The 56,752-nt window shown below is 69.7% G+C and carries 48 protein-coding genes and 1 riboswitch (2 of these 49 running past the window's edge); of the genes, 20 read left to right on the forward strand and 28 right to left on the reverse strand.

What is annotated here, in order from left to right; all coding sequences use genetic code 11:
• From ACO2Q0_RS08230 to ACO2Q0_RS08240, 3 genes are all read left to right on the forward strand, one after another.
• A protein-coding gene (locus tag ACO2Q0_RS08230) for a glutathione S-transferase N-terminal domain-containing protein (protein WP_423351010.1) crosses the window boundary here: on the forward strand, positions 1-625 show its 3' portion. 383 nt of this gene lie to the left of the window's left edge; 625 of the gene's 1,008 nt are visible here — the last part of the coding sequence; its start codon lies off the left edge, out of view; it ends in the stop codon at positions 623-625.
• 101 nt (positions 626-726) lie between these two features.
• Positions 727-2,295, forward strand: coding sequence for a sulfatase-like hydrolase/transferase (locus ACO2Q0_RS08235; RefSeq protein WP_423351011.1), 1,569 nt, complete (start codon positions 727-729; stop codon positions 2,293-2,295).
• A 5-nt stretch (positions 2,296-2,300) separates the two neighbouring features.
• Positions 2,301-3,446 carry a glutathione S-transferase family protein gene (locus ACO2Q0_RS08240; protein WP_423351012.1) on the forward strand — a complete coding sequence of 382 codons (1,146 nt, stop codon included), beginning with the start codon at positions 2,301-2,303 and terminating at the stop codon, positions 3,444-3,446.
• A 2-nt stretch (positions 3,447-3,448) separates the two neighbouring features.
• Here the strand turns inward: ACO2Q0_RS08240 and ACO2Q0_RS08245 are convergent, their stop codons facing one another.
• Positions 3,449-4,489: an MBL fold metallo-hydrolase gene (locus ACO2Q0_RS08245; RefSeq protein ID WP_423351013.1), complete on the reverse strand. Its 1,041-nt coding sequence runs from the start codon at positions 4,487-4,489 to the stop codon at positions 3,449-3,451.
• 238 nt (positions 4,490-4,727) lie between these two features.
• Between ACO2Q0_RS08245 and ACO2Q0_RS08250 the strand changes: the two genes are divergently transcribed.
• Positions 4,728-7,523: a M14 family metallopeptidase gene (locus ACO2Q0_RS08250; protein WP_423351014.1), complete on the forward strand. Its 2,796-nt coding sequence runs from the start codon at positions 4,728-4,730 to the stop codon at positions 7,521-7,523.
• Positions 7,524-7,656: 133 nt separating this feature from the next.
• Complete coding sequence (locus ACO2Q0_RS08255) at positions 7,657-8,889, forward strand: pyridoxal phosphate-dependent aminotransferase (protein ID WP_423351015.1); 1,233 nt, start codon at positions 7,657-7,659, stop codon at positions 8,887-8,889.
• A 1-nt stretch (position 8,890) separates the two neighbouring features.
• Here ACO2Q0_RS08255 and ACO2Q0_RS08260 read toward each other — a convergent pair whose 3' ends face one another.
• The 5 genes from ACO2Q0_RS08260 to ACO2Q0_RS08280 all read right to left on the reverse strand — a co-directional run bounded on the left by ACO2Q0_RS08260 (position 8,891) and on the right by ACO2Q0_RS08280 (position 15,678).
• Positions 8,891-10,237: an OprO/OprP family phosphate-selective porin gene (locus tag ACO2Q0_RS08260; RefSeq protein ID WP_423351016.1), complete on the reverse strand. Its 1,347-nt coding sequence runs from the start codon at positions 10,235-10,237 to the stop codon at positions 8,891-8,893.
• A gap of 107 nt (positions 10,238-10,344) precedes the next feature.
• Complete coding sequence (locus ACO2Q0_RS08265) at positions 10,345-13,149, reverse strand: M14 family metallopeptidase (RefSeq protein ID WP_423351017.1); 2,805 nt, start codon at positions 13,147-13,149, stop codon at positions 10,345-10,347.
• A 174-nt stretch (positions 13,150-13,323) separates the two neighbouring features.
• Positions 13,324-13,617: a FecR/PupR family sigma factor regulator gene (locus tag ACO2Q0_RS08270; protein WP_423351018.1), complete on the reverse strand. Its 294-nt coding sequence runs from the start codon at positions 13,615-13,617 to the stop codon at positions 13,324-13,326.
• Positions 13,499-14,170, reverse strand: coding sequence for an RNA polymerase sigma factor (locus ACO2Q0_RS08275; protein ID WP_423351019.1), 672 nt, complete (start codon positions 14,168-14,170; stop codon positions 13,499-13,501). Before ACO2Q0_RS08275 ends, ACO2Q0_RS08270 begins: the two co-directional genes overlap by 119 nt.
• A 191-nt stretch (positions 14,171-14,361) precedes the next feature.
• The gene (locus ACO2Q0_RS08280; protein WP_423351020.1) at positions 14,362-15,678 is read right to left on the reverse strand and encodes a dicarboxylate/amino acid:cation symporter; all 1,317 of its coding nucleotides are present in this window, start codon (positions 15,676-15,678) and stop codon (positions 14,362-14,364) included.
• 423 nt (positions 15,679-16,101) lie between these two features.
• On the opposite strand from ACO2Q0_RS08280, the gene ACO2Q0_RS08285 reads away from it, so the two are divergent.
• Positions 16,102-18,399 (forward strand): TonB-dependent receptor, encoded by a 2,298-nt coding sequence (locus tag ACO2Q0_RS08285; protein WP_423351021.1) that lies wholly within the window; start codon positions 16,102-16,104, stop codon positions 18,397-18,399.
• Positions 18,400-18,557: 158 nt separating this feature from the next.
• Here the strand turns inward: ACO2Q0_RS08285 and ACO2Q0_RS08290 are convergent, their stop codons facing one another.
• A complete protein-coding gene (locus ACO2Q0_RS08290) occupies positions 18,558-20,039 on the reverse strand; it encodes an amidohydrolase (RefSeq protein ID WP_423351022.1) in 1,482 nt (493 codons plus the stop codon).
• 261 nt (positions 20,040-20,300) lie between these two features.
• On the opposite strand from ACO2Q0_RS08290, the gene gcvA reads away from it, so the two are divergent.
• From gcvA to ACO2Q0_RS08310, 4 genes are all read left to right on the forward strand, one after another.
• Positions 20,301-21,194 (forward strand): transcriptional regulator GcvA, encoded by an 894-nt coding sequence (gene gcvA / locus ACO2Q0_RS08295; protein WP_423351023.1) that lies wholly within the window; start codon positions 20,301-20,303, stop codon positions 21,192-21,194.
• 105 nt (positions 21,195-21,299) lie between these two features.
• On the forward strand, positions 21,300-21,650 hold the full coding sequence (locus ACO2Q0_RS08300) for a DUF6152 family protein (protein ID WP_423351024.1): 351 nt from the start codon (positions 21,300-21,302) through the stop codon (positions 21,648-21,650).
• Between the two features lie 2 nt (positions 21,651-21,652).
• Positions 21,653-22,147, forward strand: a complete 495-nt coding sequence (locus tag ACO2Q0_RS08305; RefSeq protein ID WP_423351025.1) for a DUF6644 family protein — start codon at positions 21,653-21,655, stop codon at positions 22,145-22,147.
• Positions 22,148-22,161: 14 nt separating this feature from the next.
• On the forward strand, positions 22,162-22,779 hold the full coding sequence (locus tag ACO2Q0_RS08310) for a beta/gamma crystallin-related protein (RefSeq protein WP_423351026.1): 618 nt from the start codon (positions 22,162-22,164) through the stop codon (positions 22,777-22,779).
• On the opposite strand, the gene ACO2Q0_RS08315 is transcribed toward ACO2Q0_RS08310, so the two are convergent.
• The 14 genes from ACO2Q0_RS08315 to ACO2Q0_RS08380 form a co-directional block, all read right to left on the reverse strand.
• Positions 22,763-24,193, reverse strand: coding sequence for an FAD-binding oxidoreductase (locus ACO2Q0_RS08315; protein WP_423351027.1), 1,431 nt, complete (start codon positions 24,191-24,193; stop codon positions 22,763-22,765). The two genes, ACO2Q0_RS08310 and ACO2Q0_RS08315, sit on opposite strands and share 17 nt — an antisense overlap.
• 2 nt (positions 24,194-24,195) lie before the next feature.
• The gene (locus tag ACO2Q0_RS08320; protein ID WP_423351587.1) at positions 24,196-25,212 is read right to left on the reverse strand and encodes a 2-oxoadipate dioxygenase/decarboxylase family protein; all 1,017 of its coding nucleotides are present in this window, start codon (positions 25,210-25,212) and stop codon (positions 24,196-24,198) included.
• A 114-nt stretch (positions 25,213-25,326) separates the two neighbouring features.
• Entirely contained in the window at positions 25,327-26,013 is a 687-nt protein-coding gene (locus ACO2Q0_RS08325; RefSeq protein WP_423351028.1) for a TMEM175 family protein, read from the reverse strand.
• Positions 26,014-26,607: 594 nt separating this feature from the next.
• On the reverse strand, positions 26,608-28,941 hold the full coding sequence (locus tag ACO2Q0_RS08330; protein WP_423351029.1) for a TonB-dependent receptor: 2,334 nt from the start codon (positions 28,939-28,941) through the stop codon (positions 26,608-26,610).
• A gap of 94 nt (positions 28,942-29,035) precedes the next feature.
• Positions 29,036-30,013, reverse strand: coding sequence for a FecR family protein (locus ACO2Q0_RS08335; RefSeq protein ID WP_423351030.1), 978 nt, complete (start codon positions 30,011-30,013; stop codon positions 29,036-29,038).
• A gap of 85 nt (positions 30,014-30,098) precedes the next feature.
• Positions 30,099-30,644 (reverse strand): RNA polymerase sigma factor, encoded by a 546-nt coding sequence (locus ACO2Q0_RS08340; RefSeq protein ID WP_423351031.1) that lies wholly within the window; start codon positions 30,642-30,644, stop codon positions 30,099-30,101.
• Between the two features lie 102 nt (positions 30,645-30,746).
• Positions 30,747-31,472, reverse strand: coding sequence for a class I SAM-dependent methyltransferase (locus tag ACO2Q0_RS08345; protein WP_423351032.1), 726 nt, complete (start codon positions 31,470-31,472; stop codon positions 30,747-30,749).
• The gene (locus ACO2Q0_RS08350; RefSeq protein WP_423351033.1) at positions 31,469-31,876 is read right to left on the reverse strand and encodes a VOC family protein; all 408 of its coding nucleotides are present in this window, start codon (positions 31,874-31,876) and stop codon (positions 31,469-31,471) included. The genes ACO2Q0_RS08345 and ACO2Q0_RS08350 overlap by 4 nt, the downstream gene beginning before the upstream one ends.
• Before the next feature lie 9 nt (positions 31,877-31,885).
• A complete protein-coding gene (locus ACO2Q0_RS08355; protein ID WP_423351034.1) occupies positions 31,886-32,461 on the reverse strand; it encodes a GNAT family N-acetyltransferase in 576 nt (191 codons plus the stop codon).
• Positions 32,451-32,675, reverse strand: a complete 225-nt coding sequence (locus tag ACO2Q0_RS08360; protein WP_423351035.1) for an acyl carrier protein — start codon at positions 32,673-32,675, stop codon at positions 32,451-32,453. The genes ACO2Q0_RS08355 and ACO2Q0_RS08360 overlap by 11 nt, the downstream gene beginning before the upstream one ends.
• A gap of 4 nt (positions 32,676-32,679) precedes the next feature.
• The gene (locus tag ACO2Q0_RS08365) at positions 32,680-34,359 is read right to left on the reverse strand and encodes an HAD-IIIC family phosphatase (RefSeq protein ID WP_423351036.1); all 1,680 of its coding nucleotides are present in this window, start codon (positions 34,357-34,359) and stop codon (positions 32,680-32,682) included.
• Between the two features lie 94 nt (positions 34,360-34,453).
• Positions 34,454-35,056, reverse strand: coding sequence for a glutathione S-transferase family protein (locus ACO2Q0_RS08370; protein ID WP_423351037.1), 603 nt, complete (start codon positions 35,054-35,056; stop codon positions 34,454-34,456).
• Positions 35,057-35,138: 82 nt separating this feature from the next.
• A complete protein-coding gene (locus tag ACO2Q0_RS08375) occupies positions 35,139-35,723 on the reverse strand; it encodes a CC0125/CC1285 family lipoprotein (RefSeq protein ID WP_423351038.1) in 585 nt (194 codons plus the stop codon).
• A gap of 105 nt (positions 35,724-35,828) precedes the next feature.
• Positions 35,829-36,233, reverse strand: coding sequence for an MAPEG family protein (locus ACO2Q0_RS08380; RefSeq protein ID WP_423351039.1), 405 nt, complete (start codon positions 36,231-36,233; stop codon positions 35,829-35,831).
• A 113-nt stretch (positions 36,234-36,346) separates the two neighbouring features.
• On the opposite strand from ACO2Q0_RS08380, the gene ACO2Q0_RS08385 reads away from it, so the two are divergent.
• A complete protein-coding gene (locus ACO2Q0_RS08385) occupies positions 36,347-36,553 on the forward strand; it encodes a KTSC domain-containing protein (RefSeq protein ID WP_423351040.1) in 207 nt (68 codons plus the stop codon).
• On the opposite strand, the gene ACO2Q0_RS08390 is transcribed toward ACO2Q0_RS08385, so the two are convergent.
• The 3 genes from ACO2Q0_RS08390 to ACO2Q0_RS08400 all read right to left on the reverse strand — a co-directional run bounded on the left by ACO2Q0_RS08390 (position 36,550) and on the right by ACO2Q0_RS08400 (position 40,175).
• Positions 36,550-37,824 (reverse strand): argininosuccinate synthase, encoded by a 1,275-nt coding sequence (locus tag ACO2Q0_RS08390; RefSeq protein WP_423351041.1) that lies wholly within the window; start codon positions 37,822-37,824, stop codon positions 36,550-36,552. The genes ACO2Q0_RS08385 and ACO2Q0_RS08390 overlap by 4 nt on opposite strands.
• A gap of 68 nt (positions 37,825-37,892) precedes the next feature.
• The gene (locus ACO2Q0_RS08395) at positions 37,893-38,255 is read right to left on the reverse strand and encodes a hypothetical protein (protein WP_423351042.1); all 363 of its coding nucleotides are present in this window, start codon (positions 38,253-38,255) and stop codon (positions 37,893-37,895) included.
• The gene (locus tag ACO2Q0_RS08400) at positions 38,256-40,175 is read right to left on the reverse strand and encodes a potassium transporter Kup (RefSeq protein ID WP_423351043.1); all 1,920 of its coding nucleotides are present in this window, start codon (positions 40,173-40,175) and stop codon (positions 38,256-38,258) included. It abuts the gene before it with no gap.
• Positions 40,176-40,339: 164 nt separating this feature from the next.
• Here ACO2Q0_RS08400 and ACO2Q0_RS08405 point away from each other — a divergent pair, with 164 nt between their 5' ends.
• Positions 40,340-41,140: an SDR family NAD(P)-dependent oxidoreductase gene (locus ACO2Q0_RS08405; protein ID WP_423351044.1), complete on the forward strand. Its 801-nt coding sequence runs from the start codon at positions 40,340-40,342 to the stop codon at positions 41,138-41,140.
• Here the strand turns inward: ACO2Q0_RS08405 and ACO2Q0_RS08410 are convergent.
• Positions 41,137-41,823 (reverse strand): MarC family protein, encoded by a 687-nt coding sequence (locus ACO2Q0_RS08410; protein WP_423351045.1) that lies wholly within the window; start codon positions 41,821-41,823, stop codon positions 41,137-41,139. The genes ACO2Q0_RS08405 and ACO2Q0_RS08410 overlap by 4 nt on opposite strands.
• Before the next feature lie 62 nt (positions 41,824-41,885).
• Here ACO2Q0_RS08410 and pyrF point away from each other — a divergent pair, with 62 nt between their 5' ends.
• Complete coding sequence (pyrF, locus tag ACO2Q0_RS08415) at positions 41,886-42,578, forward strand: orotidine-5'-phosphate decarboxylase (RefSeq protein ID WP_423351046.1); 693 nt, start codon at positions 41,886-41,888, stop codon at positions 42,576-42,578.
• Here pyrF and ACO2Q0_RS08420 read toward each other — a convergent pair.
• On the reverse strand, positions 42,575-42,763 hold the full coding sequence (locus ACO2Q0_RS08420) for a DUF1674 domain-containing protein (RefSeq protein ID WP_423351047.1): 189 nt from the start codon (positions 42,761-42,763) through the stop codon (positions 42,575-42,577). The two genes, pyrF and ACO2Q0_RS08420, sit on opposite strands and share 4 nt — an antisense overlap.
• 98 nt (positions 42,764-42,861) lie before the next feature.
• On the opposite strand from ACO2Q0_RS08420, the gene ACO2Q0_RS08425 reads away from it, so the two are divergent.
• The 5 genes from ACO2Q0_RS08425 to purH all read left to right on the forward strand — a co-directional run bounded on the left by ACO2Q0_RS08425 (position 42,862) and on the right by purH (position 48,705).
• Entirely contained in the window at positions 42,862-43,248 is a 387-nt protein-coding gene (locus ACO2Q0_RS08425; RefSeq protein WP_423351048.1) for a hypothetical protein, read from the forward strand.
• A 40-nt stretch (positions 43,249-43,288) separates the two neighbouring features.
• On the forward strand, positions 43,289-44,575 hold the full coding sequence (locus tag ACO2Q0_RS08430; RefSeq protein ID WP_423351049.1) for an RsmB/NOP family class I SAM-dependent RNA methyltransferase: 1,287 nt from the start codon (positions 43,289-43,291) through the stop codon (positions 44,573-44,575).
• A gap of 40 nt (positions 44,576-44,615) precedes the next feature.
• Positions 44,616-45,275 (forward strand): ribulose-phosphate 3-epimerase, encoded by a 660-nt coding sequence (gene rpe / locus ACO2Q0_RS08435; protein WP_423351050.1) that lies wholly within the window; start codon positions 44,616-44,618, stop codon positions 45,273-45,275.
• Positions 45,276-45,282: 7 nt separating this feature from the next.
• Entirely contained in the window at positions 45,283-47,001 is a 1,719-nt protein-coding gene (locus ACO2Q0_RS08440; protein WP_423351051.1) for a heparinase II/III family protein, read from the forward strand.
• A 7-nt stretch (positions 47,002-47,008) separates the two neighbouring features.
• Positions 47,009-47,092, forward strand: a riboswitch (ZMP/ZTP riboswitch).
• A 23-nt stretch (positions 47,093-47,115) separates the two neighbouring features.
• Positions 47,116-48,705, forward strand: a complete 1,590-nt coding sequence (purH, locus tag ACO2Q0_RS08445) for a bifunctional phosphoribosylaminoimidazolecarboxamide formyltransferase/IMP cyclohydrolase (RefSeq protein WP_423351052.1) — start codon at positions 47,116-47,118, stop codon at positions 48,703-48,705.
• A gap of 7 nt (positions 48,706-48,712) precedes the next feature.
• Here the strand turns inward: purH and ACO2Q0_RS08450 are convergent, their stop codons facing one another.
• Together ACO2Q0_RS08450 and ACO2Q0_RS08455 are read right to left on the reverse strand one after the other, a co-directional pair.
• Positions 48,713-53,566 (reverse strand): NAD-glutamate dehydrogenase, encoded by a 4,854-nt coding sequence (locus tag ACO2Q0_RS08450; protein WP_423351053.1) that lies wholly within the window; start codon positions 53,564-53,566, stop codon positions 48,713-48,715.
• A gap of 190 nt (positions 53,567-53,756) precedes the next feature.
• Positions 53,757-54,878, reverse strand: coding sequence for an AI-2E family transporter (locus ACO2Q0_RS08455; RefSeq protein ID WP_423351054.1), 1,122 nt, complete (start codon positions 54,876-54,878; stop codon positions 53,757-53,759).
• A 196-nt stretch (positions 54,879-55,074) separates the two neighbouring features.
• On the opposite strand from ACO2Q0_RS08455, the gene ACO2Q0_RS08460 reads away from it, so the two are divergent.
• Positions 55,075-56,529: a helicase HerA-like domain-containing protein gene (locus ACO2Q0_RS08460; protein WP_423351055.1), complete on the forward strand. Its 1,455-nt coding sequence runs from the start codon at positions 55,075-55,077 to the stop codon at positions 56,527-56,529.
• 81 nt (positions 56,530-56,610) lie between these two features.
• Positions 56,611-56,752: the beginning of a sialate O-acetylesterase gene (locus ACO2Q0_RS08465; RefSeq protein WP_423351056.1), read on the forward strand. It continues 1,394 nt past the right edge of the window; the window shows 142 of its 1,536 coding nt (coding positions 1-142); its start codon is at positions 56,611-56,613; its stop codon lies off the right edge, out of view.

Here is a 56,752-nt window from a genome sequence, read left to right on the forward strand (position 1 = left end):
TGACCGCTTCCGCGGCGGCGAGGCCCGCATCCGCCAGTTCGCCGCCGCCTTCCGCGAGCGGCAGGTGGGACGGATGGCGATCGTCGGATGCACCCCCGAGAACGCACCGGTGATCGAGCACACCCTTCGGCGTCTGGCGGCCATCCTCGAGCGGCATGTGCTGACCGAGCCCTACTTCTTCGGGACGTGTCCCTCGCTCGCCGAGTTCGCCTGGTACGGACAGCTCTCGCAGCTGATCGTCGATCCGACGCCCAACGACCTAATGCGCGAGATCGCGCCGTTCACGGTGCGCTGGCTGATGCAGATGGACGACGCGTCCGGCGTCGAGGGCGAATGGCGGCCTGGGACGCCGGCGGCCGTCGTCGACGATCTGCTGGCCTTCGCGGGAGACATCTACCTGCCGTTCCTGGCCGCGAACGCCCGCGCGGTGGCGGCGGGCGAGCCTGACTTTGCCCTCGATCTGCCCGGCGGCCGCTGGTCGCAGGGCAGCTTCAAGTATCAGGCGAAGTGCCTGGAGGCGCTGCGCCAGGCGTGGGCGGCGCTGCCGTCCGAGACGCAGGGGAGCCTCGGTCCGCTGCTGGACCGGACCGGCTGCCTGCCGTTCCTTGCGGGGGACGAAGCGTGAGCGCACGGTCGACGCAGGGCGTACGAGCGCGGTTGACCTTCAGCGCCAGCCGCCGGGGTGAAACAGCCGACAAAGACACATTCGGGAGTGAGGAGCGGGGCATGAAAATTCGCAGGATTGCGACGGCTGCGGCGCTGGCCGTGACGGTGGGCCTGATGGGAGTCTCGACGGCCCCCATCGCTGGCCTCGGGCGCGCGGAGGCGGCGGCCTCGCCGCGTCCGAACGTGGTCATCATCCTGGCCGACGACCTCGGCTACAACGACATCTCGCTGCACGGCAATCCGCTGGTCAGGACGCCGAACATCGACTCCATCGCCCGGGACGGGGCTCGTTTCGAGACGGGCTACACCGGCGATGCGGTATGCTCGACATCGCGCGCGGCGCTGATGACCGGCCGCAACTTCTCGCGCTACGGCTTCGAATGGCTGCCCAACCTGCCGGGCTTTGTCACCGCCCGCGACGGCACCTACGCCCAGGAGCGCTACCCGGCCAAGATCGTCAACGCGGCGCCCAATCCGGTGCCGCCGGAGAAGAATGGTCTGCCGATGAGCGAGATCACCCTCGCCCAGGTCCTGAAGGCGCAGGGCTATCGGACCGGTATCGTCGGCAAGTGGCACCTGGGCATGGCGCCCAACCTGTTGCCGACCAACCGCGGCTTCGACGAGTTCGTGGGCTTCCCCGGCGGGGCGGCGCTGTACGGCAAGGTGGACGATCCGAACGTCGTCACGGCCAAGCTGCCGTGGAGCGGGATCGACGGCTATCTCTACGCCAACCTCACCACCGACGTGTGGCGGGACGGCAAGCGGGTCCCCGCCAAGAAGTACATGAGCTACGAACTGGCGGACGAGGCGGTGGGCTTCATCGAGCGGAACAAGGCGCAGCCCTTCTTCCTCTACCTGGCGTTCAACGCGCCCCACAATCCGATCCAGGCGCCTAAGGCGATCTATGACCGCATGGGCCACATCAAGGACGAGAAGACCCGCGTCTACTACGCCATGATCCAGGCGATGGACGAGGCCGTGGGCCAGGTTCTGGGCAAGCTGAAGGCCGAGGGCCTGGATCGCAACACCATCGTCGTCTTCCTCAGCGACAACGGCGGCGCGTCGTACCATCACATCCCCGAGGAGAACCTGCCCTACCGGGGTTGGAAGACGACCTATTTCGAGGGCGGCGTGCACGTGCCGTTCTTCGTCCGCTGGCCCGAAAAGGTGGCGGCCGGAAGCTTCGTGCCAGGTGTGGCGAGCAGCCTCGATCTGTTCCCGACTCTCGTTCGCGCGGCCGGCGGCCAGATGCCGAAGGACAGGGAATTCGACGGGATGGATCTGCTGCCCGCGCTGAGCGGCAAGGCCGATCCTTCGACCCTCAGGGAGCGGACGCTCTACTGGCGCAAGGGCGACTACAAGATGATCCGCCAGGGTCGCTGGAAGCTGCAGTGGCTCGACGACCCCAAGGCCGTGTGGCTGTTCGATCTCGACACCGATCCCACCGAGCGCTTCAACCTCGCCGCCCGCAAGCCCGAGAAGGTGCGCGAGCTGCAGGCCGTCTATGCGGTGCAGGAGAAGAAGTACCTGCCCCCCGCCTGGGCGGCGACAGCCCGGACCCGGATCAACGTGGACGGACACTCTCCAGACGCCTCGGACGACGTCGAATACGTCGAGTGGCTGAACTAGCCCCGATGCGGCCGTACATCCTCTACGGCGTGTGGTCGTCGTACTACACGGGTAAGGTCCGCTCGTACCTGCGCAAGAAAGGGCTGCCGTTCGTCGAACGGCTCCCCGCCGCGCCGGAGTACCGCAGCGACGTGCGCGGCAAGGCCGGGACGCATCATATCCCGGTGCTGGTCGCGCCCGACGGCACGGTCGTTCAGGATTCGACGCTGATCCTCGACTACCTCGAAGACCGTCATCCGGACCCCCCGATGACACCGCAGACGCCGGTCCTGCGGCTTGCCGCCATGATGCTGGAGGTGTTCGGCCAGGAGGGGCTGACGCGGCCTGCGATGCACTATCGCTGGAGCTTCCTCGAGGAGAACCGCGATTACATCCTGCACGACTTCGGCCGGGCGCTGAAACCGCGCGGAACCCAGGCCGAGATTGAGGCGGCCGGCGGAATGGTGGCCGAGCGCATGTCCGGCAAGCTGCCGGGCCTCGGGATCACCGAGCAGACCATCCCGGTGGTCGAGGCCGAGTTCGAGGCGCTGCTCGGGTTGCTCGACGCGCACTTCGGCGCCCATCCCTACCTGCTCGGCGGCCGGCCGAGCCGCGGGGACTTCGGCCTGATGGCGCCGATGTTCGCCCACCTTTCGCGCGATCCCTACCCGGCCATGGTGCTGCGCCGTCACGGCCCCGCCACGGCGCGCTGGATCGAGCAGATGAACGTCCCCGAGCTCGCCATGCCGGAGTTCGAAGGGCTCTCGCCAGACTATCCGCCGGACGACCGGCCGCCCGAGACCCTGCTGCCGGTGCTGAGGTTCTTCGTCGAGACCCATGGCGCGGAGGTCGCCGCGATCGCCGACTCATGGGCCGAGTGGCTGCAGGCCGATCCGATGCGTCGCCCCGGAACCCAGATCTCGGAGTCGGCCGCCGCCCAGCCGGTCCTGGACCCCCGGCCGGTGCGGATTCGCGACACCGTCTTCACGATATCGCCGCGGCTTCACACGCTGTGGATGTTCCAGCGTCCGCTCGACTTCTTCGCCGCCCAGACCGGGCCGGCGCGCGCCGCCTGTGAGGCGTTCGCCGCCGCGATCGGCGCCGGACAGCTGTTGAACCTGACGCTGGAGCGTCCGCTGCGTCGCGACGGCGGGCGCCTGCTCGTCGGCTGAGTTCAGTAGCTCGAGAAGCGCATCTCCGCGCTGTCGGCGGGCAGATCGACGACCATCCCGTCCTTGGCCAGTCGCCAGTCCAGCGGCCCGCCTTCAGCGACGCCTTTGGCGAACGCGTCCGGCGTGAAGAACGGCAGGCCGGCCTGGGTGATGTGGCTGATGATGAGGGCCTTCACGCCGGCGCTGCGGGCGATCTCGGCGGCCTCGGCGGGCGAGGTGTGATAGGTCAGGGTGTCGGTGATCAGCGACGCCATGCGCGGGTTGCCCATGACGCCCAGGCCGCCCGCCAGCTGACGCATCATGTCGGGGCTCTGGCCTTCATGGATAAGGAGGTCGGCGCCCTTCGCGGCCTCGGCCAGGGGCTGCCACTTGCGGGTGTCGCCGCTGATGACGACCGAACGGCCCTTGTAGTCGAAGCGGTAGGCGAAGGCCGGGGTGACGGGTTCGTGGGCCACCGGAATGGCGGTGACGGTGAGGTCGCCGTCGCGCCAAGCGACCGCGGGCTTGCCGTCGGCCGCGACGGCCTTGGCCTCGAGTTTCGCGGCGGACAGCGAGAACTTGTAGGGGCCGTGTTCGTGGTGGGCCTTGCGATAGGTGTGGTCGAGTTCGTAGGCCTCATTGAAGCCGCGGGCGACCTTCTCCACGCCGCGCGGGCCGACGAGCGGCAAGGGCGCGCTCCGGCCCGCGACCCAGCTCTGCAGGTTGAACTCCCCGACCTCGCCGATGTGGTCCGAATGCAGGTGGGTGAGGAACACCGCGCGCGTGGTGCCCAGCGGCAGGCGCCACAGCATCAGGTTCTCAGTCGCCTCCGCGCCGATGTCGACGATGTAGAGGGCGCCGCCAGCCTGGATCGCCGTGCAGGGCTTGGCGCGGCCGATCACGGGCAGCGGTCCCGACGTGCCGCAGAACACCACCCGCAGACCCTCCGGCGCCGAGGGCGGCTGGGTCGCCGGCTGGGGCGCCGGTTGGCCGAGGGCTGCGGGGGCGACGACGGTCAGGGCTAGGGCGGCGGCCAGCGGGAAGAGAGCTCGTAGCACGTTCATGCGACATCCTTCCAAACCGGAATCGGGAATCACATTCTTATGGCGCAGCTTGACCCAGCGCCAGCTGAAAGAAGCGTTCCGTTCCCCAGGCCCATGCGCACTCTGGGGACCTTCCGCTGCCTGCCGATTGCAAGCGTGGCCGAAAGATCGCGCCGCAGCGCGTGGCGATTCCCCGTCGGCTGCGTCTACCTCTTGGGGCGCCTGTGAGCCCCAGCGGTTGATCCCGGGGGTTCGTTTCATGCGTCACAAAATGCTCGCGGCCAGTGCGCTGGCCCTGGCTCTTGCCCTGCACGGCCCGGCGGGCTCGGCCGTCGCGGCTCCGGCGTCCGCGACGACGCCGGCCCGCCTGCCCATCACCACCCCGCGCCAGGCCTACGGCTTCGGCATCGGGGACGACTACCAACTCGCCAACTACAAGCAGATGGCCGCTTACTGGACGAGGCTGGCCGGCGAGTCCGACCGCATGAAGCTGACGACGATCGGCAAGACCAGCGAAGGCCGCGACCAGCTGATGGCTGTCGTCTCAAGCCCCGAGAACCTGAGGAACGTCGAGAAATACCGCCAGATCGCGAAGCGGCTCAGCCAGGCCGAGGGCCTGAGCGACGCCGAGGCCCGCCAGCTGGCCCGCGAGGGCAAGGCGGTGGTCTGGATCGACGGCGGCTTGCACTCGACCGAGACGGTAAGCACCCAGCAGCTCACCCAGACTCTCTACGAGATGCTGAGCGGGAAGGATCCCGAAACCCTGCGGATCCTCGACAACTGCATCATCCTGTTCGCCCACGCCAACCCGGACGGCAACGACCTCGTCTCGGACTGGTACATGCGCAACAAGGAGCCGGCCAAGCGGGAGTTCGACAGCCTGCCGCGCCTCTACAACTGGTACGTCGGCCACGACAACAACCGCGACTTCTTCATGTCGAACATGAAGGAGACGGTGAACATCAACCGGATCCTGTACCGGGAGTGGTTCCCGCAGATCGTCTACAATCACCACCAATCCGGTCCGCCCGGCACCGTGGTATTCATCCCGCCGCACCGGAATCCGTACAACTACGCCCTCAACCCGCTGGTGCTCACCGGCCTCGACCAGGTGGGCGCCCGCATGCTGGACCGGCTGATCGCCGAGGGCAAACCGGGCGGCGTGCGGCGTGAGTACGCCGCCTACACGAACTGGGCCGGTACGACCCTGCGCGCCAATGCCCTCTTCCACAATTCCATCGGCGTGATCACCGAGATCATCGGTTCACCGACGCCGGCCCAGCTGGAGCTGGTGCCCCGCCAGCAGCTGCCGACCAACGACAACCTGACCCCCATCGCGCCGCGGGTCTTCAAGTTCCAGGACGGCATCGACTATTCGGTCGCTCTGAACCGCGGGATGCTGGACTACGCCTCCAGCAACCGCGAGCACCTGCTCTATTCGATCTATCGGATGGGCAAGGACAACATCGATCGCGGCTCGTCAGACCACTGGACGGTCAATCCGCGCCGCATCGCGGCTCTGGAAGCCGCCGCCAAAGGCGGGACCTACAAGCAGGACGTCCCGCGCTGGGGCATGGGCTACGCGCCGGACGCCGTGGACCCGAGCCTCTACGACAAGGTCATCAAGGCGCCCGACCAGCGTGACCCGCGCGGCTACATCCTGAGCGCCGACCAGGCGGACTATCCTCGGGTCGTCGTGTTCATGAACTCGCTGATCAAGAGCGGGCTGAAGGTGGAGCGCGCGACGCAGCCGTTCAGTGTCGGCGGCAAGAGCTACCCGGCCGGCTCCTTCATCGTGAAGACCGCCCAGGCCTACCGCGCCCAGGTCATGGACATGTTCGAGGCGCAGTTCCATCCGGACAACATCCCCTATCCGGGCGCGCCGCCGATCCGGCCACACAACGTCACGGGCTACACGCTCGCCTATCAGATGGGCGTGCAGTTCGACCGAATCCTCGACGGCTTCGACGCACCCACCGAAGTGGTGGCCGACGTCATGGCGCCGCCCTCAGGCAGGATCGTGGGCTCGGGCAAGGCCGGCTATGTGATCAGCCATGAGATCAACAACGCCTTCATCGTTCAGAACCGGCTTCTGAAGGCCCACAAGACCGTCGAGTGGCTGACCGCGGGGGTCGATGTCGGCGGCAAGGCGTTCGCGCCGGGCGCCCTCTGGGTTCCCGAGGGCCCGGGCGTGCGGGCCATCCTGGAGACCGCCGCCCAACAGACGGGCGTCGACATCTACGCCGTGGACGCCAAGCCTGCGTCGGCGTCGCTGCCCATGAAGCCGATCCGTATCGGCCTGGTGGACCTCTACGGCGGCGTAATGGCCTCCGGGTGGAACCGCTGGCTGTTCGAAAGCTACGAGTTCCCGTTCGAAGTGGTGTTTCCGCAGCAGCTGGACGCGGGCAACCTCAAGGCCAAGTACGACGTCCTGGTCTTCGCCGATGAGACCGTCCTGGAGCCGCCCAGCCCGGAGCGTCCGCGGCGAGGCCAGCCGGCTCCTGGCGACATCCCGGCCGAATGGCGCGCCAAGCTGGGCCACGTCACGAAGGAGAAGACCGCGCCGCAGCTCGCCGCCTTCGCCAAGGCCGGCGGGACGATCGTCGCCATCGGAAGCGCGACGCAGCTCGCCGAGGATCTGGGACTGCCGGTGAAGGACGCGTTGGTCACGGTGGAGAACGGCCAGACCAAGCACCTGCCCGCCTCGAAATTCTACGTGCCGGGCTCGGTGCTGGTGAACAAGGTCGACAACACCCGGCCGTTGGCGTTCGGCCTGCCGCCGGAAGTGAACGTCTACTACTACAACAGCCCGGCCTTTAAGGCCGAGGCGGGCGCCACGCCCATCGCCTGGTTCGATCGCCCCGATCCGCTTCGCAGCGGCTGGGCCTGGGGCGCTCAGCACCTGAACGGCGCCGCATCGATCCTCGAAACCGATCTCGGCCGCGGGAAGGTGTTCCTCATGGGACCCGAGGTGACCCAGCTGGGCCAGTCCCAGGGCACCTACGCGTTCCTTTTCAACAGCCTCTACTACGGGCCGGCCGCGGCAGGGCGCTGAGCCCCGCAACGCGCCATCCCGCCGCCCCGCCGGTCCGGCCCAACCCCTCAAGGGCCGGCGGGGTCACGGCCCGCCCTTCTGCTTCGGCCGCGCCGGGCGCCGTCACCGATACAGCCGAACAGTGGAGTTCCGCGTGAGTCCCTCCAGCCTGAGAACCGCCGCCCGCCTGTCCCGCGTGAAGGTCTCGCCGATCCTGGCGCTGTCGCAGCGCGCCCGCGACCTCGTGGCCGAAGGCCGCGACATCATCGACCTGACCGTCGGCGAACCCGATTTCGACACGCCCGGCGACATCAAGGCCGCCGCCAAGTCGGCGATCGATCGCGGCGAGACCAAGTACACCGCCCTGAACGGCGACCCCCGGCTGCTGAGCGCCATCGCCAGACGCATGGCCGATCGGGGCGTATTCACGGCGGACAGCGCGACCATCGCCTGCTCCGGCGCCAAGCAGGTGATCAGCCACGCGCTCGAAGCGCTGCTGGAGCCGGAGGAGGAGGTGTTGCTCCCCGCGCCCTACTGGACCTCCTACGCCGACATGGTGCGGCTGAAGGGCGGCGTCCCCGTCACGGCGCCGGGCCGCTACGACCCCGCGTTCGGCTGGCGGCTCGACGCGGCGTCCATCGAGGCCGCGATTACGCCTCGCACACGGTGGCTGATCCTGAACACGCCCAACAACCCCACCGGCGCGGGCGCGACCGAGGCCGAGCTCGCCGCGGTGGCCGACGTCCTCCGCCGCAACCCGCATGTCTGGCTGCTGTGCGACGACATCTACGAGGACCTGGTCTACGAGGCGCCGCCTCGTCCGTTCCTGCGCCTGCATCCGGACCTCGCGGATCGCGCCCTGCTGGTGAACGGCGCATCCAAGGCCTACGCCATGACCGGCTGGCGGATCGGCTGGGGCGTAGGCCCCACGCCGCTGATCGCGGCGATGAGCTCGATCCAGAGCCAGACCACCTCGGCGCCCTGCTCGATCAGCCAGGCCGCGGCGCTGGCGGCCCTCACCGGTCCCCAGTCCGAAGTGGAACGCATGCGGGAGACCTTCCGCGCCCGCCGCGATCTGCTGGTCGCCCTGCTGGACAAGATCCCCGGCATGAGCTGCCCGCTCCCGGACGGCGCCTTCTACGCCTTCCCGCGCGTGGACGGCCTGATCGGCGCCCGGACCATGAAGGGCCAGGTGCTCCACTCCGACGTCGATGTCTCGACCTACCTGCTCGATAGCGCCGGGGTGGCCACCGTGCCCGGCTCGGTGTTCGGCGGGCCGGGGCATCTGCGCCTGTCCTTCGCGGCCAGGACCGAGCTGCTCACCGAGTCCTGCGCCCGGATCGCGGCGGCCTGCGCCGCCGTGCTGGACGCGCCCGCCCCCGTCTGACCTAGAAGCTGAGTTGCAGGCGGCCGTTGACCGCCTGCCCGCGGTCCTTGCCGGCATAGGCCCCGGCCTGCGCCTCGGTTCGCCAGAGGCTGGCGTCGAGCATGAGCCGCATCCATTCTTCCGGCTTCCAGTTCAGGCCCAGGGCGACCTCCTCCCCCAGGCCGCCGCCGGGGGCGTCGGTGTTGTCCAGGCGTTGCGCCCGCCCGACGATCTCGATGGCGCCGATCCCGCCTTCGGACAGAGGATGGTCCGGCCGGGTCCGCACCCAGCTCCCGCTCCGCGGCGAGTACCCCGGCGCGTCGCCCGTCAGGCTCCAGCCGGCCGAGATGGACCAGGCGCTGACGGTGGCGGAAACAGGCTCCCCTTCGATCCGCCTCTCGCCGTACTCGGCGAAGGCCCAGCCTGGGCCGCGCACGCCGCCTGCCTCCAGGCCCCAGGCGAGCGACTCCGACGGATCGTCGACGCCGCCCAGCGGAACCGTCAGGTTGTCGTTGAAGTGCCCGGCCCAGGGCGTCGTCCGCGTGAGCCGCGTGACGCTGCTGGAGAAGGATTCGTGGAACCCCCAGGCGCCCAGGTGGATGACGCCGCTTTCGCCGCGCACGGGGTTCCAGTGAGCCCGGACCGCCGTGCTGACGGTGTCGCGCGAGGTCCCGGGATTGTTGTTGATGTCGTCGCCGGCGACCTGCGCCGCCACGTGCCATCCTTCGCCGTAGACCTTCCCGGCCAGGCCAAATCCGTAGAGGCCTCTCGTCGGCGAGATGGCGAGCGCGACGGCGTTCCGCTCCATGAAGGGCGCCCCCTCCGACGAGCTCGAGCCCTCGAGGCTGCGCTCCGTCAGCCGGTTGCCGAGCGTGATCTCGACGTCGCCGACGGGCGTGCGATCCCGCCAGGCCACATAGGCGCTGCGGATGTTGGTCTCATTGTTCGCGAAATCGGCGGTGAGGGCGTAGTTGAACTTGCCGGCCTGGCCCTCGACTCCCATCCAGAGCGCGCGGACTTCCGACCCGGAGATGTTGCGGGCCGGCGCTTCGGAGCCGTCGGTCCAGGACCCGTCCATGTAGATTCGCGCGCGCGGCTTGAACCGGAAGGCGCCGTCCGCGCTGACGAACTCCGGCCCGGGCGACCAGCGCACCGCCACGGGCGTCGGTGTCTTCCCGGACCTTGCCGCCGTCGGCAGCTGGACGATGGGCGCCGCCGGCTGGACAGGCGCTGCTCTGTTCTCGAGGGCTTCGATGCGGGCCCTCAGCAGCCGGATCTCGGCGGACTGGGCCTCGACCAGGGCGGGCAGGTCGCCGGTCTCGTCGGCGTGCGCGGGACCGGATGTGGCGACGGCGAGCGCACTGATCACACAGGCGGCAGGAATGCGGGCGGTCGGAATGGCGCCAACTCACTCTGAAGAAGATCGTGAGGCGCCGGCCGGCCTCCCTTGCCGGTCCGGCGCCCCGAAGGGTCGGGCTAGCGGCCGGCGGACACGGGCCCCGCTGGCTTTGCCGCCACGCTCCGGCCCACGGTCGCGGGGCCATAGAACAGGCCGTTGAACAGGAACTTGTAGGTTCCGTGGGATTGGCCGCGCTGGGTGACCTCCGGCCCCATCAGGAAGACCTTGCCGCGGCCCAGCTCAGCTTCGACGATGGAACTCGTTCCGTCCAGCCGCTCCTGGCCCCAGGCCCAGCCGCTCAGCAAGGTGTCCTTGCCCGGGAAGGTGGCCACCGACCGCACGCCGGTCGCGCCCGGCTGAACCCGGAACGAGGGGCTGTTGTAGTAGTAGACCTTCACGTCGGCCGGCAGGCCGTAGGCGAGGGGGTCCGAACCGTCGACCTTGTTGGCCATGATCGCGCCCGGGACGAAGAACTTCGTGCGCGGCACATGGACCAGCTTGCCGTCGGGGCCGGGTTCCTCCAGCGCGTTCGTCACCGGAAGCTTCAGCGGCTCGGCGAGCGAGGTCGAGCTGCCGATGGCGATCAGCGTGCCGCCGGCGCGGACGAAACGATCCAGCTGCGGGGCGGTCTTCTCGGCGGTGATGTTCCCCAGCCACGGCCGGAACTCGGCTGGAATCTCCTCCGGCTTGGGCTGCGCCCGCATGCGGCCGCCGCTCTCCGGGACCACGTCGTCGGCGAACAGCAGCACGTCGAACTTCTGGTTCAGGCCGCCGGCGTCCAGCGTCTTGGGGTAGACGACGGTGTAAGGGAACTCGAACTGTTCGAAGATCCACCGGATCCAGCCCGACGGCATGACACCGCCGTAGGTGTCCACTAGGCCGATCTTCACAGGCTTGATCTTGAGCGTAGGCCCGGCCGGCGCAGCGCCTGTCGCATAGACGTCGACGCCGGAGTCCTTCGCGGCCGCCTCCAGGAGGGGGCGCACGCCCGGTCCGGCCGGAACCCAGAGGGCCCCCGGCGCGAAGCTCTTGCCTTCGACCGTGGCGGCGTCGGTCAGCCAGTAGACCGGCTTGCCCGCCTTCAGCAGGCGGTTCTGGATGATGAAGGCGTTGTTGATCTCGTGGCTGATCACGAAGCCCGCCGAACCGCCGCCGATCACCTTCCCGGCGGGCGCGGCGATCACGTCGGACAGCGGCTCCACGGGAGCATCGAAACCGTCCAGCACGCGGTCGAACTTCACGCCCATCTGATAGACGGGGGTGTAGCCCGCCACGTCGTAAGGCGGCACAGGCGGGCCGCCCGGATAGGCGAAGTCGTTCGGATGGTCCTGCGGCTCGAACATGTCGAGCACGGTCGCGCGATAGGCCTGTCCGGTCTTCACGACGAACGAGCCGGCCGGATAGCGCGTACCGCCCACCGTGAAGGGCTGGGTCGCCCGGCCCACGTCGACGCCGCCCTTGATCAGCATGTTCACGAACGCCACCGCCGTCGGCAGATCGGTCTGGTCAGCCGGGATCACATAGCCCCGCGGATCGCGTTGGGCCGGATCGCGCAGGTACTTGTCGAACAGCGCCGGGTTCACCGCGTCGGAACGGCGACCGTACTGCGGCTGGCCCTCGTACGCCGGGCCTGCCTTTGCGGCGGCCTCCAATGCGGCGATCTTCTTGGGTGTGACGGTCCAGCTGTCCTGCTCGCCCTTCTCGATCCCGTTCCTGCCCATGCGGTAGACGCCGTAGAGCAGGTTCTCGCGATTGCGCGTCGCGTAGTCGAGAACCGCGCGGTTCATCGAGACCGAGTAGTCGATCGACTGCTTGAACTTCCACGTCTTCTGCGGGGTCATCGGCAACGGCAAGTCGTTGCGGGCGATCTGGTTCTTCGGCACCAGCGGGATCGGCATCGGCGTCGGATGGCCGCTGATCTCCGTGAGGATGCCGATGGAATTGTGGAACAGCGCCGTCGAGCGGAGGGTCGCGTTGGTCCAGTTCGAGTAGGTGGCGACGCTGCGGCGTCCCGAACCCGGCTTGCCCTCGCGGATCAGGCGCTCGTTCATGAACGCCCCCACGCCATCGAGCCCGGTAATCACCAGGGGATCGAGGTTGTAGTTATAGGGATCGCGGAAGGGCGGGATGAAAACGATCATCCCCTCCGGGCCCGTCTGGTGGTGGTTATAGACGATCTGCGGAAACCACTCCCGGTACAACACCTTGTTGATATTGGTGTTTTCCGGCTGGTTCGACATGAAGAAGTCGCGGTTGTTATCGTGGCCGACATACTTCTGGTACAGCCGCGGGATGTGATTGAACTCCCGCTTCGTCACGTCCTTGTTCCGCATGTACCAGTCGGACACCAGCTGCATGCCGTCCGGATTCGCGGGCGTGAACAGGATGATGGCGTCGTTCAGGAACCGCAGCGTCTCCGGATCCTGGCCGCTCACCATCTCGTAGAGGGTCTGGGTCACCTGCTGGGCGCCCACGGTCTCGGTGGCATGCAGGCCGCCGTCGATCCAGACCACCGCCTTGCCCTCGGCGGCCAGCGCCTTGGCCTCGGCGTCGGTGAGCCCCTCCGCCTTCGCGAGGCGGCGCGAGATGTCCTTGTAGCGGGCGAGGTTCTTCAGGTTCTCCGGCGAGGAGACGATGGCCATCATCTGGTCGCGGCCCTCGGCGGTCTTGCCGATGGAGGTGAGCACCATCCGGTCGGACTGCGAGGCCAGCAGCTTCCAGTAGGTCTGGATCTGGGTGTAGTTCGCCAGGCTGTAGTCGTCGCCGATGTCGAAGCCGAACACCGCCTTCGGCGGCGAGACCTGCGCCGACGCCGGCGCGGCCTGCGGGCCCGCGAGCGCCAGCACGAAGCCGCAAGCGGCGCCCATAAGTCTCTTGCGCATATCCGTTCCCCGAGGCCGCGGCGCCCACATGGCGCTCGTCGCTCATCGGGGTAGACGCAGTCGAGACGCAGTCCGCCACCCGCACCGGCCCTTTCCGCCGGGCCGGCCGCAACAGTCATCGGGAGGAGGCAAGATCCTCAGGTCGGGGCCCTCGGGCTGCGAGGTGCGCCGCGCCTAACGCCGCGCTGCTCGCGGCGGATCGTCGGGCCTTACGGGACGCGGTTTCGTATCCGGGTCCGCTCGCATGGCCTGGACGCTTGGGTCACAGCCTGCGGTCCCCAGGTTGTCCCAGAGCGCCTGGACCATCGCCCACGCGCGGCGGTTCTCGGGGCTCTCGTCGGCCCAGCGTTCAGCAGCAAGCGCGTCGTCGAGCGTCGCTTGGGGCGACTGCAGCCGGGCGAACCACTCGGACGCGGCGGCGGCGGCCGCCTCGCTCGTCCTCCGGGTGGGTCGCGACGTGCGGATCATGGGACTCCAGGAGCCGGGTCATCAGGTGACGCATGGAACGGGTGACGTGCTTCTGGACGGCGCTGACGGAGATGTCGAGAAGCTCGGCGACCTCGCTATAGGACATTCCTTCCCAGCGCAGAAGCACCAGGATGCGCCGGCTGCGCTCCGGCAGTTCGCTCATCGCCTCGAGCGCGCTCTGCAGCTGTTCGCGGCCGAACAGGATGCGCTCTGGCGACATGTCGTCGGGCGGATGGTCCTGTTCCTGGAGTTCGCAGTGGTCCGAACGGCGCCGGACATGGTCGCGGCGGTAGCGGTCGCGCAACACGTTCCGGGCCACCCGGAAGACGTAGCATTCATAGTTCTCGATCTCGGCGACGCGGCGTCCGTGCATCCGGATCAGGACCTCCTGTATCAGGTCCTCCACGTCGTCGCCGTGGGCCTTGTGCCGGAAGAAGGCCTTGAGCGCGGGCATGAACGCGATCGCGTCCGTCCGCTCGGCCCCTGTCCGCATCATGTAGTCTGCACCCGAAATGGCCATCCCACCCCCACTTTTCAAATAAGCGGCCGACATAACGCTGACAGACGTCCGTTTATCTCCCGACTCGATTCTTTCTTATTCGGATAATTTTCGTGAAAATGCCCGGATATGAGCAGCGGCGCCTTGCTTTGTAACTTGCCAGACCGCCCATTATTACTTGAGCAAACCTAATCATCGCGCCGCCAGACCGGCGGCGCGGCGAACCTGACCTTCGCGTGAACCCGTCAGCTCGTCGGCTTGGCCCGATAGACCTCCTCGTCGAGTTCCTTCTCCCAGCGGGCCACCGTGACGGCGACGGCCAGGTCCGAGGTGCAGTTCGGCACGGTGCGCATCATGTCGAGGACGCGGTCGAAGGGCAGGATGAAGCCGACGACCAGGGCGGTCTGTTCGGCCGACAGCCCCAGGACCTGCAGCACGCCGGCCAGAAGGAACAGCGAAGCCGATGGGACGGGACCCGAACCCAGCGCGATGATCACCGTCGTCACCGCGATCAGGGCGTACTGCAGCGGCGTCACCTCGAGGCCGAAAGCCTGGGCCGCGAACATGCTGAGCAGGCCGACGTACATGGCGGTCCCGTCCATGCTGACGGAGACCCCGATCGGCAGGCTGGTCGAAGCCACCACCCGGCTCACGCCGAGGTTCTCCTCGGCGACGCGCATCACAACGGGAAGGCTGGCCGCGCTCGACGACGTCGAGAAGGCGACCACCACCGCATCGGCGATGTCCCGCAGGAAGGGGATCGACGGCAGCCGTCCCAGGAGACCGACGAGCAGTCCGCCGTGGATGAACAGCACCTGGATCGTGCAGCCCACGAGAACGCAAATCGCCAGAAGGAAGATGTGCACGAAGGCGCCGGGGCCGGTGACGCCGACCACCCAGGCGATCAGCGCGAAGACGCCGAAGGGCGCCACCTCCATCACCCCGCGGGTGAGGTTCTGCATGACCTCGGCCACGGCGCTGAACGCGTTGGCGATCGGTTTCCCCCGCTCGCCGGCCAGCAGCACCGAGATGCCGAACAGCATGGAGAAGAAGATGATCGACAGGATTTCGCCGTTCGCGAGCGCCGCCACCGGGTTCGTCGGGATGATCGCGAGGAACTGCTCGCCCAGGGAGACGGCGGGGCGCGCGATTGCGGGGTCGGCGTGCTGCCCGAGCTTGGCGCCCACGCCCGGCCGGATCAGGCTTCCCAGGGCAAGGCCGAGACAGGCGCCCGTCAGGGTGGTCACCAGGTAGAGGAAAATGGTCTTGGCGCCGATCCCGCCCAGTCGCCGCACGTCGGCGATCGACACGACGCCGGCGACGATGGTCGCGAACACCAGCGGCACGATCAGCATCCGGATCAGACGGATGAAGATGTCGCCGATCCACTTCAGCTGTTCGGCGTGTTCACCGAGCGCGAGCCCGGCCACGGCGCCCAGGGCCATGCCCAGGAAGACGCGCTTCCAGAGCACGATGCCGAACCAGCGGCGGAGAAGCGTGGGCCGCGTGGGGCGGGGCGGTTCCCTGGGCGTGGGGGCGTCGGGCGGGGCGTCGAGCGGCATCGGCTAAACGACCGTCGGAAAATAATGCACGGCCCACATCGCCGACGCCGCTTCACTATCGCTCAGGTTGTCAAGCTTAGATCTGCACGGATAGCAATCCGGCGCCAGGTGAAACTGTAGAGCCGCCACGACCGCCCCCGCGATACTTGCTGACCTGTGTTGGTAGACGCCAGCTTCCCCCCTGATCTTGTCAGGCGAAAAGCGATTTATTTCGACCGACTCATAACTGTTACGCATGAGACGTCCGGCCAAGGCCATGCGAAGCGCGCATGATCCATGGCTGTCTGCCCCTGAGACGCCTTCTGCCCGGGGCGTCTCGTCCGCCTCCCACGCCGTCGATGATGTGCGCATTTCGCGACCGCCCGCGTCTGCCCTGACGAGACCGCCCGTGAACGCCGGGCGGTACGAGCAGGGGATAACTAGATGCGTGCATCATCGGCCAATCGAGCACTGAAGCTCGCTCTTGTCGTGGGAGCCGCCGCGACGGCTCTGGCGACGGGCGCCCAGGCGCAGGAGAGCGCCGCCGACATCGAGGAACTGGTCGTCACCGCCACGCGGCGGGAGACGACGGTCCAGACCACGCCGATCGCCATCACGGCGCTTGGGGAGAACACGATCGAGAACCTGGGCGCCACGGGGCTCCAGGACGTCACGACGCTCGTACCCAGCCTCAAGATCGGCGGGGGCTCGGACGGCGGCGGCCGCATTACGCTGCGGGGCATCCAGGCCTCGGGCGAGGCCACGGTCGGCCTCTACTACGACGAGACGCCGCTCACCGGCCCCTCGGACACCAGCCAGAACTCCGGCGGCTCCTCCCAGGACGGCAACCTCTTCGACGTCGAGCGCATCGAGGTGCTGCGCGGTCCGCAGGGCACGCTCTACGGCTCGGGCTCGATGGGCGGCACGGTGCGGGTGATCTTCAACAAGGCCGACGTCCGGGACTATGAGGGTTCCGTCGACGTGATGGCGTCCACGATGCGGGAGGGCGACGCCGCCTACTACGCCAAGGGCGTCGTCAACGTGCCGATCATCGAGGACAAGCTGGGCGCGCGCGTCGTGGCCTACCAGGAGGTCCGCGGCGGCTTCATCGACAACGTCCGCTATGGCCATGAGAACATCAACGACCGCAAGATCCGCGGCGCCCGCCTGATGCTCTCCGCCTTCCCGACGGAAAACATCAGCTGGCATGGCATGTTCATGGCCCAGAAGACCACCGCCGACGGCGGCGGCTCGACCTGGTATCCGCTGCTTGGCGACGAGGAGTATTCGACCGACCGGTACGTGGTGCCGATCAACCGGGACGAGCTGACGCTCTATTCGAGCGACCTCGACTACGATCTCGGCTTCGCCACCGTGACCTGGGCGGCGGCCTACTATGAGTGGGATCAGCTGAACGCCAGCGACTACACCAACACCATGCGGTCGAACCGGAGCAGCAACACGAACTGCCGCAACTGGTTCACGATGTCTCTGGGCATTCCCACGACGACGTGCAACGCCGCCCAGCTCGCCCAGTTCGGCGCCTTCGCCGACAGCCTGATGCCCACCACGCTCTACAAGCCGGCCTGGGTGCACACGACGAACAGCGAACTGCGCATCAGCTCGAACGGCGACAACCGCCTAAACTGGACCTTCGGCGGCTTCATCGAGATGCGGAAGGACTACGTCGACTCCACCCTTGCGGTGGTGGACAAGAACACCGGCATCATCGCGGTCCCGCCGACGATCTTCTTCCACCGGGACATCACCACCGAAACCGACCAGACCGCCTTCTTCGGCGACGTCTCGTACGAGATCATCGACGGCCTGACCGCCAACGTCGGCCTGCGCCGCTTCAAGTACAAGAAGAAGACCTACGGCGAGACCGACATGCCGAACTGGGTGTCCGGCTCCCTGGTCGAGCCCTTCCGCGAGTTCAACGCCGACGCCTCCGGTTGGCTGAAGAAGTTCAGCCTGAACTACCAGATGAACTCTGACGTCCTGATCTACGCCACCGCGGCGCAGGGCTTCCGTCCGGGCGGAGCCAACAACACCCCGAACCTGGAAACGGCGCTCATCCCGTACGGTCCCGACAAGGTGTGGAACTACGAACTCGGTGTGAAGACGTCGTGGTTCGACCGCCGCCTGACCGTGAACGCCGCGCTGTTCCAGATCGACTGGGACGATATCCAGACATCGGCCCAGACGCTCAGCGGCTGCTGCTCCTTCATCGTCAACGCCGGCAAGGCCCAGATCCGCGGCGTCGAGCTCGAGTTCACGGCCCGCCCGATCACCGGCCTTCTGATCTCCGGAGGCGTCACCGTGGCGGACCCGGAGCTGAAGGAAGACCAGATCAACGCCAACATCCGGGACTCCACCTCGCTGGGCGACAAGGGTGACCAGATCCCGAACGTGTCGAAGTTCATGGCCTCGACCTCGGTCGAGTACACCTGGCCGATCTCGGACAGCTTCGGCGGGATGGTGCGGGCGGACTACAGCTACGTGGGCAAGTCCTACTCCCACTTCCGCCCGACCAACGTCTACTACGAGCAGCAGGGCGACTACGCCGTCGTGAACCTGCGCGCCGGGGTCGAGGGCGAGGACTGGGGCGCCTATCTCTTCGTCCGCAACGCCTTCGACATCTTCGGCGAGATCTCGGTCACTTCGAGCAGCGGCTCCGAGCAGCTCACCAGCTCGGTCCTGCCGCGGACGATCGGGGTCAACCTCCGCAAGTCGTTCTGATAGCCCCTTTTCAGGACGGCGGACTTCCCGGGCCCCTTCGCCGTGGGCCCGGATCCGGGAGCGAGCCGAGCCACGCCGGCTCGCTCCCTTTTTCCTCAAGATCCCTCAAGCGGGGGAGCCGGCGCCGCCCGGCTCCCTTTTTTTGTGCGAAGGGGGCTCTAGTCGGCCCCCCGGCTGGGGGCCTTGCGATAGTCCAGCGGCGGCTTCCGGTCGCCGGCCATCGAGCGGTAGGTGAAGTCCGCCCCGCGGCGCTGCTCCAGTTCCAGCTTGGCGGCGGCGATGGTTTCCGGGCTGCGGAAGAGGTCGGCCGCCGTCAGCGCCAGGGTCTTGGCGGCGACCACCGCCCCTTTCACGCCCAGGCTGGAGCCGCTGGCCGCCACCGCCTGCCAGCTGTGCGACGGCGTACCGGGCGCCCAGGTGGCGACCCGCAGGCCCACGGTGGGCGTCACCCAGCTGACGTCGCCGACATCGGTGGAGCCGAGGCCTTCTTCGCCGACCTTGTAGGGCGCCACTTCGGTCGCCGGCCTGGCCTTGGCCCCTGGCGGCAAGGTCGCGGTGATTCTCTCGGCGAAGGCGGTCTCCTCGGGCGTCCACTGCGGTCCGCCGACGCGGCGCAGGTTGGCGTCCATGACCTGCCCCAGGGCGTCGTTGGGCAGAAGCCCGTAGACCCCGTTCACCAGTTCGAACTCCACCTTTGTATCCGTCGCCAGCGCCGCCCCGTCGGCCGCGCGCTTCACGCGCTCCATGACCTCCCGGACGACCACCGGATCGATCTGGCGCACGTAGTAGTAGGTCTCGGCGAAGTCCGGGACCACGTTGGGGGCCGAGCCGCCGCTGGTGATGACGTTGTGGATCCGGGTGCGGTCCGGGATGTGTTCGCGCATGAAGCTGACGATCACGTCGTGGATCTCGGCGGCGTCCACCGCCGAGCGGCCACGCTCGGGCGCGCCGGCCGCGTGCGAGGCCTGGCCCCGCCAGCGGAACTTGCCGCTCTGGTTCGCCGAACTGACGCCCTGGCCCGCCGAGTTGGAGTCGCTGGCGTGCCAGTGCAGCGTCACGTCCACGTCCTGGAAGAGCCCGGCCCGGACCATGTAGACCTTTCCACCGCCGCTCTCCTCGGCGGGCGTGCCGTAGAAGCGGATTTCCCCCTTCACGTCGTTCTTCTGCATCCACGCCTTGATCGCCAGCGCCGCGCCCATCGAGCCCGCGCCGAACAGGTTGTGGCCGCAGGCGTGGCCTGCGGGCCCGCTCAGGGCCTTCCGCTCGGGAGAGGCCGCCTGGGCCATGCCCGGGAGGGCGTCGAATTCTCCGAGGATCGCGAGCACCGGACCCTCGCCGTTCCGGTAGCTGGCCACGAAGGCGGTCGGGATTTCGGCGACCCCGGCCTTCACCTGGAATCCCGCCTTGCGGAACTGGTCCTGCAGCAGCCTGGTGCTTCGTTCCTCGAGATAGCCCAGTTCCGCGAACTCCCAGATCTTCAGCGCGGTGTCCGAGATTTGCGGCGATAGGCGATCGACGGTCGCCACGATCTCCCCCTTCTGGGCGTCGGGGACCGGCGCGGCCGCCACGGTGGGCGGGGTCACGGCAAGCCCGGCGAGGGCGAGCGGCCCAACCGCGGCCGCCATCAGCATTCTTCGCATCTTCAGCTCCTCGGCTCGGAGGCGTGCGCCTCCGCGAAAGCGCCCGGACTCGCGCCCGGGACACGCCGCCGCGACGACGGTGGCAAACAGGTAGACGCGGGCGCCGCAGGAGACGGCACATCGCCGGACCTTCGCCGCCTCCGGCGCGCGATGGCTGGACAGACCATGAGCGTTGCTCCTGAACTAGCTTCAGGCGGTCTCCTTCCCGGGGGTTCGCACGCCATCCGACCTCATCCGGGCGGCCTTTCATGAGTGATGCGTATGACTCGTCAGATCCTGCTGCCTTCGGTGGGCGATCTCACCGCCTTCGAAGCCGCGGCCCGTCACGCCAGCTTCACCCGGGCGGCCGCCGAACTCCACCTGACCCAGAGCGCCATCAGCCGGGCTGTCCGGATGCTGGAGGACCGCATCGGCGTGACGCTCTTCGAGCGCGTCCGCCAGCGCGTCGTGCTGACGGCCGCCGGCAGCCTGTATCTGAAGGAGGTCCGTCGGATCCTTGCCCACCTGCGTGAGGCGACCCACGCGGTGATGTCCTATGCCGACGAAACGGCCACGCTGAACGTGGCCGTGCTGCCCACCTTCGCCACGCGCTGGCTGGTGCCCCGCCTGCCGAACTTCATGGCCGCGCATCCCGACGTGACCCTGAACCTCGCCGCGCGGCTGGAGCCGTTCGATTTCGGCCGCGAACCCTTCGACGCCGCCATCCACTACGGATCGCCCACCTGGGCCGCCTCGCGATGCCATCATCTCATGGACGAGGTGACGGTCGTCGTGGCCAGCCCCGAATACCGCGCCGCCCGAAAGCTCGTCCGTCCCATGGACCTGCAGCGCGCGACGCTCCTGCACCAGTCGACGCGTCCCAGGGCCTGGTCGGACTGGTGCGCGCTCGTCGACGTCGAACTCGAGGGCGTGAACCGCGGCCCGCGCTACGAGCAGTTCGCCATGATCGCCCAGGCCGCCGCCGCCGGTCTCGGCGCGGCGCTGCTGCCCCGGGTCCTGATCGAGGACGAACTCGCCGCCGGCCGTCTCGAGGTGCTCTTCGAGGAGGCGCTCACCGGGCCCAGCGCCTACTACTGGGTCGTTCCCGAGGAAAAGGCGGCCTCTCCCGCGCTCAGGGCGTTCACAGACTGGATCACGGCGCAGGCGGGCGCCTGAAAAACCGGCGCGACGTGATGCGCATCTGCCGCCGGGCTGCGTCTTAACCTGCAGAAGGGGGCGTCCGTGCATCGGAGCAGCCCTCGCACAGAGGAGACTCCGTCCATGCTCCGACCCGCGTTCGCCGCTATGGCGATCCTGCTCGCGGCGCCGGCGCCGGCCGCCGCCCACCATGGTTGGGGCACGTACGACGCCGGCAAGGCCGCCTCGCTCGAGGGCGTCGTCCAGATGGTGCGCTGGCGCAATCCGCACATCGAGGCTGACATCCGCAGCGGCGGCAAGGTGTGGACCGTCGTCCTGGGACCGGTGCCGCGGGTCGCCGCGCGGGGGCTCAGCACCGAACAGCTGAAGCCGGGCGCCGTGCTGCGCGTGACCGGCTATCCCCGCAAGGACGGTACGCCTGAGATCCGCGCGGAGCGGATATCGGTGGCCGGCAAGACGGTCGAGATGCGCTGACCGTGGCGCTACCCGAGGCCGTCTACGAATTCGCTGCTGCGATCGAGGCCACGCCGCTCGGCGTGGCGGCCCGCAGCGGCGGACCGCTTTATCCTGTGGCAAACCTGCTGCACCTGCTTGCGCTCACGCTGCTCATCGGCGGCATCGGCGTGGTCGATCTCCGCCTGCTGGGTTTCGCCCGGAGCCTTCCTCTGCCGGCGCTGTCGCGGTTCATGACGCGCTTCGCCGTGGCGGGGCTGATCCTGTTCGTCCTCACGGGGGCGGTGCTCTTCGCCTCGGACGCGGGGCCGCTGTCGCACTCGTCCGTGTTCCTGTGGAAGATGACGGGGCTTGCCCTGGGCCTGGTCAACGCCTTCGTCTTCAACCGCATCTACGAGGGCCGGCTCACCGACTGGGACGCCGCGCCGCCGCTCGCCGGTCGCCTGATGGCGGCGGGCTCCCTCCTCATCTGGCTGACGGTGGGAGCGCTCGGCCGCTTCATCGCCTACAGCGCGTGACCGATCGGATGGCCATGCACGCCCGTTCCCTTCGCCTGCCCGCATTCCTTGTCCTGCTGGCGGCCGCCGCCCTGACGGGACCGGCCGTGGCCGCGCCCGACGAGATCACGCTCTTCAGCGAGCCCGATTTCCAAGGACGGTCCTTCACCACGCGCGACGACCTCGAGGACGTGCCCGCCAAAGCGGGCTTCGCCCCGAGGAGCGCGAAGGTCACGGGGCACTGGGACATCTGCGGGGCCGTCGAGTTCACCAATCCCTGCACCGTGCTGCGGCGTGACACGCCGAACTTCGACTACGTCCCTGAGAAGGTCGGCGCTCCGACGTTCGAGGTGATGTCGCTGTTCGCCACCTATCGCGGCGTAGACCAGCCGGCCGCCGCAGGGCCGCCGATGCTCGAACTCTATGAGCGCGCCGAATTCATGGGGGCGCGGGTCACCGTCACGGAGGCGACCGCGACCCTCCAGGCGCCCGGACTCGCGGGGCGGCCGCTCAGCGCCCATGTGACGGGACGCTGGCAGCTCTGCGAGGGCGTCGGGTTCACGGGCCGCTGCGCCATCGTCGAGGGCGAGCACCTGCGCTTCTCGGACGCGGAGCTGCCGGCCGCGGTCCGTTCCGCTAGGCCTGCTCCCTGAAGAGGCCGACGAAGTCGACCGCGCCGATCGGCGCTTCCGAGAACACGTTCTGGACGCCGCCAGCGAGCTCGCGGACGAGGTCGGGCGTATAGGCGCGGTAGGATTCGAGATTGGCCCGTCCCAGGCCATGCTCGCCGCTGAAGCTGCCGCCAAACTGACCGACGGCGAGCTCGTAGACACATGTCCGAAGCGCCTTGAGGCCGGCATCCGGCAGCCCCGGCCGGGGCGCCACCAGGTTGAAATGGACGCCGCCGTCGCCGATGTGGCCGAAATCGCAGATCTCGACGGCGGGGAACTGGCGGCCGAGCCGGTCGAGGGCCGCGTCGCGGAAGGCCGGCAGGTCCGAGCGCCGGAACGCCAGATCGAAGCCGATGACCTGCCCCTTGGCCCGGAGGCCTTCGGAAATGGCATGGCGGATCGCCCAGAGCGGTTCCGGCGCGCCCACCAGGACGTCGATCGCGTCGGCCTCCGCCGTTTCGAGCCAGGCGGCGAGGATCGCCTCCAGCACTTGGCCCAGCGGCGCGTCGCCTCCTTGCGGCGACCGCGCGGTGCTGAGTTCGACGAGGACCGCATAGGGCGGTGGGCCGCCGGGGAACGGATTGCGCAGGGCCGGCGCGTGGGCAAGCGCTGCGGCGAAGGCCGCGCGGGACATGCCCTCGAAGGCGGTGAGCAGTTCGCCGGCCTCGCGTTCCATGAACTGCAGCAGCGGCAAGGCGGCGTCGGGGTTGGCCAGGGCGATCAGGGCGGCGGCCGTCTGCCGGGGCCGCGGATGCACCTCGACCTCCACCTCGGTGATGACGCCGAGCGCGCCGCAACTGCCGACGAACAACTGCCGCAGGTCGAGCCCGGTGTTGTCCTTGCGGAGCCCGCCCTTCAGCTCGACGACCGAGCCCTGCCGGTCCGGCAGCACCACCTGCAGGCCGAGCACGTGGCGGCGCATGTCGCCGTAGCGGATGAACCGCGCGCCCCCGGTGTTCGTGGCGGCCATGCCCCCCAGCGTCGGATCCGCGCCCAGGTCGATCGGCAGGAACAGGCCGTGCGGTTCGAGCGCCTGGTTGAGGGCGGACAGCCGCACGCCGGCGCCCACGCGCGCGGTGCGGTTCGCCGGGTCAACCCGAAGCGGCGTCCGCAGACGCTCCAGGCTCAGCACCACCTGGGTCCCGCTGCCGTCGGCGGTGGATCCGGCGACCAGGCCGGTGTTGGCGCCCTGCGGCACCAGGCGCACGCCGCGGCTGACGCAGTAGCCCATCACCTTGGATACGCCGTCGACGGTCCGAGGCCGCACCACCGCGGCGGCCCGGCCGGCCTCATAACGCGCCGGCGCGTCGTAGGACGCCAGGTCCTCTTGCGCCGTCAGGACGTCCTCCGGCTCCAGGAGGCCTTGGAGGTCGGCGGTCAGGCGCTCCAGGTTCATGGTCAGCCGGCGGCCGCTGCGGCCTCGGTCATCTTGAAGATGCCCTGCGCGTTGGAACTGTCGAAGGCCAGGTCCAGCCGGGTCCGGCCGGTGGACTCGTCGACCATCGGAAGGCGAGTGATGAACTCGTAGAAGGACCCCGGGACGACGCGGCTCACCACGCGGTCGCCGCTCCGGAAGTCGCGGGTCACCTGTGCGGCGCGGAACGCCGTCTGGCGGACCCGGCCGGAACCGGACACCTCCACCGCTTCCTTCATCGGACGCCCCAGCGCCTTCTGTCGTTGCGCCAGGGCCTCAACGTCGGCGACGCGGTCGGTGGCGTGGTTGAAGGCGTTCCCCTCGGTCGCGATCCACGCCATCTCGGCGGACTCGGCGAGGAGGGTCTCATAGTCGGCGAGCTCGGGGATCTCGTGCTGTCGATCGAAGCAGGCGGCGAGCACCGGCAGGGCGGCCGCGGCGGCCGCGAAATCCACCCGGCCCTCGCTCTCGAAGCGCGCCAGAGTGGCCTTCGCCTGGGGCGAAAGAGGATCTCCGGAACTGCGGGTCACCGACAGCGCCGCCGCCGCGAAGCCGGCCGAGAAGCGGTCGACGTGCAGTTCGCTGACGAAGAACTGTGCGATGTCCTCGGGGAAGTCCGCCTGGGCGTAGGAGCGACCGGTCATCTTCAGGCGCTCCAGCGGATACAGCCCGCTCGGCCGGTAGCCGAGCGGACGCAGCACGCGCAGCAAGGCTTCCTCGCCCGACGGCAGCGCGCCCATACCGTTCAGCACCACGGTGCGCACCGCGCCATGATCGTGAAGCACCTTCTGGCCGTCGCGCTGACAATCCGCGGCGTACTCCGCCGCCGCTGGCACGCGGTCGAGCAGGTCGCTGAACAGGACCATGTTGAGCGCCTGCGCCATGACGGCCCGCGAAACTTCGGACGCGCCGGAAAGGTCAGGGTGGATGACCAGCAGCGAGAACATCTGCTCGGTCCGCTCCGGCCCGAGGATCGATTGCACCAGCCGCCGCAACTGCATCTTCAACACCCCCTGCCGCCTCGTGCGGCGGCCCAGCGATGCGATGACGGGGCTGGACTGGAAAGCGATAAGTTCTCAGGAAATCATGAGCTTCCCGAATGATGCTCGTCGCCGCTATTCGCCGAGCGTCTCCTCCGCCCGCGGCTCCTGGCCCGGATTGTAGCGCGGCTTGGGTTGCGGCAGCAGGAAGAAGGCGACGCTGGCAAGGCCGATGGTCACCCCCGCGAGGGGCGCAATCATCGTGATGGGCACCGCGCCGATCTGGATCAGGGCGGCGAGGCCGTAGCGCCGAGTCATCTGCCGCAGGAAGTCCGCCGCCAGCCGCTTGTCCATCACGCGGCGGCCCGGCAAGCCGTAGAACCATTTCGCCATCCAGGCGCAGGCCGTCAGAGCGAGGCTGATCGCGAGGGTGATGGAGGCGGTCCGCTCGAACTCCGTGCCGAGATGGAAGCACCAGACGCGAATGGGATACGGAACGACGACGATCGCCAACAGGAAGACGAGGTTGAGCACGCTGAACCAATGATCGCTCTTGGCGTAGATGCGTCCGGAGTAGTGATGCTGAACCCAGTACGCGCCGATCACGAGGTAGCAGAGGAGGAGGGCGAGATGCTCACGCCACTGCTCGGCCATCGCCTTGAGCAGGTCCGTGTAGCCTTGCGGCCCTTCTGGCGAGCCGGGAACCTTGATCTCGACGATCAGCAGGGTCAGCGCGATCGCGAAGACGGCGTCGCTGAACCCCTCGAAGCGGCTTAGGCCCCGTTCGGCGCCATGGGTGCTCGTATCGCCGCGTGCCCTCATGGGCGGGAAACAGATGCCGCCCGCGCAAGTTTCGGACTCGCTCAAAAGGTGGAATCTGGACGTCCCGTCGGTCCCCGCGGACTTCGGGCGTCAGGCCAATGCGACCGCCGCGGCGGTCGATCCAGGAGCGGAGGGCGTTGGTGGGAACGAGAGGCCCCGGCTGAGGGTGTGACGATCCTCGGGCCGGGGCGGTAGGTCTCGTGCCAGCGACTGGAGAGCCGACGCGGGGTTGATGGTCCCGCGCGCCACATACGCTGTGCGGCGCGCTCGCGCGGCCCGAGCCGACCGCGATCAACGGCCCTAGCCTAGCATTGCTGTGGATATCGGCCAATGGGATCGTCAGGCCGCAATGACGCAGGCCCGGAATGGGCCTCATCCCGGCGTCCAGGAGGCACGGCCCTGACGCTCTCCTCGTCAGGGCCGCACTCAGCCAGCCGCCGCGCGCGGGTTGGGCTCGGGAACGCGCGCTCCGTTTGACTGCTGCGCCGCTCCCGGCGCATCCGATCACGACCGACGACCTGGTCACGAAGTCGAAGGTCGCGGGGAAGACGGCGCCGGGCGCGCCCATCCCTAGGTCGCACGAGGGAATTTTTTCTAGAACGCGGCGAACAGAGTCGCGCCCACGGTGATCGGCCTCTGCGGCGTGATCTGGCGGGCCTGGGCGGCGGTGAATGGGTTGCCGAACGAGAAGGTGTCGCGGAAGGAATCCAGCGTGTTGGTGACGAACAGCTGGGCGCCGCGGCCGTCCCGGCTGATCTCGCCCAGCACGCGCGTGTGGACGAAGCCGCCGGTGCGCGGCAGGCGCGGATCGAACGACACCCGCGACAGACCGACGTAGATGGCTTGGCCGACAACGCGCATGGTCCAGTCGCCGAATACCGGCCGTTCGTAGCCGAGCAGGGCGCCGCCCGAGATCGGCGGGGCGCCGGGAAGATTGTCAGCCAGCACCGGGATGAACTCGGGATTGGCGTTGTTCGTGCGCGTCCGCGACACGCGCCCGTTCAGCTGCGCGAGCAAGCCGTTGTCGGCGCGGAAGGCGATCTCGGCCTCGAGGCCCAGAATGTGCGCGTCCCCGGCGTTGGTGGTGTAGGGCAGCCCCGACTCCAGGAACTGGTCGGTCTGGATGCCCTTCCAGATGTCGTAATAAACCGCCGAACTCAGCGAGAGGCGCCGTTCGAAGCGCTCGAGCTTCAAGCCGACCTCGTAGTTGCGCAGGCGGTCCGACGCGAAGCTCTCACGCGTCTCGACGACGGGAAAGGCGCCGCCGGTGTTGACGCCGCCCGGACGGAAGCCCTCGCTGATCACCGCGTAGACCAGGTCGCCGTTGTCGAACTGGTGCTGCAGCGAAATCTTCGGCGAGAAGCCGGTGAAGTGGTTGCTGCGGTCCAGGCTGTGAGGCTGGAACCGCTCGGAGGTGACCTCGGAGCGGATGCGGCGGTTGATGTCGTACAGCCGTCCGCCGAGGGCGAGGGTCCAGCCCGGCGCAGGTTCGTAGGAGAGCTCGGCGTAGCCAGCCAGCTCGCGGATCATCTCGTGCCGCAGCTCGGAGTAGACGGCCAGGTTCGGCAGGCCCGGTCGCTGGGCGAGCAGCTCGCTCGGAGAGCTAAGCCGCGCCTCCGAGGCATAGAGCCCGACCAGCCATTCCAGATTCGATGCGCCGCGCGAGGTCAGGAAGATGTCCTGCACCAGCATCTTGGCCCGGGTGCGCTCCGAATAGGCCGAGGTCTCGGCGACGTCGGTGTAGCTCTCCTGGACGGGGGTGGCGTCGAAGAAGCTGCCGTAGGCGTGCCGCACGAAGCCGGTGGCGGACGTCAGCTCCGAGCCGCCCCAGGAATACCGCACGGTCCCGGCGGCCAGTTCGATGTCGTTGACGTGCGGCTCGGGGATCAGCACCGCCCGTTTGCGGCCGATTCCGCGGATCGTGTAGTGCGTATCCTCCGAGCGCAGCCGCTGGGCCGCACCGGTCAGGGTGATCGACAGCGCGTCCTTCGGCTGGGCCAGGAACGTCAGCCTGCCGCCCTGCCGCTCGGTCCGGTCGACGTTGTTGCGGTGCTGGACGATGTCGTCGAGGTAGCCGCCCTCGACCTCCCGATAGGCCGAAAGCCGCAGGCCGGCGGTGTCGCCCCAGAGCGGCACGTTGACGTAGCCTTCCAGGGCGCCGCTGGGGCCGCCGCCTCGCGTCGTCGCGCCGGTGGCCCGCGCCTCCGCCGACCATTGGCCGAGGTCGGGCTTGCGCGTGACGATCCGGTAGACGCCGCTCATGGCGCCGGCCCCGTAGAGCGCGCCCTGGGGCCCGCGCGCCACCTCGACCCGCTCGACGTCTACCAGGCGGAAGTCGGGGTCGGGGGCGTTGTAGTTGACTGGAATGTCGTCGAGATAGGTCGCCACCGTCGAGCGCGCCCGTCCGGTGAAGACGCCGTCCGCCAGGCCGCGCAGCAGAAGCTTGTTCCGCCCCGGACCGAGGTTGGTGGTGAGGACGCCCGCCATCTGCGCGGCGGCGTCGCCGGGATCGCTCGCGCCGGTCTCGTACAGCCGCCGGCGCGGGATCGCCGTGATCCCCACCGCTAGCTCGCGCGGATCGCGCACGCGCTTGGTGGCGGTCACCAGCAGTTCGCCGACGGTGGTTGGCGGCGGCGGCGCTGCGCGGACCGCTTCGACCTGGCGGAGCGGCGAGATCTCCACCGCCCCCGCGGCGATCATCCGCCAGTTGCACGGCGCGCCCGCCAGCAGCCGGGAGAGCGCCTCTTCGACGTTCATGGCGCCCACGACCGGGCTTCGCGAGACGCCTTGGCAGGCGGCCGCGCCCACCAGGGTGACGTTGGCCTGCTGCGCGAGATCGAGAAGGGCTTCGGGATATGGCTGCGGCTGAATCCGGAAACGGACGCGTGAGGGAGCCGCGGCCGCGGGGTCGCCGCCGGCCAACGCCATCGCGACACACGCGATGGCGGCTCCCAAATCCCGCCGCCTTTGGATGGTCAGCTCCGTCTCGACCCGGATCGTCCGTACGGGAGCCCGGCCTCGGCTATTTCCGAAGCAGCATCAGCCCCCGTTCGGAAGGTACTGATCTTACGGGGAGCATCAAGGCAAGACGCGTCGCCACCGAGGCCTGATCGTCGAGCACGATCACGCCGGTCACCGGCATTCGGGCAAGCGCGGGATCGCTCACCTCGATCTGCTCGACGAACTGCCGGTTGAGGTCGGCCACGACCTCGGCCAGCGGCTCCCCTCGGTAGACAAGGCGACCGGCGCGCCAGTTCAGCGCCTCCTGCGGATCGACGGCGCTCAGCTGCGCCACGCCCGTCCGGGCGATCGCAAGCCGCTGGCCGGGGGTGAGCACGAAGGCCTCACCGGTCTTGGATGAGGCGACGGGACGCACCTGGACCCGGCCGCGCGCCACGGTCACGGTCACGTCGCCGCTGCGGTTGCGGACGTCGAACTGGGTGCCCAGCACCCGCACCGCCCGTCCGGACGCCTCGACGGTGAACGGCCGCGCTGCGTCGTGCGCGACGTCGAACACCGCCTGGCCGTCGCCCAGCTCCACCTGCCGCTCACGGCGGGCGAAGCGCACGGTCAGCCGGGTCTCGGCGTTGAGGTCCACGACCGAGCCGTCGGCGAGGGTCACCCGCCGATGCTGGCCCTTGGCGGTGGCGTAGGTCTGAACGGTGGGCCGGTCGAGCACCGTCGGCAGCACCGCCACGGCCGTCAGACCCGCGGCGATGGCGACGCCGCCGCCGACCAGCCAGCGGCGGGTGGGCGCGGGACGCCGCGCACTGCGGCGGGCCTCGGCGGCAAGCTCGTCCAGCACCGCATCCGCGCAGCCGTCGAACGCCTGCCAGGCGGCCAGCGCCGCGCCATAGGCGTCCCGATGCTGAGGGGACTCGGCGAGCCAGGCGTCGAAGGCCAGGCCGTCCGCCTCGCCGACGTCCTGACGCTGCAGGCGCGCGAGCCAAGCGCTGGCCTGCGCCATCACCTCCTCGTTTCGCGTCGCAATGCTGGTCATGGGCTCGCCTGTGCCTGCGCGGAGTGCGCCGGACAGCACAAGAGACGGCGCCGGAACGGCCCACCCCTAGGTCCGGCCAAAAACATCATGAGCGGAGCCTCTGCGCCAGGTGCTTGATGGCGGCCGCGACGTGCGCTTCCACCATCTTCACCGAGACGCCCATGGCCTGGGCGGTCTGAGCCTGGCTCATTCCGTCCAGTTTGTGCAGCCGGAAGGCGCGACCCATCTGCGGCGGCAGGGCGGCGACCGCCTCCGCCAACTGCCGCACCCGCTCCTTGCCGATCACCACCTCGTCGGCCGGCGCGTCCTGGGCGACGTCCTGGCCGCCCATCACCGACCGCGTGTCCATCCGCCACTCGGCGCTCCGGCGCGAGGAGCGCTGGGCGCTGCGCACGTGGTCGACCATCAGGTTCGCCGCCATGCGATAGAGCAGCGCCTCCGGCGCCCGCACCTCGGCCTGGGGATCGAGGCCTGCGATCTTGAGATAGAGGTCCTGCACCAGGTCCTCGGCCGTGGCCATGTCGCGGGTTCGCGCGGCCAGGAACAGGATGAGGTTCTCGCGGCGCTCGAAGAACGCGCGGACCAGCGGGCTTTGCCCGTCCTCCATCTGCGACGGCCCAGGCGGCGCCACCGAACCCCCTTCTTATCGGTCCGACGCTGTACGCGGATCGGTTGTGACGGCTCTAGGACGAGCCCGGGCCGGAGGCAAGCGCCCCGCCATGCGGCTGTTCCTCTAGGGCTTCCCCGCCACGACGTAGATCTCGCCGGCGATGTCCGGATAGCGTTCGCCGAGGCTCATGAAGGCCTTCAGCATCTCGGGCGTCCAGTCCCGCTCGATCTGCCCGTTGGAGACGGGCTTCAGCCAGTAGCCGCCGAACACCTCGATCCGGAAGCCCGCCTCGAGGAAGTCGCGCCGGAACGTCTCGGGATTGTAGACGCGCCGATGCCCGTGCTTGCGGTCGGCGTCATTCAGCGCCTCCTCGAAGGGCAGCATCCCCATGATGACCGCGGCCTGCCGGTGGAGGGAGCGGGCGTTGGGCACGGCCGCGAGGATACGGCCGTCGTCGGTCAACCAATGCTGCGCGCGCCGCAGCAGGCCCACGGGATCGTCGACGTGCTCCAGCACGTGCCCCAGCACGATCGTGCGGAACGCCTGGCGGGGACTGAACTCTTCGAACAGCGCGTTGACGACCTCGGCCTGCGGCCAGCGGGCCTGGATCTGCTCGCAGAAGACCTTCGCGCCTTCGACCACGGTCAGCGGCTCGCCCAGGGTGACGAGGGCGTCGGTCATGATGCCTTCGGCCGGCCCCAGCTCGAGGATCGGCCCTGGGCGAATGTAGCGCCGGAAGATCTCGAAGGAGTGACGGACCATCGCCCCGTTCGCGCCGGCTCCGTATGTCGAGTCGGCGGCGATCCCGTCCAGCCGGCGACGCTCCTCGTCGGTGATGCCCGCGGTCATGGCGCCTCTATGATCTCGATCAGGTTCAGGGTGGGCGTCATCAGGAAGGCTATGCGGCGTCCGCCGAACGCTACGGCCGGGACCGGGCCGGCGGTGATCCGGGCGCCTGTCGCCAGCATCTCGGCCAGCGCGGCGTCGAAGTCGGCGGCCTCGAAGGCCTGGTGATAGATCTTGGTCCCGCGCTGCAGGTAGCCTTCGACCGGCGAGCCCGGCTCGCTGGGGGCCAGCAGCTCCAGCCGCGGGCCCGGCCCGACGATGAACCGGCCATGGATCCTCTGCCCGGGGTCGGTGAAGGCCTCGCCTTCCGGCCGATAGCCGAGCCTCGCCCAGCCTTCCAGTTCCCGCGCCAAGTCGCGGCAGGCGACGCCGAGGTGGTGGAAGGCGAAACCGGGCTTATCGAGCATCCGTGCGCCTCAGGTCTGGGCCAGCCGCCGCGCCAGCATATCGAGCCGTGGACGCATGGCGTCCCACAGCGCACGATCGACGCGGTGCTCGACACTGTCATGTGCTTGGCCGGCCAGGACAACATGGTCCTTCAGCAGGCCGTGGCGGCGCGCGCCCGAGGAGTCGTGGAAGGAGACGACCTTGGCGTTGTCGGCCACCGTTCGGCAATAGACCGCGCCGAGACCCAGCTGCTCGAAGGCCATGCGATAGACCAGCAGCGCCGACTCCACCGCGGCGACCGAGCGGGGGTGGATCAGCCACCGGCCCCATTCGCCCTGGGCCGGCGCCTCCGCGCCTACGTCATAGATTCCGACCGTCCCGACCGGCGCGCCATCCTTCACGTCCTCGACGATGAAGTAATAGTCGCCCGGGCGCGCCTCATAGGCGGCGATCCAGGCCTCCTGATCGGAGAGACGCGGCGAGGTCGCGTGCAGGTAGCGCCCGAGTTCCGGGTCGGTGCGAAGGCCCAGAATGAAGGCCGCGTCGGCGCCAACGACCGGCCGTAGCCGGAAGCCGAAGCCCGTGAGGTTCAGCTCATGCCGCATCGGCCTTGGCCTTCAGGCCGGCCACGTCCTGCAGTTCGGCGATCTCCTCGGCGGAGAACGAAACGCCGAAGGCCGCCTCGGTGGCGAACACGATCTCCAAGTGCTTCAGGCTGTCCCACTTGGCCTCGTCCTCTCGGCGCAGGTTCTCGCCGGGGGCCACGGGCCGCTCCAAGATCATGCTGAGGATCTCGGCCAGGGTTTCGTCGGTGGTCATGGTCTCAGGTCCAGCTGACGCCGACCGGCTGCGCCGGCAGCGTGTCGAGGCGGTCGTCGGGAAGCCGCACCACGCCGCTTTCGCCGCTCAGCGACACGCCGGCGAAGGCCGCCGCCCAGTCCAGGGCCGGTGCATTGCGCGGCCCAACGCGATAGGCGAGCGACACCTGACGGGCGCCCAGCGCCCGGGCCGCGCCGCGGAGCGCCTCGCCGACCATGAGGTCTTCCAGCTTTCGCCCCAGCGCGCGGCAGGAGACGCAGAGCTCGTCGACGATCAGGCGCCCGTCGCCCTCGCGGCGGGCGAACAGCGCGGCCACCGAGCCGGAGTCCGCGAGGCGGTCGCTCAGGCGGATGTGCACCACGCAGGCGTCTGGCCGGGCGAGGTAGTCGTTCACGGCCTGCTCGTCGAGCCGCGCCAGGGCCAGGTTGAATTGGTTGGTCTTGCGGCTGAGCTCGGCCAGCCGCGCCCGATCGTCGGCGGGATCCAGGCTGAAGGCGAGCTCGGCCTTCAGGGCCGCCAGGTAGGCGGTCTCGTCGAAGGCTTCCCGCGCCATCGCCTGACGCTCGGCGTTGGCGGCGAGGTCGGCGGCGCGGCCCGCGAAGTCTCCGCCGCGCGGCAGTCCGGGATAGGCGGCCAGAGCGTTGGCGGTGATCGCCGGCTCCGCGCCGGCGTACAGCAGGCGCAGCCCGGGCGTCCGCGCGGCGGCCTCGGCCAGTTCGCCGACGTTGTCGTCGATCATCAGGAAGGCGTCGGCGCCGATGTTGAAGCGGGCCGCCGCCGCCGCGACGGCCGCCGACTTGTCGCCCCAGCCCACCTGCCAGGCCGCGATGTGCTGGGGCCTCAGGGGGAAGTCCGTCCGCGTCTCGAAGAGGCTCAGCACGTCGGCGGGCTCGTTGCGGGACACCACCGCCACCAGCACGCCGCGGCCGGCCCAGTCGGCCACCGCCCGCTGCAACGCCGCGTGCCCTTCGCCGAGGCGGACGCCCTCGGCCCCGTCCTCGCCGAGCACGCCTTCATAGAGGGTGTTGTCCAGGTCGACCGCCAGCGCCTTGAGCGGCGGCGCGAAGGCGTCCGCCAGAAGCTCGAACGCCAGGGTGCGGGCGGTCGCCATGGCCGCCGCGTCGCTGAAGCGGCTTCCGGTGGCCGCTGAGCGGGCCTCGTCGAAGAAGGCCTCCCCGAGCTCACGGGCCAATCCGTCCAGGGGCAGGATCGCTGCGCCCGGGGTCGCCTGCGCCCAGTCGGCCAGGCGGGCGTTCAGGGCCGCGTAGCGCAGGCTGGGTTCGGGCGCATTGGCGACGATCAGCGGCCCATGGGTCGCCGCCCGGAGCGCGGTCAGGCGCCCAATCGCCCAGTCGGCCAGCGCCTCGTCAGCGAGGCGCGGATAGCGGGTGAAGTCCAGCCACACGAGCCACGCCTCAGCGGAGCCCTCGGGCAACGTCAGGCTGTCGTCGTAGTCGCCGAGGGCGGCGCGCATCGGGACGCCGGCATGATCGAGGAAGGCGGGCAGGGCGCTCGCCACGCCCTCGAAGGCGTGGTTGCGCAGCACCCGAAGCGTCGGCCCCTCCGCGGGCGGGCTCGCCTTCAGCTTCAGCAACGCGAAGCGGTTCAGGCGCGGCGCGAAGAGGGTCGCCTGCTGTTCCAGTCGCGCGATGACCGGAGGAACGCCGGCGTCGGAAGGGGTCATGGGCGCGCGCCGGGAGGTGGCTGGCGATTCGGGCATGGGCGGGGGAAACGCTAGTCGAGGCCGCCCATACGGCCAAGCGGCATCGCCGCGGCGATCAGGCGGGCTGGGTCGCCTGCATCGAAGGCCTGGCGTTGAAGGCCTCGGCGAAGGCCGTCAGCTTCGGCCGGCCGTCACGCCAGCCCAGGTCCGCGAAGCGGAAGTCCAGGTAGGAGAGCGCGCAGGCGATCGCGATGTCGCCGATCTGCGGGGCCCCGGCGCTGGGGGCGAAGCCGGCCTCGAAGACATCCAGCGCCCGCCGGATCTTGCCGATCTGGCCATCGTCCCACTCGGCCCAGCGCAGCGGCTCGGGCCGCAGGGCGCGCTCGTAGCGGGCGAGCAGGGCGGCGTCCAAGAGGCCGTCCGCGGCGGCCTGATCGCGCAGGCTTCCCCAGCGCGCGTCGCTGGCCGGTATCAGCCGCCCGCCTGCGAGGTGATCCAGGTACTCGACGATGACGCGGCTGTCGTAGAGCGCCGTCCCGTCGTCCAGCACCAGGGTCGGCACCTTGGTCAGCGGGTTGGTCGCGGCGACTTCGGCGTTGACGCTCACCGGGGTGACGGAGACCGAAACAATCTCGATGCGGTCGATCAGCCCGGCCTCGTGCGCGGCGACGGCGACCTTGCGGGCGTAGGGCGAGGCCCCGGAGGAGAACAGCTTCATGGCGCGGACTTAATCGCCGCCGCACACATGCGCAAACCCCTCCGGCGGAACCGGAGGAGCTGCGTTCGGCTGAGCGGAAGGCCTACCGCGGCGCGGGGTACTGGATGCGGGGCCGCAGGTTGTCGATGACGGCGCGCGCGTCGAAGGCCCGCGGGTCGTCGGCCGGCTTCTGGCCGCGGCCCATCACCACCTCGGCGGTGGCTTCGAACCTGTCGACCGTGCGGACGTCGACGCGGTTGGCCCAGAAGGGATCCCCCCAGAAGGGGTCCCAGCTACGCCAGCCGTAGCCGCGACCGTAGTAGCGCCAGGACGGGCGCCAGTAGCCGTAGGTAGGCCCGTACCACGGCCGGTAGAACGGATCCGGCTCGACGTAGGTGCGGGTCTGACGGTCGGTGTTGCGGTCGACGATGGAGAACCAGTCGTAGCCCTGCTGAACGGTCAGCTCGGCCGCGCGGAACAGCAGATAGCCTTCCACGGTCTCGCGCGAGGTGAGGGTGTTGCCCTGGAAGTTCACCCGGAAGCGGTTCTGTTCCAGCTGCAGCTCGGAATAGCCGCCGGACGCGGCCTGACCCGGAATATTCGGCTGGTATGGCGTAGGCGTCGCACAGGCGGCCAGGCCGGCCGCCAAAGCCAGACCCACGGCGAAAGCGGCTGATCTTTTCGACATTTTCCGTCTCGAACTCGACAGTCCCTCGGGGGACAGATGTAAAGGCCCAAACCCGCAGCCGCAATTGTGGTTGCGGCTGCGATCATTTGCGCGGGCCCAGCGAATTCAGGTCTGTGTGATGACGACGACGTAGATGGCGCGGCCCATAGCCCCGAACAGGAGGATCGCCGTCGCCAGCGCCTGCACCAGGAAGCCGGCCTCGCGCTTCGAGGGATCGCGCACATAGCCGATTTGGTAGGCGACGCGCCCGACGATCCAGACCAGGCCCAGAACCGCCGCCCAGAGATCGCTCCAGTAGAACGCGAACAGCCACAGCGACGGCAGGAAGATCGGCAGCCATTCGAGCGTGTTCACATGCGCCCGGATCGTGCGCTCCAGCACCGGGTCGCCGGTCATGTCGGGCGCCTGGATCCCGCATTTCCGGCGCGCGCTGGCGACCTGCAGGCCCATCCAGAGATAGGTGAGCACCGCCAGCAGGGTGACGATGGCGACGTAGGCGTGGCTTTGCATGGTAGTTCCCTCCCGAACCTCGCGGCCAAGCTTGGCAGCTTGCGAGGGCGGGCGGAACCCTCGCGGCGCCGCCGCGCGTTTATCCGCCGTCAGACGAGCCGGAGCACACGGCGATGCAGGTGGAATCCGCGGCGATCCAGGAGATCGACTACGACGCCGAGCGGGCCAAGCTGCTCGTGCGGTTCCAGAGCGGCGAGCGCTACGTCTACGTGGGCGTGCCGGGCGAGGTGCACCGCTCGTTCCTGGAAGCCGACTCGAAGGGCCGGTTCTTCCAGGCCGAGATCCGCGACAACTATCCCTACAACAGGATCGAGACCTAGCCCGTGTAGTGCTCGCCGTCGGGCAGGGCGCCCAGCGGCTTGCCGCGGCGGCGGTCGCGGTTGGCCATCACCCGCAGCCGGAGCGCGTTCAGCTTGATGAAGCCCTCGGCGTCGCGGTGGTCGTAGGCGACGGCGCCCTCCTCGAAGGTCACCAGCTCCTGGTCGTACAGCGAGTAGGGCGAGGTGCGGCCGATGACCGTGACGTTGCCCTTGTAGAGCTTCACCCGCACCTGGCCCGCGACCGGCTCCTGGCTCTTGTCGATGGCGGCCTGCAGCATCTCGCGCTCCGCCGAGAACCAGAAACCGTTGTAGATCAGGCCGGCGTACTTCGGCATCAGCTCGTCCTTGAGGTGCATGGCGCCCCGGTCCAGCGTGATGCTCTCGATGCCGCGATGGGCGGCCAGCAGGATCGTGCCGCCGGGCGTCTCGTAGACGCCGCGCGACTTCATTCCGACGAAGCGGTTTTCGACCAGGTCCAGGCGGCCGACGCCGTTGTCGTGGCCGAGCTCGTTCAAGCGGGTCAGAAGCGCGGCCGGCGACAGCTTCTCGCCATCGATGGCGACGGGATCGCCCTTCTCGAAGTCGATGGTGATGACCGTCGGCTTGTCGGGGGCGTCCTCGGGCGAGATCGTCCGCATGTGCACGAACTCGGGCGCCTCGACCGCCGGATCCTCGAGCACCTTACCCTCGGACGAGGAGTGCAGCAGGTTGGCGTCGACGCTGAACGGCGCCTCGCCGCGCTTGTCCTTGCTGATCGGGATCTGGTGCTTCTCGGCGAAGTCGATCAGCGACTCCCGGCTGCGGAATTCCCATTCCCGCCACGGCGCGATCACCCGGATGTCGGGCTCGAGCGCGTAGTAGCCCAGTTCGAAGCGGACCTGGTCGTTCCCTTTGCCCGTGGCGCCGTGGCAGACGGCGTCGGCGCCCACCTGGCGGGCGATCTCGATCTGCCGCTTGGCGATCAGTGGCCGGGCGATGGAGGTGCCCAGCAGGTACTGGCCTTCGTAGACCGTGTTGGCGCGGAACATCGGGAACACGAAGTCCCGGACGAACTCTTCGCGCAGATCGTCGATGAAGATGTTCTCGGGCTTGATGCCCAGCATCAGCGCCTTTTCGCGCGCCGGGCCCAGTTCCTCGCCCTGGCCCAGGTCGGCGGTGAAGGTCACGACCTCCGCCCCATACTCGGTCTGCAGCCACTTCAGGATGATCGAGGTGTCGAGGCCGCCGGAGTAGGCGAGGACGACCTTCTTGACGGGCTTCTTGTCGGCCATCGGCGGCGGACCTTTGCGAAAAGAGAAACAGGAAGTCGCGCGCCTTTAAGGGCAGGCGGCTCCCGCGTTCAAGGCTTGAGTGTCCCCTCGGCCTCGAGCGTGCCCGCAGCTGCGCGCAGCCAGGCGTAGTGCGCCAGCACGAACAGCGGCGCCAGGAAAGCGCGCAGCAGGAAGAGGAGGAGTTGCCGGTCGGGGGCGAGCTGCGGGTTCCGCGTGGCCGCCGACAGCGCCAGGCCCAGCACCAGCGGCGCGCCCACGGCCAGGCCGACGGCGAGCGCCCGGCCGCCGCGGCGTCGCCCAAGCCCCCACGGCATCGGGACGCGGGCCGTGTCGGGCAGACGCCGCCAGAACCGCTGCGAGCTTGAGGCGATCAGGGCCATGGCGACGATCCACATGGCGTCGCCCAGGATCGAAAGAAGGTTCAGCGACACCTAGACCGTCACCTGCGTCCCCAGCTCGACCACGCGGCCGGGCGGGATCTTGTAGAAGTCGGTGGGGTTGGCGGCGTTCTTCATCAGGAAGATGAAGAGCTTGTCCTGCCAGAGCGGCATGCCCGACTGGGCCGAGGGCACCACCGACCGCCGGCCGAGGAAGAAGCTGGTGGCCATGATGTCGAACTTCAGTCCCGCCTTCCGGCACAGCCCCAGCGCCTTGGGCACATTCGGGCTCTCCATGAAGCCGTAGGTGATGATCACCTTCTTGAAGTCCTCGTTGAGCGGGGCGATGCGGATACGGTCGGCCTCCCTCACCCGCGGCGTCTCCGCCGTCTCGATGGTGAGGATGATGTTCTTCTCGTGCAGCACCTTGTTGTGCTTGAGGTTGTGCATCAGCGCGACCGGCGCCGTGTCGGGGTCGGAGGTCAGGAAGATCGCCGTGCCGGGGGCCCGATGCGGCGCGCGGGCCTTCAGGATGTCGGCCAGTTCGGCCATCGAGACGCTGTCGCGACGGGTCTTCTCGGAGAGGATCCGCGCCCCGCGGGTCCAGGTCCAGATGATCAGCACCAGCGCGCCGCCCAGCACGAGGGGCAGCCATGCGCCCTGCGGGATCTTCAGCAGGTTCGACGAAATGAAGACGATGTCGAGCGCGCCGAAGGCGGCCGACGCCGCCGCGGCCTGCCAGACGGGCCGCTTCCACATGTAGCGGACGATGTAGAAGAATAGCAGGGTGTCGACGAACATCGCCCCGGTCACCGCGATGCCGTAGGCGGCGGCCAGGTTCGACGAGGTGCGGAACATCACCAGCAGCACCAGGACGCCGATCAGCAGGAAGGTGTTGACCTGCGGCACATAGATCTGGCCCGCCTGGGTCTCGGACGTGCGGCGGATGTCGATCCGCGGGAAGAGGCCCAGCGACACGGCCTGCTGGGTCATCGAGAAGGCGCCGGTGATCACCGCCTGCGAGGCGATGACGGTGGCGGCGATCGAAAGCAGCCAGACCGGCCAGTAGACCGCCTCAGGGATCATGTCGAAGAACGGATTCTCGGCCGTGGCCGGGCGGGCCAGCACCATGGCGCCCTGGCCCAGGTAGTTCAGCACCAGGGATGGCAGCACCAGCGCCACCCAGGCGGCGCGGATCGGGCCTTTGCCGAAGTGGCCCATGTCGGCGTAGAGCGCCTCGGCGCCGGTGACCGCGAGGAACACGCTGCCCAGGATGACGAAGCCCAGGAAGCCGTTGTCGATCAGGAACAGCACGCCGTAGTGCGGCGACAGCGCCCGGAACACCGAGAGGTCGTCCGAGATGTGGTAGAGGCCGAGGGCGCCCAGCACCAGGAACCAGGCCGCGGTGACCGGTCCGAACAGCTTGGCCACGCTGGCCGTGCCGCGGGACTGCACCAGGAACAGCCCCACCAGGATGGCGGCGGCGGCCGGCAGCACGAGGGGCGCCAGGCGCGGCCCGACGCCGGGCAGGTCCTTCATGCCCTCCATCGAGCCCAGGACCGAGACCGCGGGCGTGATGATGCCGTCGGCATAGAACAGCGCCGCGCCGAACACGCCGAGCAGGAAGATGATCGACGAGCGCCGTCCCGGGCTCACCCGCTGGGCGAGCGCCATCAGGGCAAGCGTGCCGCCTTCACCCTTGTTGTCGGCGTTCATCAGGAAGACGACGTACTTGACCGTGACGATCAGGATGAGCGCCCAGGTGATCAGAGAGACCACGCCCAGGACGGCCAGCTCGGCCGTGCCGCCGCTGCGCGAATGGTGCAGCGCCTCGCGCATGGCGTAGAGCGGACTCGTGCCGATGTCGCCGAACACGACGCCGACAGAGCCCAGGGCCAGGGCCCAGAACTTCTCCTTGGGCGCGTGATGCGTCCCCTCCGCTCCGTTCTCGGGAGCGCCGGCCGGATCAGCCATCCATCGTCTCCGGGAACGAACTGAAGAGTGTTCCCTTGGCGGCCCCATGCCGTCACGCGGCGGGCGCGATACACCCAAAGCCACCCGGGTTCAATGGCGTGGGTTGCGCCGGGGCCCGGCGCACGTATTCCTAGGGGTGGGCGTTTACGGGGGTATTCACCGACATGGACCGCAGGCTGGCCCTGGTCACGGGCGCGTCCGCCGGCATCGGCGCCGCCTTCGCGCGCATCCTGGCCAGTCACGGCTACGACGTGGCCCTGACGGCTCGGCGAACCGATCGGCTCGAGCAGATCGCCGAGGAGATCCGCCTGCGCTACGGCGTCGAGACCCTGACGGTGGCGGCCGACCTCGCCCAGCCCGAGGGCCCAGGCCAGATTCTCGACCACCTCACAGCCCACGGCCGCACGGTGGACGCCCTGGTCAACAATGCGGGCTATGGCCTGCCGGGCGCCTATGCCGAAACCCGCTGGGCGGACCAAGCCGCCTTCCTGCAGGTGATGGTCACCGCGCCCTGCGAACTCGCGCACCGGGTGCTGCCGGGCATGCTCCAGCGGCGGTTCGGCCGGATCGTCAACGTCGCCTCGCTGGCCGGGCTGATCCCGGGCGCGGCGGGCCACACGCTCTACGCGGCGTCCAAGAGCCTGCTGATCAAGTTCTCACAGAGCCTGTACCTGGAAACCATCGGCGAGGGCGTCCACGTCACCGCGCTCTGCCCCGGCTTCACCTTCTCGGAATTCCACGACGTGAACGGCACGCGGGCCATGGTCAGCGCCTCGACCCCGCCCTGGATGTGGCTGGGCGCCGACGAGGTGGCCGCCGCCGGCTACGAGGCGGTGGAGGCGGGCCGCGCCGTCTGCGTGCCGGGCGCGCCCAACAAGGCGATCGCCGCCGTCGCCAAGGTGCTTCCCGACGAGTGGGGCCTCGCCCTCATCGCCAGCCAGGGCCAGCGCTTCCGTAAGGTCTAGTGCGCGTAGGGGTAGGCGGCTTCGGGCCGGATGAACCCTGCCGTCGCTTCCGACAATCCCGCGAACAGGAACTGCACGGCCAGGGCGCAGAGGATCAGGCCGAGGACCCGCACCACGATGGTCAGGCCGATTCGGCCGAGGATGCGCGAGATGATCGGCGTCGCCATGAAGGCCAGCGTCGTGGCGACGGCCACGCCGGCGATGACGCCCACGCCGCTCGCCGCTCCGGCCAGGCCGAACTGCCGCGCCTGGCTGGCGTAGATCACCACCGTCGAGATCGCCCCCGGCCCGATCAGCAGCGGCATGGCGAAGGGGACGATCATGCGTTCGAACCGCCGCTTGGCGGCGCTGCGCGGATCGCCGGAGGCCGCCTCGGCGGCGTCGGCGAAGGTGGCCGTGAAGTCGTCGCGGGCCATCTCGAGCCCCAGGAGCAGCAGGATGATGCCGCCGGCGATGCGGAAGGCCGGCAGCGAGATGCCGAAGAACTCCAGCAGGCTCAGGCCGGTGAAGTAGAAGAACGTCAGGAAGCCCAGCACGAAGAGGCCGATGTAGACCGCGATCAGGGCCCGGTCCTTCGACAGGGCGCCGGCCGTCGCCGCGGCGAACAGCGGCACGTTGCCCAGCGGGTCCAGCAGGGCGAACAGGGCGACGAAGAAGTTGACCGCGAACTCGGCCTGGCTCATGCAGCGCTCTTAGCCTGAAACCTCGACCGCGGGCCACCCCGCGGCTTTCACGGAGCCAGCCCATGGCCGCCGCCGATCCGCGCCTGATCGTTCCCCTGGATTTGCCCACCGTCGACGAGGCGCGCAGGATGGTCGCGGCGCTGGGCGACGCGGTCGGCTTCTACAAGGTGGGTCTGGAGCTCTTCGCCTCGGATGGCATGGCCCTGGCGCGCGAGCTGAAGGCGCAGGGAAAGCAGGTGTTCCTGGACTGGAAGCTGCACGACATCGGCACGACGGTTCAGCGCGCGGCTGCGGTGCTGGCCGGCGCCGGCTGCGACTTCCTCACGGTCCACGGCGAGCCGCAGGTGATGGCCGCGGCGGTCCGCGGCAGGGGCGCCTCGAACCTCAAGGTGCTGGCGGTCACCGTGCTCACCAGCCTCAAGGATGAGGATCTCGTCGAGATGGGCTTCGCCGAAAGCGCGCGGTCTCTGGTGGAGCGCCGCATCCATCAGGCGATCGGCGCCGGTTGCGACGGCGTGATCGCCAGTCCGCACGAAGCGGCCCTGGCGCGCTCTTTGGGGGGCAAGGACTTCCTCGTCGTAACGCCGGGCGTACGTCCCGACTGGTCCGCGAAGAACGATCAGGCCCGCGCGGCGACGCCGCTGGAGGCTCTGAAGGCGGGGGCCAGCCACATCGTCTGCGGGCGGCCGATCACCGCCGCCAACGATCCCCGCGATGCGGCGCTGCGGATCGCCGCCGAGATGGCCGCGGCCTAGAAGTCGACCGCGAGGCCTTTCCGCTCCCAGTCGCCGAAGCGGGTGGGCTCGGGGCCGGTGGGACCGCCCTGCTCCGGCGGGAGCGCCTGCGCCTGCTTGCGACGGGCCTCGGCTTCCTGCAGCGCGCGCTGGGCGGCCGGCGACAGCACCTTGTCGGATGTGGCGTTCTCGGGAGCGTCGTCCATCCCGCCAATGTAGGACGCGACCTGGCGCAAATCCACGCTTGCGTTGTTCGTCGAACGCTGGTTTATCGCGCGCCCGCTCACGCTTCGGGGGAAGCCAAATGTCTCGTCTCGCCACGGCGTTCTTCGCCGCCGCCGTCCTCTATGCCCTCGCCGGCATGGCGCTCGGCATCCACATGGGGGCCACCCAGGACTTCGCGATGCGGCCGCTGCACGCCCACATCAACCTGCTGGGCTGGGCCGGCCTTGCGCTGATGGGCGCCTTCTACGGCGTCGCCGGGGTCAACGCGCCGCGGAAGCTGGGCTGGACGGTGTTCGCTGTGGCCAATGCGGCCAACCTGCTGATGCTGCCGATGGTCTGGCTGATCACCCAGGGCAAGCCGCCGATCGTGCCGGTGCTGATGGTGGGCGAAATGCTCGCGCTGCTGTCCATCGTGCTGCTCGGCGTCTCGGTGCTGATGGCCGGCCGCAGGCCCGCCGCCGCCTAAAACCCTTGCGCCGGCCGGCTGTTGCGGGCAGGCCGGCGCCGTGACATCGACCGACACCCAGGACGCAGCGGGCCAGCCCGCGCGCGCCGCCGCCCTCGACCTGATCGACGCCGCGCTGTCGCGACGTGCGGGCCTCGAGGAAGGCCTCACCCATCCGGCGCTCGGGCGCCTCGAATCCCGCGACCGAGCCTTCGCCCGCGCGTTGGCCATGGCCGTGCTGCGCCATCTCGGCCCGATCGACGCCGCCCTGCAGGCGCGGCTCAAGAAGCCTCCGCCCGATCGCATCGTCCAGGTGCTGCGGCTGGGCGCGGCCCAGCTGCTGGTGCTCAAGACCCCGGCCCACGCGGCCGTCTCGGCGACCGTGGATCTCGCGGGGCGGCAGAAGGGCGGCCAGCCTTTCAAGGGCCTGGTCAACGCGGTGCTGCGCGGGCTCACCCGCGAGCCGCCGCCCCTCGACGATCCCGAGCTGTTGGCGCCTCAGTGGCTGGCCGCCCGCTGGCGCGCCGCTTTCGGGGCCGACGCCGCCCGCGCCATGGCCGCGCTTATCGCCGCCGAACCCGCCACCGACATCACGCCGCAAGGCGAGGCCGATGATCTGGTCTCCCAGCTGGAGGCCTGGTCGCTGCCGGGCGGCACGCTGCGCGCCGGCCTCAAAGGCGAGGTCTCGACCTGGCCCGGCTTCGCCGACGGCCGCTGGTGGGTGCAGGACGCATCCGCCGCCGTCCCCGCCCGCCTGCTCCACGTGACATCGGGCGAGACCGCGCTCGATCTCTGCGCCGCCCCGGGCGGCAAGACGCTGCAGCTCGCCGCCGCCGGCGCCCGCGTCACCGCCCTCGACAAGTCGGCGGGCCGCCTCAAGCGGGTCACCGAAAACCTCGCTCGGACGGGGCTCGGCGCGGAGGTGGTCAACGCCGATGCGGCCGAGTGGAACGACCGCCGACGGTTCGACGCCGTGCTGCTGGACGCGCCCTGTTCGGCCACGGGCACCTACCGGCGCCATCCCGACGTGCTTTGGGTGGCGAGCCCCGCCGACATTCCGAAGCTGGCCGCCCTGCAATCGCGCCTGCTCGACGCCGCCGGTCGGCGGGTGAAGCCGGGCGGGCGCCTCGTCTACTGCGTCTGCTCCCTCGAGCCGGAAGAAGGCGAGGCCCAGGTAGACGCCTTCCTCAAGCGGGCGCCCGAGTTCGCTCTCGACCCCGTCGCGCCCGGCGAAGGCGGCGCCCCCGAGGCGAGCCTGCTGCCCAACGGAACGCTGCGCATCCTGCCTCACCATCGCGAAGGCGGGACCGACGGCTTCTTCATCGCCCGGATGCGCCGCAACGCCTGAGGTCTGGCCTCTTAAGCCGCATCAGCTTAACACCGCGACCATGGCGGAGCGGACGATCATCGCGCCCTCGATCCTGGCGTCGGACTTCTCGAAGCTGGGCGAGGAGGTGCGCGCCATCGAGGCGGCGGGCTGCGACTGGGTCCACGTCGACGTCATGGACGGCCATTTCGTGCCGAACATCACGATCGGGCCCGACGTGGTGAAGGCGCTCCGGCCGCATTCGACGCTGCCCTTCGACGTTCACCTGATGATCTCTCCGGTGGACAGCTACCTCGAAGCTTTCCGCGCCGCCGGCGCCGACATCATCAGCGTCCATCCCGAGGCCGGGCCGCACCTGCACCGCACCCTGCGCCGCATCCGCGAGCTGGGCGCCAAGGCCGGCGTGGTCTTCAACCCGTCGACCGATCCCTCGGTGATCCAGTGGATCCTGGAGGACATCGACCTGGTGCTGGTCATGTCCGTGAACCCCGGGTTCGGCGGCCAGAGCTTCATCGCCTCGCAGCTCCGCAAGGTGGAGGCGCTGCGCCGGATGATCGACGCCGCCGGCGCCGACATCATCCTCGAGGTCGACGGCGGCGTGACGCCCGAGACCGCGCCCCAGTGCATCGCCGCCGGCGCCACGGCGCTGGTGGCCGGCTCGGCCGTGTTCCGCGGCGGGCCCGAGCGTTACGCCGCCAACATCGCAGCCCTGCGCGGCTAAGGCCGGCATGGAGGCGCTGACCCGACTGCCCGGCGCGTCCACGCTGCTGGCGGCCGGCGTCTGGATCCGCCGCCGTCTCGTCGACGAGTGGCAGGGCTCGCCGGTCTACCGCTGGACCGCTCCGAAGCCGGAAGGCCTTGGCGTTCAGCCTCGCGATCTGCGTCCCGCCGACGTTCAGGCCGGCAAGCGCATCCTGGCCGGCGCCTTCGTCCTGGCGGGCTCCACCCTGGCCACCGGGCCGCGCGGCGATCCGTGGGACCGGCCCAGCCCCGACCGCCGCTTCGCCGTGGCGCTGCACCGCTTCGGTTGGATGCGCGACCTGCTGGCCACCGGCGGGGAGGGCGTCACCGAAGGCCTGCGGCTGACGCTCGACTGGCTGCGCGTGTTCGGGACCTGGAACAGCTTCGCCTGGGGACCTGAGGTGCTGGAGCGGCGGGTGTTCAACCTCGCCTGCGCCGCCCGGACGATCTGCGCTGGCGCTTCCGACGTCGAGACCGCACACATCGCCGCCAGCCTGGCGCGGCAGGTGCGTACGCTGCTCGGCCAGGGGCCCGGACAGGGACGCGGCGCCGAGCGCGCCTGCGCCGCGGCCGTGGGCGCCGCCGCACTGTCGGGCCGCGCAGCGGAGGGGCTGCTCGCGCAGGCGCTCTCACGGCTGGACCGCGCGCTGGACGAGGCCTTGCCGCCCGACGGCGGTCACGTCAGCCGCAGCCCCCAGCGGGCGCTGGAGCTGCTGTTCGATCTGCTCACCCTCGACGAGGCCCTGACCCAGATGGGCCGGGCGGCGCCGGAAGCCGTCTCGCGGGCCATCGACCGCCTCTCGGGCGCGGTGCGCGTCTTCACCCTGGCCGATGGACGCCTCGCCGCCTTTCAGGGCGGCGAGGCCTTGGGCGCTCCGTATGTGGCCGCCGCGCGGGCCGGCGAAGCGCCCGACGAACGGCCGCTCTCGCCCGCCTGCAACGGCTATCAGAGGCTGGAGGGCCGCGCGCTGCAGCTCGTGGTCGACGCCGCGCCGCCGGCCGACGGAAGCTGGAGCAGCGCCGCCTGCGGGCAGCCGCTGGCGCTGGAAGCGGTGGCCGGCGGCAAGCGGCTGATCGTGGGGTCCGGCTGGTCGCCGGACGGCCCAGGCCCGCAGGCGCTGCGCGTCGCCGACGCGGCCTCCACAACCTCGCTGGGCGATCACGCCTGCGGGGTTCCGCTCCGCGGCTTCGCCGCAAGCGTGCTGGGACCCCGCCTGCTCCGCGGCTGCGGGCCCGTGGACGCCCAGCGGCGCGAGGCGCCCGGCGCCGTCTGGCTGGAGACCGCCCACGACGGCTGGGCCCGCCGCTTCGGACTGCGTCATGAGCGCCGCCTGTATCTCGACGTGGCCAAGGACGAGGTGCGCGGCGAGGACCGGCTGACCGCCCTCAAGGCGGCGAAGGGACAGGATCGGCGGTTCATCCCCTTCACCGTGCGCTTTCACCTGCACCCCGAGGTCAGCGCGCTGATCGCCCGCGACCGCAAGAGCGTGCTGCTGAAGCCGGACGGGGACGAGGCTGGGTGGTGGTTGCGCAACGATGCGCTGGAAGTCACGCTCGAGCCCTCCTTCTACTGCCAGGACGGCGAGCTCCGCCGCAGCCAGCAGATCGTCCTGCGCGGGCAGGCTCGGGCCGATTCCGGCGCCCGGGTGCGATGGAAGCTCTCATCCGCCGCGGCCCCGGTTGACCCGCCGAAACAGCAGGCCTAATCCCCGCCCATCCGCGCGTGACTGGCGATCAAGGTGGGCGACCACCGGGGAGCGCGCGAGACCATATCCGCCGCTCGCCTGGGCTCTTCCTTCCAACGAAGCCAGGAGTCCGCCGTGCCCGCCGCCCCCGACTTTCCGCCCGCCCCCGACCGCGTCGCCGTCCGCCGCGCGCTGCTGTCCGTCTCCGACAAGACCGGCCTGGTCGATTTTGCCAAGGCGCTGGCCGCCAGGGGCGTCGAGCTGGTCTCCACCGGCGGCACGCGCAAGGCCATCGCCGACGCGGGCTTGCCGGTGAAGGATATCTCCGAGCTGACCGGCTTCCCGGAGATGATGGACGGGCGGGTGAAGACCCTGCACCCGATCGTGCATGGCGGTCTGCTGGGCGTCCGCGACGCCCCGACGCACAAGCAGGCGATGGACGATCACGGCATCGGCGCGATCGACCTCGTCTATGTGAACCTCTACCCCTTCGAGGCGACCGTCGCGGCCGGCGCGGACTACGAGACGGCGGTCGAGAACATCGACATCGGCGGGCCGGCGATGATCCGCTCAGCCGCCAAGAACCACGGCTACGTCGCCGTCTGCACCGAGCCCTCCGACATGGAGGCGGTGATCGCCGAGGTCGCCGCCGACGGGACCACTTCGCTCGCCCTGCGCAAGCGCCTCGCCGCCCGCGCCTACGCCCGCACGGCCGCCTACGACGCCGCGATCTCAACCTGGTTCGCGGCCGAGTTGGGCGACGCGGCCCCCGCCCGCAAGGCCATCGCCGGCGAGCTGGTCCAGACGATGCGCTACGGCGAGAACCCGCACCAGGCGGCCGCCTTCTACCGCTTCCCGAACCCGCGCATCGGCGTGGCCACGGCCCGCCAGCTCCAGGGCAAGGAGCTCAGCTACAACAACATCAACGACACCGACGCCGCCTTCGAGCTGATCGCCGAATTCGGCGACGCCGGTCCCGCCTGCGCCATCATCAAGCACGCCAACCCGTGCGGCGTGGCCACCGGCAAGAGCCTGCAGGAAGCCTATGAACGTGCGCTCGCCTGCGATCCCACCTCGGCCTTCGGCGGCATCGTCGCCCTGAACAGCCGCCTCGACGCCGCGACCGCCGCCAAGGTGCTGGAGATCTTCACCGAGGTGGTGATCGCGCCCGGCGCCGACGACGAGGCGGTCGAGCTGTTCCGCAAGAAGAAGAACGTCCGCCTGCTCGTCACCGACGGCCTGCCCGATCCCGCCGCCGCCGGCGAGACCTTCCGGTCGGTTTCGGGCGGCTTCCTGGTCCAGGGTCGCGACACCGCCCGCCTCACGCCGGCCGACCTCAAGGTGGTGACGAAGCGCAGCCCGACGGAGGCCGAGATCCGCGACATGCTGTTCGCCTTCACCGTGGCCAAGCACGTGAAGTCGAACGCGATCGTCTATGCCCGCGAGGGCCAGACGCTAGGCGTCGGGGCCGGCCAGATGAACCGCAAGGATTCGGCCCGGATCGCAGCCCTGCGCGCCGCCGACTTCGGCCTGGACCTGACTGGTTCGGCCTGCGCCTCGGAAGCCTTCTTCCCGTTCCCGGACGGCTTGCTGCAGGCGGCGGACGCCGGCTGCACCGCGGTGATCCAGCCGGGAGGGTCGATCGGCGACGACAAGGTCATCGCCGCCGCCGACGAGCGCGGCGTCGCCATGGTCTTCACCGGCGTCCGCGTGTTCCGCCACTAGGCGGAGCCTAGCCCCGCCGTCTGCGCCCGCTCGCCGCCTCGCTGGCCAGCTCGCGCAGGGCGGCGTTGGCGATGGTCAGCTTGGCGAAGGTCCAGGATCCGCCCGCCGCCTCGATCTCGTCGATCGTCCGGGTGGCCGCCTGCACCTGCTCGCGCCGCAGCCCCGCCCATGAGGAGACCGCCTCCCGGGCGCTTTGGCCATTGGCGCCGACCTGGGCCGAGCCCGCGAACGTCATGATCGCCCGCGTGAGCTGCGCCTGTTCGGCCAGAAGGTCTTCGATCAGCCGCCGGAGCGCGGTGCGCTCGAAGAGGTCGCCCGCGCGGAACTCGCCCGCCGCAGCGCGCAGCCGGTCGAAAGCCATGGCCTCGCCGGCGGCGTGGTAGAGCCGCGCCACGTTCGGCAGAGGCCAGCTCGACGCCTCGGCCAGGTCGACGAGGTCGGCGGCCGTGGTGAGCGGGCCGAGCGAGGCGACGGTGCGGCCCACGTCCTCCGGCGCGCCCGCCTCCATCAGCTGGGCCGTGCGGCCTTCGACGGCCGCGCGCTCGACCGCGGGCAGGATGTCGGGCGTGAGGCGGTCGAGGCTCTTGAAGCCCGGGCCGTAGCGGTCGACCAGCTCGGAGACGCTCAGCCCCTCGCGGCTCGCCCGCCGGGCCAGCCAGAAGGTCGCCCCCCGCAGCGAGGCTGTCAGCCGCCGGAACAGGGCGAGCTGCGCCAGGGCCGGGATCTTCAGGTCCAGCGCCTGGACGGCGTCCCATCGGGCCTCGAAGTCGAGCACCACCTTGGCCGCTTCGTAGCCGGCCATCAGGGCCACCACGTCGCAGCCCGCGGCCGCCATCATCCGACTGGGGAAGCTGGGCCCGCAGCGGTTGATCATGTCGTTGGCCGCGACGGTGGCGATGATGTCGCGCCGCAGCCGGTGACGGCGGATCGGGTCCTTCCACTTGCGCAGAGGCTTCGGGAAGTAGGCCTCCAGCCGGCTCTCGAACCAAGGATCGTCGGGCGCCTCGCTGGCCACGATCTCCCGCTTCAGTTCAAGCTTGCCGTAGGCCAGCAGAACGGCGAGTTCGGGCCGGGTCAGGCCGCGGCCGGCCTGCATCCGCTCGGCGATGGCGATCGCGTCGGGCAGGCCTTCGACCGCACGGTCCAGGCGCCCGCGGCTCTCCAGCTCGGCCATGAAGCGGGCGTGCGGCTCCAGCTCGCCCACGGTGTCCATCTCCAGCAGGGAAAGCGCCAGGGTCTGGTCGTAGTTGTGAGCCAGCACGTGGGCGGCCACGTCGTCGACCATTGACCGTAGCAGGGCGTCACGGCGCTTGCGAGTAAGCTCGCCCGTGCGCTCCAGCATCCCCGTGGTGATCTTGATGTTCACCTCGTGGTCCGAGCTGTCGACGCCCGCGGAATTGTCGATGGCGTCGGTGTTCACCCGCCCGCCGCCGGCGGCGAACTCGATGCGCCCGGCCTGGGTGAGGCCCAGGTTGGCGCCTTCGCCCACCACCTTCACGCGCAGCTCCGAGCCATTGACCCGGATCGCGTCGTTGGCCTTGTCGCCGACCTCGGCGTTGGCCTCGTGCTTGGCCTTCACATAGGTGCCGATGCCGCCCAGGTAGAGCAGCTCCGCCGGCGCCTTGAGGATCGCGTTGATGAGCTCGGCCGGCGACAGCTTGTCGGCGGCCACGTCCAGCATCGCCCGGACCTCGGGGCTCAGCGGGATCTCCTTCAGGCTGCGGGCGAACACGCCGCCGCCCTTGCTGATGGTCTTCCTGTCGTAGTCGTCCCACGACGAGCGCGGCAGGGCGAACATCCGCTCGCGTTCGGCGTAGCTCGTCGCCGGGTCGGGGTTCGGATCGAGGAAGATGTGCCGGTGGTCGAAGGCCGCCTGCAGCCGGATCTGCCGGCTCAGCAGCATGCCGTTGCCGAAAACGTCGCCCGACATGTCGCCGCAGCCCACAACCGTGAACGGTTCGGACTGGATGTCCTTGCCGAGTTCGCGGAAGTGGCGCTTCACCGCTTCCCAGGCGCCGCGGGCGGTGATGCCCATCACCTTGTGGTCGTAGCCGGCCGATCCGCCGGAGGCGAACGCGTCGCCCAGCCAGAAGCCGTAGCTCTCGGCCACGCCGTTGGCGATGTCGGAGAAGGTGGCTGTGCCCTTGTCGGCGGCGACCACCAGATACGGGTCGTCGCCGTCATGGACGACGACGCCCGCCGGGTGCTGGACGCGGCCCTCGGGCGTCAGGTTGTCGGTGACGTCCAGCAGGCCGAACAGGAAGGTCTTGTAGGCGTTGATCGCCTCGGCCCGCACGACATCCGGCGCCCCGCCGACCGGCAGGCGCTTGGGGTAGAAGCCGCCCTTCGAGCCCACGGGTACGATCACGGCGTTCTTCACCTGCTGGGCCTTCACCAGGCCCAGGACTTCGGTGCGGAAGTCGTCGCGCCGGTCCGACCAGCGCAGGCCGCCGCGGGCCACCGGCCCGAAGCGCAGGTGCACGCCCTCGACGCCGGTCGACCACACGAAGATCTCCCGGAACGGCTTGGGCGCCGGCAGGTCGGCGAGCTCGCCGCTCGCCACCTTGAAGGAGATGTACGGCTTCGGCTGCCCGTCGGGTCCCGGCTGGTAGAAGTTGGTCCGCTGGATCGCCTGCACCAGCAGCGCCAGGCGCCGCAGCACGCGGTCGTCGTCCAGGCTCTCCACCGCCTGCAGCGCCTCCACGATCTCGGCCATGACCGCGTCGCCCTGGGCCTTGCGGTCCTCCAGGGCGGCGGTGATCGCGGGATCGAAGCGGATGCGGAACAGGTCGAGGATCAGCCGCGCAACGCCCGGATGGGCCGAGAGCGCCTGCTCCTGCACCCGTTGGCTGGGATCCAGGCCCGACTGCTGGCGATAGCGGGCGAGCGCGCGCATCAGGGCTGCATCGCGCCATGGGATCGACAGCTCCAGCACCAGGCGGTTGAACCCGTCGTTTTCGGTCTGGCCGCTCCAGACGGCGACGACGGCGGCTTCGAAGGCCTCCTTCACCTCGGCGAACACCAGATCGGCGCCACGGGGGTCCTCGATCTCGAAGTCGTGCACCCACACTGGCGCTCGGCCGTCCCGCTGGATGGGGAAGCCGGCCTCGGCGATGGCCTTGAGACCCATGCTCTCCAGGATCGGCAGCACGTCGGCCAGATGGGCCGGCTCGCCGCAGCGATAGAGCTTGAACCGGAACTGCAGGGTGCTGTCGGCCGCGGTGCGATAGGCCCGCACTCGGATCGGCTGACCTTCCTCGAAACCCTCGATGGCGGCCACGTCCCGCAGCGCCTCGGCGGCGTCGAAGCGGTCGCGGTAGCCGGCGGGGAAGGCGTCGCGGTAGGCGGCCACGGTGGCGGCGACGTCCTCCGGAGCCCGGCCGCTGGCGCGGACGGCGGCTTCGAACCGGTCCTCCCAGGTGCGCGCGTTCTCGGCGATGCGGGCCTCGACCTGGCGCAGGTCGGGCCAGGGATGCGCGCCGGGCGTGAAGCCGATGATGTAGTGGACGCGCGCGAGAGCGGTCTCGGAGAAGCTCGGATAGAAGGCGGAGACCCGTCCGCCGTACGCTTCGGCCAGGATTTCGCCGGCCCGCTTGCGGATGTCCGAGTCGTAGCGGTCGCGCGGCACGTACAGCAGCACCGAGGCGAAGCGGTCCAGCGGGTCGCGCCGCTCGAACACCCTCACCCGCGGCCTGTCGTAGAGGTGCAGGATCCCCTCGGCCAGCTCCAGCAGCTGGTCCTCGCTCGACTGGAAGAGTTCGTCGCGCGGGTGGTTCTCGACGATGTTCTTCAGCCGCTTCTCGTTGTGGCTGCCGGGCACGGCGCCGGCGCGCTCCAGCACGCGGGCGACCTTCTCGCGGATCAGCGGCACGGCGCTTGCGGGCTGGTCGTAGGCTTCGGCCGTGAACAGGCCCACGAACCGGACCTCGCCCACCGGCCGTCCGTCGGCGTCGTAACGCTTCACGCCGACGTAATCCATGTAGCCGCGGCGGTGGACGCGGCTCTTCACGTTGGACTTCGCCACCGTCACCGGCGGGTCTGTGACCAGCCGGTCCTTCACCTGACCCATCAGGATCGCCGGCTCGTTGGCCCGCCGCAGCACGGTGCGGCCCGGGTCGCGCAGCACGCCCAGGCCGTCCTTCGCCTGATACAGAGGCTCCTCGGGCGCATAGTCGCCGGACTTGAGGCGCGGGTATTCGTAGACGCGGGCGCCCAGGAACACGAAGTGCTCGGCGTGCATCCAGGCCAGGAACGCCAGCTCCTCCTCGTTCGCGCGACCGGATTGCTCGAGCTCGGCCAGGGTCCGGCCCATCAGCTCCAGCATGGCCGGGAAGTCGTCGACCGCCGCGCGCACGTCCTTCAGGGTCGCTTCCACGCCCTTGAGCAGCATCTGCTCGCGGTCGGCGCCGATCGGCTCCAGCACCACCTCGATCATCGACTCGCGCCGCGGCGTGCCGGTATCGCCCCGCACGCCCGCCCGGTCGCGTTGGACGGTGACAATGGGATGGAACATCGCCCGGACCGACAGGCCCTGGTCGGCGATCTCGCCCATGACGCTGTCCACCAGGAACGGCGCGTCGTCCTGCACGATCTCCAGGCGATCGAGTCCGGCCGCCTTCAGGCCCGCGACGGGGACGATGCGCATCTGCGGCCCGCGGCCGCGGCGGCGCTCGGCGAAGCGCCAGAAGTCCGCCAAGTTGCGGGCCAGCTCGGGCGCAGTGAGTTCGGGCAACTCGTCGGCGGCGGCGTCGGCCGACGCCTGCTGGGCGAACGCCTTGGCCGGCGCCTTGGCGGCGTCGTCGGCCAGTTCCGCCACGACGGCGCGGACGAGGGCGGATGCGGTCTTGCTTTTCGGGCTCATTGGGGAGCCCCCGCGAGGACGCCGCCGGAGGAGAGTGTCCGGCGGCGTGTGGTTCCGTCGTGGGGGGGCGACGGAACGCGGGGTGCTCGCTGCGTCCGCGGGGTTGGGGAGCGGACGCACCAGCCGGACGGGATTGGGGTCCGGCCAGCCAGAGATAGGAAACGCACGGTCAAGATTTAAGGCCCTGGTCTCAAGAACGTTTGGAGCGGCGTCCGGCGGGCTCCTTGGAGACGCCGGCGTCGGGGGTTTCGAGCGGATGCTTGCCGCGAAGCTGGGCGGGATCGCCGTCGTCGGACAGCAGCACCGCGATCCAGCGGGTGCCCTTGAACTGGGCCAGGATCACCATCGCCATCACCGTCAGCGGCGTCGACAGGAAGGCGCCTGTAAGGCCCCAGACCACGCTCCAGAAGGCCAGGGCCAGCAGGAGCACGATGGGGTCCATGTTCAGGCTGCGGCTCTGCATCCTGGGCTGGATGACGTTGCCGACGAACATGGTGACGCCCTGCAGCACGGCCAGCAGGACGATGGCCTGCCAGAGCGTCGGAAACTGCACGAGGGCGAAGATCGGCGGCAGGGCCACGCCCACCACGCCGCCGACGATCGGGATGTACGAGGCGATGAAGATCAGGATCGCCCAGAAGAGCGCGTTGTCCAGCCCGACCGCCGCCATCGCCGCCCATGAGGCGGCCGCGATCATCAGCCCGGTCACGGTCTGCACCCAGAGGTACTGCTCGACGCCGTTGCGGATGCGCAGGAAGGCGGCGACCGCCTCCTGGCGCTCTTCGCGGGTGGGGAACAGGCTGACCGCCTTCCGCTCCCAGCCGCCGCGCGAGGCGATGATGAAGCCGAGGTAGATCAGCACGAAGGCGGCCGTCGACAGGAAGTCCTGCAGGCTCTTGGCGACCTGACCGAGATAGCTGGTCGGGTTGAGCTGGTGGACGAGCTGGGTCACCGTCGGCGGCACGTCGACGCCCACCAGCGAGGCCAGCCTGGCCAGCAAGCCGTTCAGCCGCGGGGTGTAGGCGACGAGCTGGCTCGCAAAGCTTGTGGCGTTGTCGGCGACGAAGAACGCGGCCCCGCCGAAGATCGCCACCGACAGCACGATAGCCAGCGGCGTGGCCGCACGACGCGACACGCCGGGCAGGCGGGCCTGCAGCACGCGCGCGAAGCCGTCGATCATCACGGCCAGGAACATGGCGAGCGCCAGCGGCGTCAGGATGTCGGCGAGCCAGTAGAGGGTGGCGCCGGCCGCGATGGCCGCGAGGATCACCAGGGCGTTTCGCGAGACCGGGTCGGCGGCGGGTGCTGGCATGGCGCTGGACTGTCTGCGGCCGGGGCGCCGCCGTCAATGCGGGTGTGCTCTACCGGGCTTTGGCGGGCAGGGGGAGCGATTTTGCCCCTCGCGGCCGAATTTTCTGCAACGTTCGTTCGGCCCCGATGGGGGCTGGCGGCGCGACGGCCCCGCCGCTAGCCTCGGCGGCTGCCATTTTCACGCGGAGAGTTCGCCCATGGCCGACGGGGTGCTGATCGGGTTTTCGGAGCATCCGGAGGCCCTGCGCCTCGACCGCGCCAACCGGCACGGCCTCGTTGCCGGGGCGACCGGCACGGGCAAGACCGTGACCCTGCAGATTCTCGCCCAGGGGCTCTCCGACGCCGGGGTGCCGGTCTTCGCCGCGGACGTGAAGGGCGACCTGTCGGGCATCGCCGCGGCCGGCGCGCCCAGCGAGAAGATGCTGGCCCGGGCCAAGGGGATGAACCTCGACCTGCAGCCGCAGGCGGCGCCGGTGGTGTTCTGGGACCTCTTCGGCGAGCAGGGCCACCCGGTCCGCACGACGGTTTCCGAGATGGGCCCGCTGCTGCTGGCCCGGATGCTCGAACTCAACGATGTGCAGGAGGGCGTGCTCACCGTCGTCTTCCGCGCCGCCGACGAGGAAGGCCTGCTGCTGCTGGACCTCAAGGACCTACAGGCCGGCCTCAACTACGCCGCGGAGAACGCCAAGGCCCTCTCCGCCCGCTACGGCAACATCTCGCCGGCCACCGTCGCCACGATCCAGCGCAAGCTCCTGATGCTGGAAGATCAGGGCGGCGCCAACCTGTTCGGAGAGCCGGCGCTGCAGCTCTCCGACCTTATGCGCACCGACGGCTCGGGCCGCGGCTACGTGAACATCCTGTCGGGCGAGCGGCTGATCTCGAATCCCAGGCTCTACGCGACCTTCCTCCTTTGGCTGCTGTCCGAGCTGTTCGAGGAGCTGCCCGAGGTGGGCGACCCCGAGAAGCCCCGGCTGGCCTTCTTCTTCGACGAGGCGCACCTGCTCTTCCGCGATGCTCCGCCGGCCCTGCTTGAGAAGGTCGAACAGGTCGTCCGCCTGATCCGCTCCAAGGGCGTCGGCGTCTACTTCGTCACCCAGAACCCGGCCGACATTCCGGACACCGTCCTGGGCCAGCTCGGCAACCGTATCCAGCATGCACTGCGGGCCTATACGCCGGTCGAGCAGCGGGGCCTGAAGGCGGCCGCCGGCAGCTTCCGGCCCAACCCCGCCTTCGACACGGCCGAAACCATCCAAGCCCTGGGCGTCGGCGAGGCGCTGGTCTCGGTGCTGGACGAGAAAGGCGCGCCGACGGTGGTGCAGAAGACCCTGGTCCGCCCGCCCGCCTCGCGGCTCGGGCCATTGACTCCGCCCGAGCGGGCTGAGGTCATGGGCCGGAGCCCCGTGCGCGGCCTCTACGACGAGGCGAGGGACCGCGAGAGCGCCTACGAGATGCTGCGCGCCAAGGCCGAGGCTGCGGTCGTGACGACGGCGGAGCCGAAGCCCGAGAAGGCCAGGCCTGCGCCGAGGGAGAAGCCCTCCGAGTTCGAGACCATGGGCAAGGCCTTCGCCACCTCCATGCTGCGCACCATCGGCAACCAGATCGGCCGCGAGATCATGCGCGGCGTCCTCGGCGGCGTCCGTCGGCGCAGATAACGCGGACGCTAAGCGGAACTTTGAGCGCCCTTCCCGAGTCGTGCCTCCGACATACCCGGAGCACTTGGGGAGCCCACAGCCTTGGCCTTCATCGTCTTCGCCGGCCAGTCCAACACCGGCGGCGCCTTCATGAACGCGTCCACGCTCCCCGCGAGCTGGGCGCCCGACCCGCTGACGCTGATCTGGAACGACGCCAAGAGCGCGTGGGAGCAGATGGCGCCCG

It is taken from the genome of Phenylobacterium sp. VNQ135 (assembly GCF_049445735.1).
Classification (GTDB): Bacteria; Pseudomonadota; Alphaproteobacteria; order Caulobacterales; family Caulobacteraceae; genus Phenylobacterium.

Excerpts from the sequence above, each read along its gene's own strand:
- ACO2Q0_RS08235 (WP_423351011.1), top strand. The coding sequence starts at position 727 with ATGAAAATTCGCAGGATTGCGACGGCTGCGGCGCTGGCCGTGACGGTG.
- ACO2Q0_RS08240 (WP_423351012.1), top strand. The coding sequence starts at position 2,301 with ATGCGGCCGTACATCCTCTACGGCGTGTGGTCGTCGTACTACACGGGT.
- ACO2Q0_RS08245 (WP_423351013.1), bottom strand. The coding sequence starts at position 4,489 with ATGAACGTGCTACGAGCTCTCTTCCCGCTGGCCGCCGCCCTAGCCCTG.
- ACO2Q0_RS08250 (WP_423351014.1), top strand. The coding sequence starts at position 4,728 with ATGCGTCACAAAATGCTCGCGGCCAGTGCGCTGGCCCTGGCTCTTGCC.
- ACO2Q0_RS08265 (WP_423351017.1), bottom strand. The coding sequence starts at position 13,149 with ATGCGCAAGAGACTTATGGGCGCCGCTTGCGGCTTCGTGCTGGCGCTC.
- ACO2Q0_RS08270 (WP_423351018.1), bottom strand. The coding sequence starts at position 13,617 with ATGATCCGCACGTCGCGACCCACCCGGAGGACGAGCGAGGCGGCCGCC.
- ACO2Q0_RS08275 (WP_423351019.1), bottom strand. The coding sequence starts at position 14,170 with ATGTCGGCCGCTTATTTGAAAAGTGGGGGTGGGATGGCCATTTCGGGT.
- ACO2Q0_RS08280 (WP_423351020.1), bottom strand. The coding sequence starts at position 15,678 with ATGCCGCTCGACGCCCCGCCCGACGCCCCCACGCCCAGGGAACCGCCC.
- ACO2Q0_RS08285 (WP_423351021.1), top strand. The coding sequence starts at position 16,102 with ATGCGTGCATCATCGGCCAATCGAGCACTGAAGCTCGCTCTTGTCGTG.
- ACO2Q0_RS08290 (WP_423351022.1), bottom strand. The coding sequence starts at position 20,039 with ATGCGAAGAATGCTGATGGCGGCCGCGGTTGGGCCGCTCGCCCTCGCC.
- gcvA (WP_423351023.1), top strand. The coding sequence starts at position 20,301 with ATGACTCGTCAGATCCTGCTGCCTTCGGTGGGCGATCTCACCGCCTTC.
- ACO2Q0_RS08300 (WP_423351024.1), top strand. The coding sequence starts at position 21,300 with ATGCTCCGACCCGCGTTCGCCGCTATGGCGATCCTGCTCGCGGCGCCG.
- ACO2Q0_RS08310 (WP_423351026.1), top strand. The coding sequence starts at position 22,162 with ATGCACGCCCGTTCCCTTCGCCTGCCCGCATTCCTTGTCCTGCTGGCG.
- ACO2Q0_RS08315 (WP_423351027.1), bottom strand. The coding sequence starts at position 24,193 with ATGAACCTGGAGCGCCTGACCGCCGACCTCCAAGGCCTCCTGGAGCCG.
- ACO2Q0_RS08320 (WP_423351587.1), bottom strand. The coding sequence starts at position 25,212 with ATGCAGTTGCGGCGGCTGGTGCAATCGATCCTCGGGCCGGAGCGGACC.
- ACO2Q0_RS08325 (WP_423351028.1), bottom strand. The coding sequence starts at position 26,013 with ATGAGGGCACGCGGCGATACGAGCACCCATGGCGCCGAACGGGGCCTA.
- ACO2Q0_RS08330 (WP_423351029.1), bottom strand. The coding sequence starts at position 28,941 with ATGGCGTTGGCCGGCGGCGACCCCGCGGCCGCGGCTCCCTCACGCGTC.
- ACO2Q0_RS08335 (WP_423351030.1), bottom strand. The coding sequence starts at position 30,013 with ATGACCAGCATTGCGACGCGAAACGAGGAGGTGATGGCGCAGGCCAGC.
- ACO2Q0_RS08345 (WP_423351032.1), bottom strand. The coding sequence starts at position 31,472 with ATGACCGCGGGCATCACCGACGAGGAGCGTCGCCGGCTGGACGGGATC.
- ACO2Q0_RS08350 (WP_423351033.1), bottom strand. The coding sequence starts at position 31,876 with ATGCTCGATAAGCCCGGTTTCGCCTTCCACCACCTCGGCGTCGCCTGC.
- ACO2Q0_RS08355 (WP_423351034.1), bottom strand. The coding sequence starts at position 32,461 with ATGCGGCATGAGCTGAACCTCACGGGCTTCGGCTTCCGGCTACGGCCG.
- ACO2Q0_RS08360 (WP_423351035.1), bottom strand. The coding sequence starts at position 32,675 with ATGACCACCGACGAAACCCTGGCCGAGATCCTCAGCATGATCTTGGAG.
- ACO2Q0_RS08365 (WP_423351036.1), bottom strand. The coding sequence starts at position 34,359 with ATGACCCCTTCCGACGCCGGCGTTCCTCCGGTCATCGCGCGACTGGAA.
- ACO2Q0_RS08370 (WP_423351037.1), bottom strand. The coding sequence starts at position 35,056 with ATGAAGCTGTTCTCCTCCGGGGCCTCGCCCTACGCCCGCAAGGTCGCC.
- ACO2Q0_RS08375 (WP_423351038.1), bottom strand. The coding sequence starts at position 35,723 with ATGTCGAAAAGATCAGCCGCTTTCGCCGTGGGTCTGGCTTTGGCGGCC.
- ACO2Q0_RS08380 (WP_423351039.1), bottom strand. The coding sequence starts at position 36,233 with ATGCAAAGCCACGCCTACGTCGCCATCGTCACCCTGCTGGCGGTGCTC.
- ACO2Q0_RS08385 (WP_423351040.1), top strand. The coding sequence starts at position 36,347 with ATGCAGGTGGAATCCGCGGCGATCCAGGAGATCGACTACGACGCCGAG.
- ACO2Q0_RS08390 (WP_423351041.1), bottom strand. The coding sequence starts at position 37,824 with ATGGCCGACAAGAAGCCCGTCAAGAAGGTCGTCCTCGCCTACTCCGGC.
- ACO2Q0_RS08400 (WP_423351043.1), bottom strand. The coding sequence starts at position 40,175 with ATGGCTGATCCGGCCGGCGCTCCCGAGAACGGAGCGGAGGGGACGCAT.
- ACO2Q0_RS08405 (WP_423351044.1), top strand. The coding sequence starts at position 40,340 with ATGGACCGCAGGCTGGCCCTGGTCACGGGCGCGTCCGCCGGCATCGGC.
- ACO2Q0_RS08410 (WP_423351045.1), bottom strand. The coding sequence starts at position 41,823 with ATGAGCCAGGCCGAGTTCGCGGTCAACTTCTTCGTCGCCCTGTTCGCC.
- pyrF (WP_423351046.1), top strand. The coding sequence starts at position 41,886 with ATGGCCGCCGCCGATCCGCGCCTGATCGTTCCCCTGGATTTGCCCACC.
- ACO2Q0_RS08420 (WP_423351047.1), bottom strand. The coding sequence starts at position 42,763 with ATGGACGACGCTCCCGAGAACGCCACATCCGACAAGGTGCTGTCGCCG.
- ACO2Q0_RS08425 (WP_423351048.1), top strand. The coding sequence starts at position 42,862 with ATGTCTCGTCTCGCCACGGCGTTCTTCGCCGCCGCCGTCCTCTATGCC.
- rpe (WP_423351050.1), top strand. The coding sequence starts at position 44,616 with ATGGCGGAGCGGACGATCATCGCGCCCTCGATCCTGGCGTCGGACTTC.
- ACO2Q0_RS08440 (WP_423351051.1), top strand. The coding sequence starts at position 45,283 with ATGGAGGCGCTGACCCGACTGCCCGGCGCGTCCACGCTGCTGGCGGCC.
- ACO2Q0_RS08450 (WP_423351053.1), bottom strand. The coding sequence starts at position 53,566 with ATGAGCCCGAAAAGCAAGACCGCATCCGCCCTCGTCCGCGCCGTCGTG.
- ACO2Q0_RS08455 (WP_423351054.1), bottom strand. The coding sequence starts at position 54,878 with ATGCCAGCACCCGCCGCCGACCCGGTCTCGCGAAACGCCCTGGTGATC.
- ACO2Q0_RS08460 (WP_423351055.1), top strand. The coding sequence starts at position 55,075 with ATGGCCGACGGGGTGCTGATCGGGTTTTCGGAGCATCCGGAGGCCCTG.